Source organism: Streptomyces seoulensis, assembly GCF_022846655.1.
GTDB lineage: Bacteria > Actinomycetota > Actinomycetes > Streptomycetales > Streptomycetaceae > Streptomyces.
This window is the reverse complement of the sequence record NZ_AP025667.1, coordinates 4,019,085-4,074,748: the sequence shown is the minus strand read 5'-3', so window position 1 is coordinate 4,074,748 and position 55,664 is coordinate 4,019,085. Positions and strand designations below refer to the sequence as shown.

General features: G+C 71.7%; 54 protein-coding genes and 1 tRNA gene (2 of these 55 cut by a window edge). 29 read left to right on the top strand and 26 right to left on the bottom strand.

The window, feature by feature from the left end:
- From HEK131_RS18770 to HEK131_RS18715, 12 genes are all read left to right on the top strand, one after another.
- A protein-coding gene (locus HEK131_RS18770; protein WP_244336253.1) for an ATP-binding SpoIIE family protein phosphatase crosses the window boundary here: on the top strand, positions 1-325 show its 3' portion. The gene continues 1,760 nt to the left of window position 1, outside the view; the window shows 325 of its 2,085 coding nt (coding positions 1,761-2,085); its start codon lies beyond the left edge, outside the window; it ends in the stop codon at positions 323-325.
- Between the two features lie 112 nt (positions 326-437).
- A complete protein-coding gene (locus tag HEK131_RS18765) occupies positions 438-1,007 on the top strand; it encodes a suppressor of fused domain protein (RefSeq protein ID WP_244336252.1) in 570 nt (189 codons plus the stop codon).
- Positions 1,008-1,226: 219 nt separating this feature from the next.
- Entirely contained in the window at positions 1,227-1,586 is a 360-nt protein-coding gene (locus HEK131_RS18760) for a PRC-barrel domain containing protein (protein WP_244336251.1), read from the top strand.
- A gap of 171 nt (positions 1,587-1,757) precedes the next feature.
- Positions 1,758-1,976 (top strand): twin-arginine translocase TatA/TatE family subunit, encoded by a 219-nt coding sequence (locus tag HEK131_RS18755; protein ID WP_244336250.1) that lies wholly within the window; start codon positions 1,758-1,760, stop codon positions 1,974-1,976.
- Between the two features lie 90 nt (positions 1,977-2,066).
- Positions 2,067-2,423 carry a (2Fe-2S) ferredoxin domain-containing protein gene (locus HEK131_RS18750; RefSeq protein ID WP_244336249.1) on the top strand — a complete coding sequence of 119 codons (357 nt, stop codon included), beginning with the start codon at positions 2,067-2,069 and terminating at the stop codon, positions 2,421-2,423.
- Positions 2,424-2,588: 165 nt separating this feature from the next.
- Entirely contained in the window at positions 2,589-4,376 is a 1,788-nt protein-coding gene (locus tag HEK131_RS18745; RefSeq protein ID WP_244336248.1) for an FAD-binding dehydrogenase, read from the top strand.
- A gap of 253 nt (positions 4,377-4,629) precedes the next feature.
- Positions 4,630-6,027 carry an amino acid permease gene (locus HEK131_RS18740; RefSeq protein ID WP_217463709.1) on the top strand — a complete coding sequence of 466 codons (1,398 nt, stop codon included), beginning with the start codon at positions 4,630-4,632 and terminating at the stop codon, positions 6,025-6,027.
- Positions 6,028-6,152: 125 nt separating this feature from the next.
- Positions 6,153-7,040: an alpha/beta fold hydrolase gene (locus tag HEK131_RS18735; protein WP_244336247.1), complete on the top strand. Its 888-nt coding sequence runs from the start codon at positions 6,153-6,155 to the stop codon at positions 7,038-7,040.
- 146 nt (positions 7,041-7,186) lie between these two features.
- The gene (locus HEK131_RS18730; protein WP_217463707.1) at positions 7,187-8,200 is read left to right on the top strand and encodes a sugar ABC transporter substrate-binding protein; all 1,014 of its coding nucleotides are present in this window, start codon (positions 7,187-7,189) and stop codon (positions 8,198-8,200) included.
- Entirely contained in the window at positions 8,200-9,276 is a 1,077-nt protein-coding gene (locus HEK131_RS18725; RefSeq protein WP_244336246.1) for an ABC transporter permease, read from the top strand. Before HEK131_RS18730 ends, HEK131_RS18725 begins: the two co-directional genes overlap by 1 nt.
- 5 nt (positions 9,277-9,281) lie before the next feature.
- Positions 9,282-10,121: an ATP-binding cassette domain-containing protein gene (locus HEK131_RS18720; protein WP_244336245.1), complete on the top strand. Its 840-nt coding sequence runs from the start codon at positions 9,282-9,284 to the stop codon at positions 10,119-10,121.
- Between the two features lie 29 nt (positions 10,122-10,150).
- Positions 10,151-10,705: an AAA family ATPase gene (locus HEK131_RS18715; RefSeq protein WP_244452065.1), complete on the top strand. Its 555-nt coding sequence runs from the start codon at positions 10,151-10,153 to the stop codon at positions 10,703-10,705.
- Positions 10,706-10,760: 55 nt separating this feature from the next.
- Here HEK131_RS18715 and HEK131_RS18710 read toward each other — a convergent pair whose 3' ends face one another.
- On the bottom strand, positions 10,761-11,765 hold the full coding sequence (locus tag HEK131_RS18710) for a Gfo/Idh/MocA family protein (RefSeq protein ID WP_244336244.1): 1,005 nt from the start codon (positions 11,763-11,765) through the stop codon (positions 10,761-10,763).
- A 45-nt stretch (positions 11,766-11,810) separates the two neighbouring features.
- Positions 11,811-12,971: a Gfo/Idh/MocA family protein gene (locus HEK131_RS18705; protein ID WP_244336243.1), complete on the bottom strand. Its 1,161-nt coding sequence runs from the start codon at positions 12,969-12,971 to the stop codon at positions 11,811-11,813.
- A 141-nt stretch (positions 12,972-13,112) separates the two neighbouring features.
- On the opposite strand from HEK131_RS18705, the gene HEK131_RS18700 reads away from it, so the two are divergent.
- The 5 genes from HEK131_RS18700 to HEK131_RS18680 all read left to right on the top strand — a co-directional run bounded on the left by HEK131_RS18700 (position 13,113) and on the right by HEK131_RS18680 (position 18,252).
- Positions 13,113-13,628: a hypothetical protein gene (locus tag HEK131_RS18700; protein ID WP_244336242.1), complete on the top strand. Its 516-nt coding sequence runs from the start codon at positions 13,113-13,115 to the stop codon at positions 13,626-13,628.
- 93 nt (positions 13,629-13,721) lie between these two features.
- Positions 13,722-13,795: transfer RNA gene (locus HEK131_RS18695), tRNA-Pro, on the top strand.
- 143 nt (positions 13,796-13,938) lie between these two features.
- Entirely contained in the window at positions 13,939-16,104 is a 2,166-nt protein-coding gene (locus HEK131_RS18690) for a hypothetical protein (RefSeq protein WP_244336241.1), read from the top strand.
- A gap of 256 nt (positions 16,105-16,360) precedes the next feature.
- Positions 16,361-16,867: a SigE family RNA polymerase sigma factor gene (locus HEK131_RS18685; protein ID WP_217463700.1), complete on the top strand. Its 507-nt coding sequence runs from the start codon at positions 16,361-16,363 to the stop codon at positions 16,865-16,867.
- 83 nt (positions 16,868-16,950) lie between these two features.
- Positions 16,951-18,252, top strand: coding sequence for a hypothetical protein (locus HEK131_RS18680; protein ID WP_244336240.1), 1,302 nt, complete (start codon positions 16,951-16,953; stop codon positions 18,250-18,252).
- 63 nt (positions 18,253-18,315) lie between these two features.
- Here HEK131_RS18680 and HEK131_RS18675 read toward each other — a convergent pair whose 3' ends face one another.
- From HEK131_RS18675 to HEK131_RS18665, 3 genes are all read right to left on the bottom strand, one after another.
- Positions 18,316-19,236, bottom strand: a complete 921-nt coding sequence (locus tag HEK131_RS18675; protein WP_244336239.1) for a CDP-diacylglycerol diphosphatase — start codon at positions 19,234-19,236, stop codon at positions 18,316-18,318.
- A 166-nt stretch (positions 19,237-19,402) separates the two neighbouring features.
- On the bottom strand, positions 19,403-20,890 hold the full coding sequence (locus HEK131_RS18670) for an AMP-binding protein (RefSeq protein WP_244336238.1): 1,488 nt from the start codon (positions 20,888-20,890) through the stop codon (positions 19,403-19,405).
- A 35-nt stretch (positions 20,891-20,925) separates the two neighbouring features.
- The gene (locus HEK131_RS18665) at positions 20,926-22,311 is read right to left on the bottom strand and encodes an MFS transporter (protein WP_217463697.1); all 1,386 of its coding nucleotides are present in this window, start codon (positions 22,309-22,311) and stop codon (positions 20,926-20,928) included.
- Positions 22,312-22,527: 216 nt separating this feature from the next.
- Here HEK131_RS18665 and HEK131_RS18660 point away from each other — a divergent pair, with 216 nt between their 5' ends.
- On the top strand, positions 22,528-24,339 hold the full coding sequence (locus HEK131_RS18660; RefSeq protein ID WP_244336237.1) for a helix-turn-helix domain-containing protein: 1,812 nt from the start codon (positions 22,528-22,530) through the stop codon (positions 24,337-24,339).
- A gap of 10 nt (positions 24,340-24,349) precedes the next feature.
- Here the strand turns inward: HEK131_RS18660 and HEK131_RS18655 are convergent, their stop codons facing one another.
- On the bottom strand, positions 24,350-25,195 hold the full coding sequence (locus HEK131_RS18655) for a hypothetical protein (RefSeq protein ID WP_244336236.1): 846 nt from the start codon (positions 25,193-25,195) through the stop codon (positions 24,350-24,352).
- On the opposite strand from HEK131_RS18655, the gene HEK131_RS18650 reads away from it, so the two are divergent.
- Positions 25,157-26,404, top strand: a complete 1,248-nt coding sequence (locus tag HEK131_RS18650; protein WP_244336235.1) for an MFS transporter — start codon at positions 25,157-25,159, stop codon at positions 26,402-26,404. The two genes, HEK131_RS18655 and HEK131_RS18650, sit on opposite strands and share 39 nt — an antisense overlap.
- 64 nt (positions 26,405-26,468) lie before the next feature.
- Here the strand turns inward: HEK131_RS18650 and HEK131_RS18645 are convergent, their stop codons facing one another.
- Complete coding sequence (locus HEK131_RS18645; RefSeq protein WP_217463694.1) at positions 26,469-26,948, bottom strand: hypothetical protein; 480 nt, start codon at positions 26,946-26,948, stop codon at positions 26,469-26,471.
- 136 nt (positions 26,949-27,084) lie between these two features.
- Between HEK131_RS18645 and HEK131_RS18640 the strand changes: the two genes are divergently transcribed.
- Positions 27,085-27,441: a hypothetical protein gene (locus HEK131_RS18640; protein ID WP_244336234.1), complete on the top strand. Its 357-nt coding sequence runs from the start codon at positions 27,085-27,087 to the stop codon at positions 27,439-27,441.
- A 25-nt stretch (positions 27,442-27,466) separates the two neighbouring features.
- On the opposite strand, the gene HEK131_RS18635 is transcribed toward HEK131_RS18640, so the two are convergent.
- From HEK131_RS18635 to ltnD, 8 genes are all read right to left on the bottom strand, one after another.
- A complete protein-coding gene (locus HEK131_RS18635; protein ID WP_244336233.1) occupies positions 27,467-28,789 on the bottom strand; it encodes an aldehyde dehydrogenase family protein in 1,323 nt (440 codons plus the stop codon).
- A 187-nt stretch (positions 28,790-28,976) separates the two neighbouring features.
- Positions 28,977-29,735 carry a FadR/GntR family transcriptional regulator gene (locus HEK131_RS18630; protein ID WP_217463691.1) on the bottom strand — a complete coding sequence of 253 codons (759 nt, stop codon included), beginning with the start codon at positions 29,733-29,735 and terminating at the stop codon, positions 28,977-28,979.
- 10 nt (positions 29,736-29,745) lie between these two features.
- The gene (denD, locus tag HEK131_RS18625) at positions 29,746-30,792 is read right to left on the bottom strand and encodes a D-erythronate dehydrogenase (RefSeq protein ID WP_244336232.1); all 1,047 of its coding nucleotides are present in this window, start codon (positions 30,790-30,792) and stop codon (positions 29,746-29,748) included.
- Positions 30,789-31,571: a 2-oxo-tetronate isomerase gene (otnI, locus tag HEK131_RS18620; RefSeq protein WP_217463689.1), complete on the bottom strand. Its 783-nt coding sequence runs from the start codon at positions 31,569-31,571 to the stop codon at positions 30,789-30,791. Before otnI ends, denD begins: the two co-directional genes overlap by 4 nt.
- A gap of 32 nt (positions 31,572-31,603) precedes the next feature.
- On the bottom strand, positions 31,604-32,908 hold the full coding sequence (locus HEK131_RS18615) for an MFS transporter (protein ID WP_244336231.1): 1,305 nt from the start codon (positions 32,906-32,908) through the stop codon (positions 31,604-31,606).
- 69 nt (positions 32,909-32,977) lie between these two features.
- Positions 32,978-33,640, bottom strand: coding sequence for an aldolase (locus HEK131_RS18610; RefSeq protein ID WP_244336230.1), 663 nt, complete (start codon positions 33,638-33,640; stop codon positions 32,978-32,980).
- A complete protein-coding gene (otnK, locus tag HEK131_RS18605) occupies positions 33,637-34,914 on the bottom strand; it encodes a 3-oxo-tetronate kinase (RefSeq protein WP_244452064.1) in 1,278 nt (425 codons plus the stop codon). Before otnK ends, HEK131_RS18610 begins: the two co-directional genes overlap by 4 nt.
- A gap of 1 nt (position 34,915) precedes the next feature.
- Positions 34,916-35,842, bottom strand: coding sequence for an L-threonate dehydrogenase (gene ltnD / locus HEK131_RS18600; protein ID WP_244336229.1), 927 nt, complete (start codon positions 35,840-35,842; stop codon positions 34,916-34,918).
- A gap of 226 nt (positions 35,843-36,068) precedes the next feature.
- Between ltnD and HEK131_RS18595 the strand changes: the two genes are divergently transcribed.
- From HEK131_RS18595 to HEK131_RS18585, 3 genes are read left to right on the top strand one after another with little or no spacing between them, the layout of a single operon-like run.
- Entirely contained in the window at positions 36,069-37,277 is a 1,209-nt protein-coding gene (locus tag HEK131_RS18595) for a phospholipase D-like domain-containing protein (RefSeq protein ID WP_244336228.1), read from the top strand.
- 41 nt (positions 37,278-37,318) lie between these two features.
- A complete protein-coding gene (locus tag HEK131_RS18590) occupies positions 37,319-37,714 on the top strand; it encodes an STAS domain-containing protein (protein WP_244336227.1) in 396 nt (131 codons plus the stop codon).
- Positions 37,711-39,945: a GAF domain-containing SpoIIE family protein phosphatase gene (locus HEK131_RS18585; RefSeq protein ID WP_244336226.1), complete on the top strand. Its 2,235-nt coding sequence runs from the start codon at positions 37,711-37,713 to the stop codon at positions 39,943-39,945. The genes HEK131_RS18590 and HEK131_RS18585 overlap by 4 nt, the downstream gene beginning before the upstream one ends.
- Here the strand turns inward: HEK131_RS18585 and HEK131_RS18580 are convergent.
- From HEK131_RS18580 to HEK131_RS18570, 3 genes are all read right to left on the bottom strand, one after another.
- Positions 39,926-40,387, bottom strand: a complete 462-nt coding sequence (locus HEK131_RS18580; protein ID WP_244336225.1) for an isochorismatase family protein — start codon at positions 40,385-40,387, stop codon at positions 39,926-39,928. The two genes, HEK131_RS18585 and HEK131_RS18580, sit on opposite strands and share 20 nt — an antisense overlap.
- Positions 40,388-40,396: 9 nt before the next feature.
- Positions 40,397-41,749: an MFS transporter gene (locus HEK131_RS18575; RefSeq protein ID WP_432215706.1), complete on the bottom strand. Its 1,353-nt coding sequence runs from the start codon at positions 41,747-41,749 to the stop codon at positions 40,397-40,399.
- Between the two features lie 68 nt (positions 41,750-41,817).
- Entirely contained in the window at positions 41,818-42,273 is a 456-nt protein-coding gene (locus tag HEK131_RS18570; protein WP_217463681.1) for a MarR family winged helix-turn-helix transcriptional regulator, read from the bottom strand.
- A 100-nt stretch (positions 42,274-42,373) separates the two neighbouring features.
- On the opposite strand from HEK131_RS18570, the gene HEK131_RS18565 reads away from it, so the two are divergent.
- Positions 42,374-42,799 carry an NUDIX hydrolase gene (locus tag HEK131_RS18565; RefSeq protein ID WP_244336223.1) on the top strand — a complete coding sequence of 142 codons (426 nt, stop codon included), beginning with the start codon at positions 42,374-42,376 and terminating at the stop codon, positions 42,797-42,799.
- Positions 42,800-42,890: 91 nt separating this feature from the next.
- On the opposite strand, the gene HEK131_RS18560 is transcribed toward HEK131_RS18565, so the two are convergent.
- Positions 42,891-44,429 (bottom strand): AMP-binding protein, encoded by a 1,539-nt coding sequence (locus tag HEK131_RS18560; protein ID WP_244336222.1) that lies wholly within the window; start codon positions 44,427-44,429, stop codon positions 42,891-42,893.
- 315 nt (positions 44,430-44,744) lie between these two features.
- Between HEK131_RS18560 and HEK131_RS18555 the strand changes: the two genes are divergently transcribed.
- Both HEK131_RS18555 and HEK131_RS18550 read left to right on the top strand, forming a co-directional pair.
- On the top strand, positions 44,745-45,062 hold the full coding sequence (locus HEK131_RS18555) for a hypothetical protein (protein ID WP_244336221.1): 318 nt from the start codon (positions 44,745-44,747) through the stop codon (positions 45,060-45,062).
- Positions 45,063-45,134: 72 nt separating this feature from the next.
- Complete coding sequence (locus HEK131_RS18550) at positions 45,135-45,815, top strand: Clp protease N-terminal domain-containing protein (protein ID WP_244336220.1); 681 nt, start codon at positions 45,135-45,137, stop codon at positions 45,813-45,815.
- Between the two features lie 7 nt (positions 45,816-45,822).
- Here the strand turns inward: HEK131_RS18550 and HEK131_RS18545 are convergent, their stop codons facing one another.
- Positions 45,823-46,668, bottom strand: a complete 846-nt coding sequence (locus HEK131_RS18545) for an alpha/beta fold hydrolase (protein ID WP_244336219.1) — start codon at positions 46,666-46,668, stop codon at positions 45,823-45,825.
- Positions 46,669-46,779: 111 nt separating this feature from the next.
- Between HEK131_RS18545 and HEK131_RS30155 the strand changes: the two genes are divergently transcribed.
- Positions 46,780-46,902 carry a putative leader peptide gene (locus tag HEK131_RS30155; protein WP_279614259.1) on the top strand — a complete coding sequence of 41 codons (123 nt, stop codon included), beginning with the start codon at positions 46,780-46,782 and terminating at the stop codon, positions 46,900-46,902.
- Between the two features lie 120 nt (positions 46,903-47,022).
- Positions 47,023-47,892, top strand: coding sequence for a glutathione S-transferase C-terminal domain-containing protein (locus HEK131_RS18540; protein WP_244336218.1), 870 nt, complete (start codon positions 47,023-47,025; stop codon positions 47,890-47,892).
- A gap of 82 nt (positions 47,893-47,974) precedes the next feature.
- Here the strand turns inward: HEK131_RS18540 and HEK131_RS18535 are convergent, their stop codons facing one another.
- The 5 genes from HEK131_RS18535 to HEK131_RS18515 form a co-directional block, all read right to left on the bottom strand.
- The gene (locus tag HEK131_RS18535) at positions 47,975-48,763 is read right to left on the bottom strand and encodes an N-formylglutamate amidohydrolase (protein WP_244336217.1); all 789 of its coding nucleotides are present in this window, start codon (positions 48,761-48,763) and stop codon (positions 47,975-47,977) included.
- Positions 48,764-48,778: 15 nt separating this feature from the next.
- Complete coding sequence (gene metX, locus HEK131_RS18530) at positions 48,779-49,927, bottom strand: homoserine O-acetyltransferase MetX (protein WP_244452063.1); 1,149 nt, start codon at positions 49,925-49,927, stop codon at positions 48,779-48,781.
- The gene (locus tag HEK131_RS18525) at positions 49,924-51,288 is read right to left on the bottom strand and encodes a bifunctional o-acetylhomoserine/o-acetylserine sulfhydrylase (RefSeq protein WP_244336216.1); all 1,365 of its coding nucleotides are present in this window, start codon (positions 51,286-51,288) and stop codon (positions 49,924-49,926) included. The genes metX and HEK131_RS18525 overlap by 4 nt, the downstream gene beginning before the upstream one ends.
- A gap of 201 nt (positions 51,289-51,489) precedes the next feature.
- Entirely contained in the window at positions 51,490-53,709 is a 2,220-nt protein-coding gene (locus HEK131_RS18520; RefSeq protein WP_244336215.1) for an NADP-dependent isocitrate dehydrogenase, read from the bottom strand.
- 89 nt (positions 53,710-53,798) lie between these two features.
- Positions 53,799-54,248 carry a DUF4186 domain-containing protein gene (locus HEK131_RS18515; protein ID WP_244336214.1) on the bottom strand — a complete coding sequence of 150 codons (450 nt, stop codon included), beginning with the start codon at positions 54,246-54,248 and terminating at the stop codon, positions 53,799-53,801.
- Between the two features lie 59 nt (positions 54,249-54,307).
- On the opposite strand from HEK131_RS18515, the gene HEK131_RS18510 reads away from it, so the two are divergent.
- Complete coding sequence (locus HEK131_RS18510) at positions 54,308-54,964, top strand: HD domain-containing protein (RefSeq protein WP_244336213.1); 657 nt, start codon at positions 54,308-54,310, stop codon at positions 54,962-54,964.
- Positions 54,965-55,009: 45 nt separating this feature from the next.
- On the opposite strand, the gene HEK131_RS18505 is transcribed toward HEK131_RS18510, so the two are convergent.
- A protein-coding gene (locus tag HEK131_RS18505; protein ID WP_244336212.1) for a mechanosensitive ion channel family protein crosses the window boundary here: on the bottom strand, positions 55,010-55,664 show its 3' portion. 440 nt of this gene lie beyond the right edge of the window; 655 of the gene's 1,095 nt are visible here — the last part of the coding sequence; the start codon falls outside the window, past its right edge — the gene reads right to left on this strand; it ends in the stop codon at positions 55,010-55,012.

The following is a 55,664-nucleotide window of genomic DNA, read 5'->3' as shown; positions in this document are numbered from 1 at the left end:
ACACCTGCGCGAGTGGGGGCTGGACGAGGAGACCCGCTTCAACGGCCAGCTCATCGTCAGCGAGTTCGCGGGCAACGCCGTCCGCCACGGCGCCCCTCCCGCCCGCCTCCGCCTCATCTTCGACCAGGCCCTCACCATCGAGGTCTCCGACGGCGGCGGCAACGCCCCCCTGCTACGCCACGCACAGGAAGGCGACGAGGGAGGCCGTGGCCTGTTCATCGTCTCCCAACTCGCGGACCGCTGGGGGACGCGGTACGAGAGCGGGGGCGGGAAGACGATCTGGGCCGAGGTGGATACGGCGGGGGGCGAGGAGGGCTCCGAGTGAGGCGTCGCCGGGGGCGGGAGGCCGTGGTCTGCCCTGGGCCGTCGCATGGGTTGCAGCGGGCCGGAGTGGGCCCGCCGGAAGGCTCCGTCGAGCCATGTTGCATTCTGGGCCCGTGGACAGCCGCGCGGAGAAGTACCTCGCCCATCTCGACCGTCTCTCCGGCGGCGCCGAGGCCCAGTTCTACTCCCAGGAGTCCTCGTCGCCAGCTCTGCCCGGAGTGACGACCCTCGTCTACGAGGGCCTCTCCGAAGGAATGCTGACCGCGTTCACCTACGGAGTCTCCCTGGCCGAGCACCCCGCATGGCGGGAGAGCACCCCCGAACTCCACATCAGCGTCCGCTCGGACGACGTCGTCTGGGCCGAGGCCCTGAGCTTCATAGCCGACGGGATGCGTGGCACCTGCACCTTCGCCTTCGGCGACACGATCGACCTCGGTGAACGGGTCACTCCGGAATCGGAGATGACGGCCTTCTGCGTCTTCGCTCCCGCCCTTCCCGACCCGGCCGACTGCACCGGCCTCGACGTGAGCGCCGTCGGCCATGAGGGCCACGACCTCATCGACATCGTGGGCCTGTACCCCCTCCACGACATCGAGATGCGGTATCTCCACGAACATGGCCTCGAAGCCCTCTGGCACCGCGACTGGGACCCGTGCGACGTGCGCCGCCGGCCTGCGGTGTGAGCCTGCCGTCGGCACGAGTGCGCAACGCGGGGTGATCCGGTCCGTGACGAGGACGCCTGCCGGCGTGGCCTCGGCGCGGGCGTGGGCCGAATGAAGGTCCGCAAGGGGATGTCGGGTTTGCCGCCCCCGAGGCAGGACACCCGCCCGTAGAGCCCCTGGTGGGAGCCGTGATGCGGAGCCGTGTCCACCTCCTCGGGCATCGATATGGAGGTTGAACACATGGCCGCGGAGAACATCTGGAGCTACGGTCCGACCGCTGGGCACACACCCGACGCCGATCTGACCGGGTATCGGGTCGAGGCGCTCGACGGGAACATCGGCAAGGTGGACAAGCACTCCAACGATGTGGACGCGCAGTACATCGTCGTGGACACCGGGGTGTGGATCTTCGGCAAGGAGGTGCTGCTGCCGGCGGGGACCATCACCGGGGTCGACAACGCGGAGCGGACCGTGCACGTGGCGCGGACCAAGGCGCAGATCAAGGACGCGCCCGAGTTCGACAAGGACAAGCATCTGGGGGACCCGGCGTACCGGGACCAGATCAGCGGGCACTACGGCGGGCACGGCTCGGGGCACTGACGCGGTGTGGGTGAGCGGGGCCCGGCGGCCCGGGGGAGTGGCCGCCGGGCCCGTCCGTTTCCGGTGAGCGGAGAAGCCCCTTTGGCCATCGCGGGCGGGCGCCAGGTGGACAATCATGGTGAGTGGGGCCGCCCGGTCCCGGCAGCCGCCCGCTGGGAGGAACCGCATCCGATGTTCGGCTTGAGTGAACTGGCCCTGATCCTGCTCGTGTTGATCGCCCTGCTCGGTGTCCGGAAGCTGCCCGGACTCGTCCGCTCGGCAGGGCAGGCGACGCGCGTCTTCCAGCGTGAGAGCAGAGCCGTGCGTACCCCGGACCCCGCCACTCCGCCCGGCGCCGGACCGGTCGTCGAGGGCGTCGTCCTCCCCCGGGACGAGCCCGGGCGGACCTGAGCCACCGCAGAGCCGGGACCGGCTTTCCGCGTGGCCGGTACACCGAGGGTGGTGCTGACGCCCCGCCAGGCCGGATGCGACGATCACCGCATGCCCGAGATGCGACCCGCCCCCGCCCCCTGCCGGATCGTGGTGTGCCGGGACTGCTGCTGCGGAAGTCCCAAGGTGACCGGGGTCGACCATGCCGCGCAGACCGCCCGGCTCGCCGAGGAGGCCCCCGTGCGGATATCCGACTGCCTCGACGTGTGCGACCAGGCCAACGTGATCGTCGTCCAGCCCTCCGCCGCCGGACGGGCGGCCGGGGGCCGTCCCGCCTGGCTCGGGCTCGTCAACGACCCGGAGGCCACCGAGGACATCCTCGGCTGGGTGCGGGCCGGCGGGCCGGGCGTCGCGCCCCGCCCCGACATCCTCGATCTGTACGCCTTCAAGCCGCCCCGTAGGCAGTAACTCGCCTACCTGGCAACAGAGTTGAAGCATGACTCTGGTCGCCCCGCACCCCCTGGGCTACCGTCGGTAACACCTGCCGACGGCGATCGTCAGCACCTCCTTCCTGCCTCGGCAGCCTTCGTTCGTCACCCCGCACCCTGGGCACCCCCTTGACGAAAGGCAGCCATGGACAACCCCATCGCTCCCACCGGGATCACCCGTCGCCGCGCCTTCACCGTCACCGGAGGGATGCTCGCCGGGGCCACGCTCGCCGCCCACGCCTTCCCGGCCTTCGCCGGGGAGGCGCAGGACGCGGACGCGATCGTCGTCGGGCACGGGCTGGCGGGACTGGTCGCCACGGCCGAACTCGCCGCCGCCGGACGCAAGGTGCTGCTGCTGGACCAGGAACCCGAGGCGAGTCTCGGCGGCCAGGCGTTCTGGTCGTTCGGCGGGCTGTTCTTCGTCGACTCCGATGAGCAGCGGCTGATGGGCGTCAAGGACACCCGCGACCTCGCCTGGCAGGACTGGCTGGGCAGCGCCGGGTTCGACCGGGGCGTGGGCGACCCCGCCGGACAGGACCACTGGGCGTACAAGTGGGCGGAGGCGTACGTCGACTTCGCGTCCGGTGAGAAGCGGTCCTGGCTCGCCGGTCTCGGCGTGCAGTGGTTCCCGATCGTGGGCTGGGCCGAGCGCGGCGGGGGACTCGCGGACGGGCACGGCAACTCGGTGCCACGCTTCCACGTCACCTGGGGCACCGGCCCCGCCGTGGTCGAGCCGTTCGAGAAGAAGGTGCGGGCGGCGGTGGCGGCCGGGAAGGTCGCGTTCAGATTCCGGCACCGGGTCGACGGCATCGTCACCACGGGCGGGGTGGTGACCGGCGTCCGCGGCGCCGTCCTCGAACCCAGCGGCGCGGCCCGCGGCAAGCCCAGCTCCCGTACCGTGATCGGCGAGTTCGAGCTGCGCGCACCGGTCGTCGTCGTCACCTCCGGCGGCATCGGCGCCAACCACGACCTCGTACGCCAGAACTGGCCCGCCCGGCTCGGCACGCCGCCCAAGTCCATGGTCACCGGGGTGCCCGCGCACGTCGACGGGCGGATGCTGGCCATCACCGAGCGGGCGGGCGGCCGGATCGTCAACCCCGACCGGATGTGGCACTACACCGAGGGGCTGCGCAACTACGACCCGATCTGGCCCGGCCACGGCATCCGCATCCTGCCCGGACCGTCCTCCATGTGGTTCGACGCCACCGGCAAGCGCTTCGGCACCCCCGACCTCCCCGGCTACGACACCCTGCACACCCTCGGCTCGATCACCGCGTCCGGGTACGACTACTCGTGGTTCGTGACCACGCAGAAGATCATCGCCAAGGAGTTCGCGCTCTCCGGCTCGGAGCAGAACCCGGACCTCACCAACAAGAACGTCTGGCAGTTGCTGTCCCGGATCTGGCAGACACCCGAGCCGATCGAGAAGTTCAAGAAGAACGGCGCCGACTTCGTGGTCGCCACCACACTGTCCGAACTCGTCGCCGGGATGAACAAGCTCACCGGCGACAACCTGATCGACCTGACCCGGCTCAAGCGGCAGATCGAGGCCCGCGACCGCGAGATGGACAACCCCTACACCAAGGACGTGCAGGTCATGGGCATCCGCAACGCCCTCTCCTACATCGGGGACTCGCTCAGCCGCACCGCCCCCGCGCACAAGATCCTCGACCCCTCCGCCGGCCCGCTGATCGCCGTGCGCCTCAACGTCCTCACCCGCAAGACCCTCGGCGGGCTTCAGACCGACCTCTCCGGGCGCGTGCTGGACGCCTCGGGCCGGCCGGTCCCGGGGCTGTACGCGGCCGGGGAGGTGGCGGGCTTCGGCGGCGGGGGAGTGCACGGCTACCGCTCGCTGGAGGGCACCTTCCTCGGCGGCTGCCTCTTCTCCGGCCGTCAGGCGGGCCGGGCGGCGGCCGCGGCGACGGCGACCTGAGCCCGGACGCGGGGACGGCGGAGGGGTGAATATCTGCCGGTATCAATGCCCCGTAAGCGTGGTTCTTGCGTGATCACGTGGACGGGACGGGACAAGAAGCGGTGATTTGTCGGCGACTCGGGGCATCACCGACCATGGGGCCTGGCCCGGTGCTCCGGGAGGGCCGACCACCTGGCCCTTTCCCGTGAGCCAGGTCACCGCCCGTCCCCCCTCTGTGCCGGTCACGGCCAGTTCCGCGAGAGGTAGCCCACCCATGCAGGTCACCGGGACCGCCCCGCCGCCGGCTCCGGCGACGGGCCCCCTCGGCGCCCCGGCCGAGGAACCGGGCGGCAACGCGAACAAGCACACCCGCCGCTTCGGGCTGCCCGTCGCCACCGCCCTGGTCATGGGCAACATCATCGGCGGAGGCATCTTCCTGCTCCCCGCCTCCGTCGCCCCCTACGGCACGGTCAGCCTGGTCGCCCTCGGCGTCCTCACGGTCGGCGCCATCGCGCTCGCCCTGGTCTTCGGCCGGCTCGCCGAGCGCGACCCGCGCACCGGCGGCCCCTACGTCTACGCCCGCGAGGCGTTCGGCGACTTCGCCGGATTCCTCGCGGCCTGGGCGTACTGGATCACCACCTGGGTGTCCAACGCGGCGCTCGCCGTCGCCGCCGTGGGGTACCTCGACGTACTGATCCCGGTCAGCCACCACCGCTGGACCGCCTGCCTGGCCGCCCTGGTCATCCAGTGGCTCCCGGCCCTCGCCAACTTCGCCGGCACCCGCTGGGTGGGCGCCGTGCAGTTGGTCTCCACCGTGCTGAAGTTCGTGCCGCTGCTGCTCGTGGCGGTCGGCGGGCTGTTCTTCTTCGACCCCTCCAAGCTCGGGACGTTCAACGCCACCGGGGGCAGCGCCATCGGCGCCGTCTCCGCCTCGGCCGCCCTGCTGCTCTACTCCTACCTCGGCGTGGAGTCCGCCGCCGTCAGTGCCGGCGAGGTCCGCGACGCCCGCCGCAACGTCGGCCGAGCCACCGTGATCGGCACCGTGGGCGCCGCCCTCGTCTACCTCCTCGGCACGGTCTCCGTCTTCGGCACCGTCTCCCACAGCCACCTGGTCAAGTCGACCGCGCCCTTCTCCGACGCCGTGAACTCCATGTTCGGCGGCACCTGGGGCGGCTGGGCCGTGGCGCTGGCCGCGCTGGTCTCGATGACCGGCTGCCTCAACGGCTGGACCCTGCTCAGCGCGCAGACCCCGTACGCCGCCGCGCGCGACGGGCTCTTCCCGGCCGCCTTCGCCCGGCGCCGGCGCGGGGTGCCGACCGTGGGCGTCGGAGTGACGGTCGTCCTGTCCTCGCTGCTCACCGTCTACAACTTCATGGCGGGCTCCGGGCACGTCTTCGAGGTGCTGGTGCTGGTCACCACCTTCACGGCGACCGTGCCGTACCTGCTGGCCACGGCCGCGCAGCTCTACCACCTGGCCTCCGGCCGCCGCGACGCGGTCGACGGACGGCGCCTGGTGCGCGACGTGGTCATCGCCGCCATCGCCGCGGGCTTCTCCGTCTGGCTGGTCGCGGGCGCGGGCTACGCGGCGGTCTACCAGGGCGTGCTGTTCCTGTTCGCCGGCATCCTCGTCTACGCCGTGATGGCCGGACGGCGGCGCCGCGCCGACGCCTGATCACCGACGAAGCCCGGCGGCCTCTTCAGGAGACCGCCGGGCTTCGGCGTACCCGCCACCTGCACAAGCGGATCGCCTCCCACCACTAGTGCCGGTGATCTTCGGCTGCGTACGGTGGCCCACCGATGACGGGCCTCGCGGGCAGGAGTGAGCAGACGGTGCAGCCGACGTTCGTACTGGTGCATGGCGCCTTCGCCAACTCCTTCTCCTTCGCACCGCTCCAGGCCGAGCTGGGCCTGCTCGGGCACCGATCGGTCGCCGTCGACCTGCCCGCCCACGGCTTCGGCGCCACCTACCCGCCCGCCTACCAGGCGCCGCAGGACCCCGAGGGGCTCGCCACCACGCCCGGCGCGATCAAGGGCGTCACGCTCGCCGACAACGTGGCCCATCTGATCGGGGTGCTTCAGCGGGCCCGGGCGAACGGTCCGGTCGTCCTCGTCTCGCACAGCCGGGGCGGCATCACGGCCACCGCCGCCGCCAACGCGCGGCCGGACCTGATCGACCGGCTGGTCTACGTCTCGGCCTGGTGCCCGGTCGCACTGGACGTGGGCGACTACTACGCCGAACCCGAGATGGCCGCGGTCGACAGTGCCTCCCTCACCCTGGCTCTCGCCGGGAACCCCGCCGAGCTGGGCCTGCTCCGCGTCAACTTCCGCACCGCCGACCCGGAAGCCCTCGCCGCGCTCAAGGCCGCCTTCCTCGCCGACGGCACCGACGACGAGTTCCGCACCTTCCTGAACACCTTCCAGCCCGACGAGAACCTGGACATCGGCACCTCCGCCGACCGCGCCCAGGCCGCGACCTGGGGCCGCGTTGCGAAGACCTACGTACGCCTCGCCGACGACGCGAGCATGCCCCCGGCGCTCCAGGACCGGCTGATCCGCGAGGGCGACGCGCTGACCCCGGACAACCCCTACGACGTACGCACCCTCCCGGGCAGCCATCTGAAATGGCTGGTCGACCCGGCCCCGGCGGCCCGCCTCCTCGGCGAACTCGCGCCGCTCACCGGCTGACCGCGAAATACCCCTTTGTGCTCGCATCCTGACCTGCCCCCGGCGGCATGTCTGGACAAAGCATTGACAGCGAACGGCGCAGGGACTTGTATCCCGTCCCAGCACATCAGCGCTCACCCTCCCCAGCACAGTGAGGTGCAGGAACGATGGACCGCTCTTCTCGCTCGCGCGCACTTGCCCCCGTCGTGGCGGTGGCCGCCGCGGCAGCCCTCACCCTCGCCGGCTGCTCCAGCGGTTCCGGCGGGAAGAAGGCGACGGAGGGAGGCTCGGGGGCGCCTGCGGGCAAGGCCGACACCCCCCGGATGACGGTCGCGCTGGTCACCCACCAGTCGCCCGGCGACACCTTCTGGGACATCGTCCGCAAGGGCGCCGAGGCCGCGGCCGCCAAGGACAACATCAAGCTCGTCTACTCCGCCGACCCCAACGCGGGCACCCAGGCCAACCTGGTGCAGAACGCCGTCGACCAGAAGGTGGACGGCATCGCGGTCACCCTGGCCAAGCCCGGCGCGATGAAGGACGTCATCGCCAAGGCCGGCGCGGCGAAGATACCCGTGGTCGGCATCAACTCCGGGCTCAGCGACTGGAAGAAGCTCGGGCTGCTCCAGTTCTTCGGGCAGGACGAGACCGTCGCGGGCGAGGCGCTCGGCAAGAAGCTGAACGAGGTCGGCGCGAAGAAGATCGTCTGTGTGATCCACGAGCAGGGCAACGTCGGCCTCACCCAGCGCTGCGACGGAGTGAAGAAGACCTTCTCCGGCAAGACCGACACGCTGTACGTCAACGGCACCGACATGCCGTCCGTGAAGTCCACCATCACCGCCAAGCTGAAGCAGGACGGCTCCCTCGACCACGTCGTCACCCTCGGCGCCCCCTTCGCGCTGACCGCCGTGCAGGCCGTCGCCGACGCGGGGAGCAAGACCCAGGTCGCCACCTTCGACCTCAACAAGGACCTCACCGGCGCCGTCAAGAAGGGCACCATCGAGTTCGCGGTCGACCAGCAGCCCTACCTCCAGGGCTACTTGGCGGTCGACTCGCTGTGGCTGTACAAGAACAACGGCAACTACAGCGGTGGCGGTGAGCAGCCGGTCCTCACCGGTCCGGCCTTCGTGGACAAGGCCAACGTCGACCGGGTCGCCGAGTTCGCGGCGAAGGGCACCCGCTGATGAGCACCGCCCAGCAGACCGAACCGGCGGCCTCCCCGCCGCCGGTTCCCGGCCCCGCTCCGGGCGCCGGACGCGACCCCCGGCGCCCGGTGGCGCTGCGGCTGCTGGCCCGGCCCGAAGTGGGCGTCTTCCTGGGCGCGGTGGCGGTCTTCGTCTTCTTCCTGATCGCGGCACCCTCGCTGCGCCAGGGCGGCTCGATGGCCACCGTCCTCTACCAGTGCTCCACCATCGGCCTCATGGCGCTGCCGGTCGCCCTGCTGATGATCGGCGGGGAGTTCGACCTGTCCTCCGGCGTCGCCGTCATCACCTCGGCGCTCACCGCGAGCATGCTCAGCTACCAGTTGACGGTGAACGTCTGGACCGGCGTCCTCGTCTCCCTCGTGCTGTCGCTGGCCATCGGCGCCTTCAACGGCTGGATGGTGGTGCGCACCGGGCTGCCCAGCTTCCTGGTCACCCTCGGCACCTTCCTGATCCTCCAGGGCGTCAACCTCGCGGTGACCAAGCTGGTCACCGACAACGTCGCCACCGACGACATCAGCGACATGGACGGCTTCGGCCAGGCCAAGGCGGTCTTCGCCTCCTCGGTCGACATCGGGGGCGTCCAGGTGAAGATCACCGTCTTCTACTGGCTCGTCTTCGCCGCGCTCGCCACCTGGGTGCTGCTGCGCACCAGGTACGGCAACTGGATCTTCGCGGTCGGCGGCAGCAAGGAGAGCGCCCGCGCGGTCGGTGTCCGGGTGGACTTCACCAAGATCACGCTGTTCATGCTGGTGAGCTTCGGCGCGTGGTTCGTCGGCATGCACAACCTGTTCTCGTTCAACACCGTGCAGTCCGGCGAGGGCGTAGGGCAGGAGCTGATCTACATCGCGGCCGCGGTGATCGGCGGTTGCCTGCTCACCGGTGGCTCGGGCTCCGCGATCGGGCCGGTGTTCGGCGCCTTCATGTTCGGCATGGTCAACCAGGGCATCGTCTTCGCGGGCTGGAACCCCGACTGGTTCAAGGCGTTCCTCGGCGTGATGCTGCTCGGCGCCGTCCTGATCAATCTGTGGGTCCAGCGCACGGCGACCCGGAGGTGAATGCGATGACCGTCCAAGACACCGCCCCGCTGGTGGAGTTGCGCGACGCGGGCAAGTCGTACGGCAACGTACGCGCCCTGCACGGCGTCGACCTGACCGTCCACGCCGGCCGGGTCACCTGCGTCCTGGGTGACAACGGCGCGGGCAAGTCCACCCTGATCAAAATCATCTCGGGCCTGCACCGGCACACCGAGGGCGAGTTCCTCGTGGACGCCGAGCCGGTGCGCTTCGACAGTCCGCGCGACGCCCTCGCCGAGGGCATCGCCGCCGTCTACCAGGACCTCGCCACCATCCCCCTCATGCCGGTCTGGCGGAACTTCTTCCTGGGTTCCGAACTCACCAAGGGGCCCTGGCCGTTGCGTCGCCTGGACATCGCCCGGATGAAGGAGATCGCCGACCGCGAACTCCGTGACATGGGCATCGTCCTGGACGACCTCGAACAGCCCATCGGCACCCTCTCCGGCGGCCAGCGCCAGTGCGTGGCCATCGCCCGGGCCGTCCACTTCGGCGCCCGCGTGCTGATCCTGGACGAGCCGACCGCCGCGCTCGGCGTCAAGCAGTCCGGGGTGGTCCTCAAGTACATCGCCGCCGCCCGCGACCGGGGCCTCGGCGTCATCTTCATCACCCACAACCCCCACCACGCCTTCATGGTCGGCGACCACTTCACCGTCCTCCGCCTCGGCACCCTCGAACTCAGCGCGGCGCGGGGGGACATCACGCTGGAGGACCTGACGAACCACATGTCGGGCGGTGCGGAACTCGCCGCGCTCAAGCACGAGTTGGCGCAGGTGCGAGGGGTGGATGTGGCAGTGCTGCCGGAGGAGCGGGACCTGACGTCCGACTGACCGCACCAGGTGACGGCGGTCTCGGTATCCTGCCCGTCGTGACGGTGGGAACCAGAGAGACCCGGCTGATCGTCCTGCGGGGCAACAGCGCCTCGGGGAAGTCCTCGGCCGCGGCCGGACTGCGCGAACGGTTCGGCCGCAACCTGGCCGTCGTGGGTCAGGACAACCTGCGGCGCGACGTGCTGCGCGAACGCGACCGGCCCGGCGCGGCCAACATCGGCCTGATCGGCATGACGGCCCGCTACGCGCTGGACGCCGGGTTCCACACGGTCGTCGAGGGCATCCTGTACGCCGACCGGTACGCCGCGATGCTCACCGACCTCGTGCGTGAACACCGCGGCGTCTCCCGCTGCTACTACCTGGACGTCCCGCTGGCGGAGACACTCCGCCGGCACGCGACGAAGGGTGACGCGGCCTACCTGACCCACGTCACCGACGACCACCTGCGCGACTGGTACCGGGAGCGGGACCTGCTGCCCGGCGGGATCGAGACCGTCATCGACGCGAGCAGCGCCCTGGCGGACACGGTGACGCGGATCATGCGGGAGACGGGCCTGGACATGGTGCCGGCCGTCGACCGCTGAGGCCACCGTCGCCGGCCGGTGGCCCACTCCGTGCGTCCTGTGGGCGCGGGCGTGCTCAGCCGGTGCGGACCTCCGCCGGCGTCACCGGGCGGTGCTCGCGCAGGGAGCGGGTGCACGCCTCCGCGATCCAGCCCGCCTCCAGGGCCTCCGCGACCGTGCAGGGGGAGGGCCGCACTCCGGCCACCACCTCGGTGAACGCGGTGAGTTCGGCGCGGTAGGCGTCGGCGAAGCGGTCCATGAAGAAGTCGTGCGGTGTGCCCGAGGGGAAGGTGACCCCGGGCTCGGCCGAGCGGAGCGGCAGCCTGTCGTCCAGGCCGACCGCGAGCGAGTCCTCGAAGCCGAGCAGCTCCATGCGTACGTCGTGACCCCGCGCGTTGTGGCGGGAGTTGGACACCACCGCGATCGTGCCGTCGTCCAGGGTGAGGATCGCCCCCGTGGTGTCGGCGTCGCCCGCCTCCGCGATGTACGCGGCACCCCGGTTGCCGCCGACCGCGTACACCTCGGTCACCTCGCGGCCGGTCACCCAGCGGATGATGTCGAAGTCGTGCACGGAGCAGTCGCGGAAGATGCCGCCGGACGCGGCGACGTACGCGGCGGGCGGCGGCGCGGGGTCCAGCGTGGTGGAGCGCACGGTGTGCAGCTTGCCCAGCTCGCCGGAGCGTACGGCGGCCCGCGCCGCCATGAAGCCCGCGTCGAAGCGGCGGTTGAAGCCGATCTGGACCGGCACCCCGCTGTCCCGCACGGCGTCCAGGACCGCCACGCCCTCCGCGATCGTGCGGGCCACCGGCTTCTCGCAGAACACCGGCACGCCGGCCGCGACACCGGCCCGGATCAGCGCCGGGTGCGCGTCGGTGGCGGCCGCGATCACCAGACCGTCCACCCCGGCCGCGAGCAGCGCCTCCGGCGAGTCCGCGACCTGGGCCCCGTACCGCTCGGCGGCCGCCTTGGCCGCGTTCGCGACCGGGTCGGCGACGACGAGGGAGGTGACGGCGTCCAGCGCGGACAGGGTCTCGGCGTGGAAGGCGCCGATGCGGCCGAGGCCGAGAATTCCGATACGCATGTGTTCGAGTGCTCCTCGCGTGTGCTGTGACAGTGGCCCCTCGCCTCACCTCACCGGCAGGTCGACCCACCCCCGGTCCCGCGCCGACACCGCCATCGCGTCCAGTACGGCGGCAGCGCGTACCGCGTCCGCGAGCGTGGCGCCGTACGGCTTGCCCTCCGCGACCGAGCGGAGGAACCGGTACGCCTCGATGACCTTCAGGTCGTCGTAGCCCATCGCGTTGGCCGCGCCGGGCTGGAACGCGGCGAACTCGCCGTCGCCCGGACCGACGTACACCGTGCTCACCGGCTGGTCCTGGTAGGTGCCGCCCCGGCCGACGCGGAGTTCGTTCATCCGGCGGAAGTCCCAGAAGACCGCGCCCTCGGTGCCGTGCACCTCGAAGCCGTAGTTGTTCTGCTCGCCGACCGAGACCCGGCACGCCTCCAGCACGCCACGGGCGCCGGAGGCGAAACGCAGCAGGCAGCTCACGTAGTCCTCGTTCTCGACCGGGCCGCGCTCGCCGCCCGCCGCGAGGGTGTGCCCGGCGGTGGCGCCGGTGGGCCGGGACCGCTCGGGCACGAACACCGCCGTGTCGGCGGCCAGCGACGCGATGTCCCCGAGCAGGAAGTACGCGAGGTCGGCGCCGTGCGAGGCCAGGTCGCCCAGCACCCCGCTGCCGCCCCGGTCCCGCTCGTACCGCCAGGTCAGGGCACCGTCCGGGTGCGCCGCGTAGTCACTGAACAGCCGGACGCGGGCGTGCGTGACCCGGCCGATCCCGCCGGAGGCGATCAGATCGCGGGCGGTCTCGACGGCGGGCGCGTTGCGGTAGTTGAAGCCGACCGCCCCCTGGACGCCCGCCTCGGCCACCGCGTCCGCGACCGCGCGGGCGTCCTCGCCGCTCAGCCCGACCGGCTTCTCGATCCAGATGTGCTTGCCCGCCCGCGCCATGGCCACGCCGATCTCGCGGTGCAGGAAGTTCGGCGCGGTGATGCTGACGGCGCGCACGCGCGGATCGGCGGCCACCTCGCGCCAGTCGCGGGTGGCGGTGGCGAACCCGTACCGTTCGGCCGCCTCCTCGGCACGCCCCGGCACGTCCTCGGCGACCGCCACCAGTTCGGGGCGCAGGGGGAGGTGGGCGTAGTGGTGCGGAAGGCGGGCGTACGCCTGGGTGTGCACCCGGCCCATCCAGCCGAAACCGACGACGGCGACACCCAGCGCATCCACCATGACAGCCCTTCTCCGGACCAGATCCACATCTGCCGCGGCCCACCTTTGTGCGGACAAATACCGGGTGTCAACCCTGGTGCGCGCCCCCGGCCGGTGGTCACCAGGGTGCGGGGGCCCGGGGTCCGGGTGATCGTGGGAGGCATGGCTGCTGACTCGACGGCGGAGACCGGCGCGCCCCGGCGGCGCGACACCCGTGAGTCCGTCCTGTTCGGCGGGGTGTACGGCGCCGTGCTGGCCAGCTCCCTGGTCGCCGCGCTGACCCAGCACGGCCACGGCTCGGCGGCCAGCCGCCGCTACGACGCCCTGTGGGTGCTGGTCACCGCCTTCGCCTCCGCCCTCGCCCACGGCTACGCCCACCACATCGCCGAGCGCGGCCCCCGGCGCCGCGGGGAGGTGCTGCGCGCCCTGCGCGACGAGTGGCCGCTCGTGGCGGCCGTACTGCCGACGGTGCTTCTGCTGGCCGGCGCGGGCTGGGGGTGGTGGCCGCCGGGGGAGGTCGAGTACCCGGCGCTCTACGTCAACATCGCCATCCTCTTCGCCCTCGGCCTGATCACCGCCCGCGGGGCCTCCCGCCGCTGGCCGGCCGCGATCCTCACCGGCGTGGCGGACGCCCTGCTCGGCTTCGCCGTGGTGATCGCCAACGCACTCATCAAATAGCACCGCGCCCTTTCCGGCCTCGGTACGGGCACCAGTGCGGGTGCGGTAGGGTTGACCTGCGTGATCACGCGGAACACTCCGCCGGGATCGCATCGGGACGTGGCGCAGCTTGGTAGCGCACTTGACTGGGGGTCAAGGGGTCGCAGGTTCAAATCCTGTCGTCCCGACTCGTGAGAGTCGTAGATCAGGGCCGGTTTCGGAGACATCCGAACCGGCCTTCGGTCATTCCCATCCTCGGCGATCAGGTCAGCCGACGCGCGAGGTCGAAACTCCGGTGCACCGGCTCGTGCACCTCTGCGATCATCCCCGAATGGCGCACAGTTTCGAATCGCTGGTCATCCGGCACACCCACCGCCTTCCGTCCCCCAAGGGCTCCACCGGGCAAGGGGCTGTCGCCGCCCGGCAGTTCGACGCGGCGTTGACCTCCGTGGGCTTCAAGCTCTCCGCGGAGCTGCTGGAACGGCTGTCGGGGCTGTCCGAGGCCGCGGTCGTGCACACCGCCCAGCGGACGCTGCGCACCGTGAGCGAGATGGTCGGTGACCATGTCCGGCACAACGCGTACTTCATCGACTTCCCGGCGAACGTGCCGGACACCGAAAAGTTCTGGATGCGGTGCGTGGCGAAGGCGCTCGGCGACGAGAAGCCGCGCGAGAAAGTGCCGACCCGGCGCGGGGTGCTGGACCTGCTCAGCCTCCCCACGTACGGCCGGTACCAGCACACCTACGAGGACATGCTCGCGGCGCAGGACGAGCTGATCGCCTCGGCGGGCGACCGGGTCACCGTCCTGCATCTCGGCCGGGACCTGGACGACGAACTCGTCGACCTCTACCTGGCCCTGGCCGGCAGCACGACCCCGCTGGGCGAGGACGACCTGCGCGACCTCAAGGCTCTCGCCGAGCGGTGCGCGCAAGGTCCCCAGCCCGAGGCGATCCCGGTCCGGGAGAACCGGGCGGTCATCAACGAGGCCCGGCTCGGCGCGGGGACGGACCTCCTCCTCGACACCGTCACCGATGTGCTGCGTCTGGCCTGCGGGCTGTCGGGCGGCGACGTGACGCTGCAGGAGCCGACCCGGTTCCGGGCGCTGTCGCGGCCGCTACGCCGGGGGCTGCTCGCGGGGCTCGACGCCGTCGTCGCGGCGAACCCCGCGAAGCTCGCCGATGTGCACGCGCACCGGGAGCCCTTCAAGCGGCTCGGCGAGCGCCTCCACCCGCACGAGTACCCGCGCTGGCCGCACGCCGCCGACGTGTTCGCGGTCGCGCGGGGCGAGAAGGAGGCACGGTCCCTCGACAGCCGGATCGAGAAGCTGCTCGACGCGCTCGACGTTCCGGGTGCGCTGAAGCTGCTGAAGGCCGCTCCCGGCAAGCTGTTCCGCGCCGTCGACCACCTGCTGCGCATCGCCGCCGACCAGGAGCAGCGGGACGCGGTGGTGGCCGCGGCCGTGCAGGTCGCTCCCGACGTCTCCGGGCGGGTCCTGCTCTCGGTGCGCGAGCATCTCCAGAACCGGGCACGTGAGAGTGACGGGCCCCGGGTCTTCGTCAACCGCCGCGGCCGGGCATGGGTGACCTCCGACCTCCGGCCGCCGGTTCCGGCTGCCGACCGGGATCGCCTGATCGCCGCCCTGGACGCCGAGATACGAAGCCGGCTCCCGGCGCCGGGCCGGCTGCTCCTCGACCCTGACGTCCTCGACGTGGCGCTTCCGCTCAGTGGCCGGGCGACCGCGGCCGGGCTCGGCGTACTGCCGCGAGGATCGACCTCCGCGGTCGACGGCGAGCAGCTCCGTTTCTTCGTGTACTGGAAGGAGACCGAGGAGCGGACCGACTACGACCTGTCGGCGCTGCTGCTCCACGCCGACTACAGCACCGACTCCTGGCTCTCCTACACGTCCCTCAAGGCCGTCGGGGGCGAGCATTCGGGCGACATCACCGAGGCACCGGACGGGGCCTCGGAGTTCATCAGCCTGTCCCTGGACCGGGTGCGCGGCACATTCATCGTTCCGCAGGTCGCCATCTATGCCGGCGAAGGCTTCGAGGAGGTCGAGGAGTCGTTCTTCGGCTTCATGCTGCGCGACGGCGAGCAGAAGGGCCGGCCGTTCGAGCCGCGCACGGTGCGGATGAAGTCCGAGCTGCGCGGGGTGGGCCGGGTGGCACTGCCGCTGGTGTTCCGGCGCGGGGAGGACGGCCGGTGGCGTGCGAAGTGGCTGCACCTGTATCTGAGGGGCCTCCCGGAGGCCAACCGGGTCGAGGAGAACCAGGTATCCGTGTCGACGGTGGTACGTGCCGTCGTGGAACGGGAGCAGTTGACGGTGAGGTACCTGATCGACCTGATGTCCGGCGACACCACGCCCGTGGACCTGTGGGACGGCGAGTGGATCCCGGACGAGCCCGTGACGTACATCGGCCTCGAACGTCCCGAGGGACTGCACCCGGATTCACGGGTCGTCACCCTCGGAAATCTGCGCGACCTGATCCCGGGCTGAGTGCTAGCGTTGCCCACGGCGAGGCCATGAAGGGGCTTCCTTCTCCATTCCTTTCCCGAAACCCAGTTCCTTCGCTTTCCTCGCCGCTGACTTCCTCTGGGAGGCGCCCGCACGGGCGCCTCCCAGTTTTCGTAGGCACCGGGTCGATGCGCTGACCACCAGGCCGTAGTCGCCGCCCCGGTACCGGTGATCCGCCTGTAACGTCCGCCGCCTGCCGTGTCGTCCAAGCAGTGAACTCGGATCACGGAAGGACCCCATGGCGAGCACAGCAGTCCGGGAGTACCAGGAATTCGCGGTGGCGCGGGGGGCATATCTCTTCCGCACCGCGTGCCTGCTGACCGGCGGCGACCGGTACCTTGCCGAGGACCTGGTGCAGGAGACCCTGGCCAAGATGTACTGCTCGTGGCGGCGCATCAACCGGATCGACTCCCCGGTGGCGTACGCGAACACGGTGCTCACCCGTACCTTCCTGTCGCACTGCCGCAGACGCAGTTCCAAGGAGCGGCCCAGTGACCGCATACCCGAGACCGCGGACCGTGCCGACGACACCGAGCTGCGGCTGACCCTGCTGGAGGGGCTGGCCCGGCTGTCGGCCAACGACCGGGCTGTGCTGGTGCTCCGGTACTGGGAGGACCGGTCGGTCGAGGAGACGGCCGAGGTCCTCCGTGTCTCGCCGGGCGCCGTCCGCGTCCGGAGCCTGCGCGCCCTCGGACGGCTGCGGGCGCTGCTCGGGGACCAGTTGGCGGAGCTGGCGCTCCGATAGGAGCCGTGCCTCCCCCCCACCCGAGAATCCGGGCCGCGCGCCCTCATCGTCGTACCCAGGAACGCAGAAGACGGAGATTTCCCATGCCCTCCCAGGCGCATGACACATTCGGAGCGGACGACAGCGACCAGATGTTCGAGCTGGGGTTGCCCGCCGCGCTGGACGCCGCCGCTGACACACTGCCCCCACTGCCCCCCGGACTACTGGAACGCGCCGCCCTGCGCGGGCGCCGGAAGCGGCGGTGGCAGGCCGCGCGGGTCGGCGGCGGTGTCGTGCTGACGATGGCGGCGGTCGGCGGCGTCCTGGCCGGGACGGGACTGCTTCAGGGCGGGACCGCGCGGCCCTCCGGCCTCACACTCGCCGACCCGGCGATCACGGGCGGCGTGACGACCACGGCTCCGCCGGTCGGCGCGGCGGACATGGTGGCGACACTGCGGAGCCTGATGCCCGCGGGCGGCACCATCACGCACACGTCCGGGAAGGGGACGCCGGCGGACGCGTGGTCGGCGATGCCTTCGGCGGGGCTCGTCTACACCGACCGGCACGGCACGAAGTCCGCCGTCGATCTGATGATCACCCGGTCGGGCCGCGACACCGCGGGGCCGGAGGAGGGGAGCGCCTGCCTGCCCGTCGAGGTGCGGCCGTACGACGAATGCTCCACGAGGAAGTTCTCCGACGGCTCCGTGCTCACCTCCACCAAGTCCTTCACGTACCCGAACAGCGATGCCGGGCAGCGCCGCTGGTACGTGGATCTGGTGACGCGGGACGGGGCGAAGCTGTCCCTGCAGGAGTTCGGCGGGGGTGGCGAGAAGGACTCGGCCTCCACCGTGGTTCCCGTGCTGTCCATGGACCGGCTGGCCTCGATCGTGCGGAGCCCGGCGTGGCGGAAGGCGATCGACTCCATCCCCGCCGAGAACACTCCTGGTCCGCCACCCGGTCGGGACGACCTCCCGGCCGCCACCCGGATGACCTCGGTCCTGCGCTCCCTGCTGCCGGGTGGGAATCGCGTCACGGACGTGAACAGCGGCGCCGGACGGGCGCAACTGGTCCACGACGACGGCAAGGGACAGAGCTTCCTGTCCGTGGAGATCCAGCGCGATCGCACGCAGGTGCTGAAAGGGATGATGGGCTGCGCCGGCGAGCATCTCACCTGCCACAGTGCGGAGCTGGAGGACGGCACCGAGGTGAAGGAAGCCCGTGACGCCTCCGAGAAGGGCGGTTCGGCCGTCGTCTGGCAGGTCGACACCCTGGACCGGAACGGCCTGCGCGTCGTGGTCCGGGAGATCAACTCCTATGCCGAGGCGGGCCCGGTGACCCGGCCGGAGCCCGCGCTGAGCATGCGGCGCCTGCGGACCATCGCCCTCGACCCGCGCTGGCGCGACTGAGGTGAGGCGGAGGGCCGGTTCCCGAGGTGTACGGAGCCGGCCCGCGTCGCTCGTCGGCAGGCGTCAGTTGTACACCAGCAGGTAGTCGCACGTGCTCGTGCCGTCGTGGATCGACGTGTCGCTGTTGAGGACGTAGAAGGCGTTGGCGAAGCCGGTGGCTGTGATCTTCGGGACCACGATCATGGTCTGGTTCGCCATGCTCAGGGAGTTCGGCCGCACCACGTTCGTGTACAGCAGGTTGAAGAGGTTGTCCCTGAGGTTGGGGAGCCGGAGGATGCGGTACACGCGGTCGCCCGCCGACCCCGTGATGGCGGCCTGGTTGCCCGTCGCCGCCCACTGCGAGGGGGACGTGGCCATGCGGCCCTGCGTCTCCAGCTCCTGGAGCCGACGCTGCGTGCTCGCCCGGACACCGGCCATGTGGATGTGGAGCTGGTCGAAGCGCCGGGCGCCCTGGGAGTTGATGCCCAGTCCGATGTTGGGGTACTGCACGGGGACACTTCCGCCGCTGCGCGCGTTCTCCCACGCCTCGTGCCAGTAGTTCGCCACCCCACCCGTCTCCAGGAACGGGCATTCGATACCCGTGACACGGCATGTGGGCAGCAGGAGATAGTTGTGCGTGGTCTCCGGCTTTCCGTGCAGCACGACGTAGTTCGGGGTCATCTTCAGGCAGTCCGGCTTGGGCTGCGGCGGCGGGGGCACCGTCCCGTTGGTGCAGTACTGGACGTCGTGCCACAGCGGGTCGTTGTCCGTGGGCCTGCCGCAGAGCCCCTGGAGCTGGGCGGGGGGACACGGGCTCGCGCCGCCCGGGGGCGGGGGAGTAGTGGGGCAGGTGTCGGGCGTGGGGCCCGCGCTCCCCCCGTTCGCCGCCGTGGCCGTGCCGCCCATCGCGGCCGCGCCGGTCAGGAGCGCCGCGGCACCGATGGCACCGGAGAGTGCCACGAATTGACGCCGGGGTACGTCTTTCGCGTTCTGCTGGTCATTCATGTGTGATCTCCGATGAGGGTGACCGCTGCGTTAGGTTTTTGCAGGGTAGGTGTCGGAAATCGATGTGCGACGATTTGTCCGTCTGCCGAATGAGTGAGCTTCGGGAATCGCCGTGACTTCCGGGCGCCGGCTGACATGCCGATGGTCCGCCGGCGCCCGAAACGCCTCAGTCGGGAGTGCCGTTCAGACGTTCCGCCCGCAGCGCCGAGCGCCTGAGTTTCCCGGCCGCGCTGCGCAGCGGGGTCGTCACCAACTCGACGGACCTGGGGAGCTTGTGGGGGGACAGCCGGCTGGTCAGGAACGCGGTGAGCTCCTCGGGGGTGGTCGTACGGCCCTCCTCGATCTGAACGATGGCATGGACGCGGTTGCCGCGGTCGGGGTCCGGCAGGCCGATGACCGCGCTGGACAGGACGTGCGGGTGCTCGGTGAGCGCGCCCTCGATCTCGGCGGGGTACACGTTCACCCCGCCGACCAGGAGCATGTCCGAGCGGCGGTCGTGGAGGTACAGGTAGCCGTCCGCGTCGAACTCGCCGATGTCGCCGAGGGTCGACCACCCGTCGGTCTCGTGGAGTTCGGCGCCGAGGTAGCGGAAGGCCGGCGGTTTGCCCGCAGCGACCCGCATGAAGATCTCACCGGGCACACCGGGCTCGGTGACCGGTGTGCCGTCGAGGCCGACGATCCTGATCTCACCCCAGGCGGGGCGGCCCACCGAGCCGCGGTGCTCCAGCCACTCGGTGCCGGAGATCGTGCAGCCGGCCTGGGCCTCGGTGCCCGCGTACAGCTCCCAGACCCTTTCCGGGCCCAGCCAGTCGATCCATGCCTGCTTGGTCGCGGGCGGGCACGGTTCGGCGCAGTGCCAGACCGAGACGAGCGAGGAGAGGTCGTAGCGGGCGCGTACCGGTTCGGGGAGGGCCAGGATGCGGCGCATCATCGTCGGCACCAGGTACACCCAGGTGATCGCGTGCCGTTCGGCCTCGGCCAGGACCTGTTCGGCGTCGAAGCGCGCGAGGAGTGTGACGGTGCCGCCGTTGAACAGCGTCGTCATGGCCGTGGAGAAGGGCGCGTTGTGGTGGACGGGCGCGGTGACGAGCGACCGCTCGCCGGGCCTGAGGCCCCACGCTTCCATGTCGAACGGGTTGAACGCTCCTTCCGCCCCCGACAGGATGATCTTCGGCCTGCCGGTCGAACCGCCGGAGGTGGGCGCCTTCCACGAAGGCCCGACCTCCGTCCTCAAGGCCGCCTCCGTGCTGCCGAGTCGACGCAGCACGGCCACGGTGGTGGACCTGAACCGGCCGTCGCCGACGGGTGCGCCCTCCCGCAGGCCGACGACCGTGACAGGTTCGGACAGCGCGAGGATCGCCTCCTCCTCGGCCGGAGCGAGCCTGGTCGACAGCGGCTGGGGCACCGCACCGATCCTGAGGCAGGCGAAGGCCCCCACCACGACGTCCACACCGTTGGGCAGCATGAGGGGGACGATGTGCCCGCGCTCGACGCCGGTCCGCTTCAGACCGCGTGCGACGGCGTCGCTCGCCTGGTGGAGCTGCTCCCAGGTGAGCTCCGCGTCGCCGCAGCGGACCGCGACGGCGTCTGGGCGCCCGGCCGCGTACACGGCCGGGATGTCACCGAGCGGGAACCCCGGTTCGGGGGTGAACATGGCTATGTCTCCTCGTCGTTGGGGAATCCGGCCGGTCAGGAGTAGAGCTGCGCACCGGGCAGCGCGTCCGGGTCACCGCGTACCTCGGCGGGGTTCGTCTCGGGCAGGAACCAGGCGCTGGCGAAGGTGATCAGGCCCATGAGGGCGATGTACGCCGCGACCAGCGTGGTCGTCCCCGTCTTGGCGACCACGGCGGTCATCAGGATCGGCGTGCCGCCGCTCACGACGATGGCGGAGAGCTGGTAGGCCAAAGAGGCCCCGGAATAGCGGACGTTGGGTGCGAACAGCTCACCGAGGAAGGCGGCCATCGGGCCGTACGTAAGGCCCTGGAAGAGGAAGCCGACCGTGACCGCGACGAAGACCAGCGGCGCCGACGCCGTGTCCACCAGCGCGAAGTAGGGGAACGCCCAGGCGGCCACGCCGAGTCCGCCGACGAGGACCAGGTTGCGGCGGCCGAAGCGGTCCGACAGGTGACCCGCGTAGGGGAGTATCCCCGCCATCAGGGCCGAGCTGAGCAGGGTGACGGTGAGCAGGGAGTTGCGTTCCATGTGCAGCGTGGTCGTGCCGTAGCTGAGCAGGCCGGTGATGCTGACGTAGAAGAGGCTGTTCGTGGCGGACAGGGTGCCGCAACCGAGCAGGATCGTGCGCCAGTTGTGGCGTACGGCCTCGGTCAGCGGGGCCCGGACCACACTCGCCTCCGGCTTGCCCGCCGCCGCCTTCTGGAGTTCGCGGAAGTCCGGGGTGTCCTCGACCTTGTTCTGGATGTGCAGGACGACGGGGAACATGACCGCGCTGAGCAGGAACGGGATGCGCCAGCCCCAGTCCAGGAACGCGTCGCTCGACACGACGGACCCGGTCGTGGTGAAGATCAGGTTCACGATGATGACCGCCACCGGCACGCTCGTCTGGCCGAACGTGCCCGCGAAGCCACGGCGTTTGGGGTGCGCCGACTCGGTGAGGAGCAGCGCGATGCCGCCCCACTGGCCACCCGCCGCCGCCCCCTGGACGAAGCGGAGCAGCACCAGCAGGACCGGTGCGAGCACGCCGGCCGTCGAGGCGCTCGGCAGACAGCCGATGAGGAACGTCGCGGCGGCCATGCCGATCAGGCAGGCCACGACCGTCGGCTTGCGCCCGTGCTTGTCACCGAAGTGACCGGCGAGCAGCCCGCCGAGCGGCCGGGCCACGAAACCGGCCCAGAAGGTGCTGAAGGACAGCAGCGTGCCCATGAAGGCGGACGAGTGCGGGAAGAAGACGTGCGGGAAGACCAGTGCCGCCGCCGTGCCGTAGAGGAAGAAGTCGTACCACTCGATCGAGCTGCCGATCAGCCCGGCCGCCAGCAGCTTCCAGCCGGTGCGGCGCTCGGGCACCGTGGCGGGATCGGAGCCGTCAGCCTGGACGTGGGCCTGCGCGGATGAGGCCATGGGAGGCATCCCTCCGGTTCTGGTTCAGGGGTGGGTGCGAGGACGCCCGCCGGCCGGTCGGGACCTGTGCCACAGCTCTGCGCCGTGTCTGTGTCGTGGGGTGAGAGTAGGGCTGAGCAGGCACTTCGCGAGATGGGGATTGGCTACACTCCTCGCACCCTGGGGGTGGGTGAATCCACCACCTCCTCTCTCGTCGAGAGCAGTCGAAGGCGATCCATGGCACCGACCGATTCCGAGCCGGCGAGCGACGGCGGCCACGGCGAACTGGCCGCCTACCGGCTGCGCCGCGAACGCGAGCTCAGCAGCCTGTACGCGACGGCCCGTTCGCTGACCGTGCTGGGGGAGGTCGACGTGGTGCTCCCGTCGATCGTCCGGGAGGCACATGAGCTGATCGGCAGCGACTTCGTCTATCTCTCGCTCCTGGACGCGGACGGCGACCTCACCCTCAGCGCGTCGGCCGGCACCATCTCGCCGGAGTTCTCCTTCGCGCGCATGCCCGCGGGGGCGGGCCTCGGCGGCTCGGTCATCGAGGCCAGAGCGCCGGTCTGGGTCAGCGACTACCGGCAGGCCGACGGCTTCCACCGCCACCGCGACTTCGACCTCCTCGTCGCCAGAGAGGGGCTCGTGGCCCTGCTCGGAGTGCCTCTCCTGGTGGGCGATGGCGTGATCGGTGTCCTCTTCGCCGCCGACCGCACCGAGCGCCCCTTCGAGAAGGACGAGGTCGCCCTCCTCAGCGCCTTCGCCGACCATGCCGCGATCGCCCTCAACAACGCCCGGCTGTACGACGAGAGCCGGGTCGCCCTCCAGCGGCTCAGGGACGCCTACCGCGTCATCGAGGACCAGGTCGCCACGATGGAGCGGGCCGCCGCCGTGCACGAGGCGCTGACCCATGTGGTGCTGACCGGGGGAGGGCCGGGGGACATCGCCCAGTCGCTGGTCGACCACCTGGAGGGCGTGGTCACCATCCGGGACCGGGACGACGAGGTCGTGGCCACGCGTTCCTCCGGGTCGGCGACGGCGGGCGACGATCCGTGCCTCGAGAAGGAGTTGCTGGAGAGAGCGCGCCGGACCGGCCGCTGCGTCCACGGCGAGGGGGCCGACGGTACGGTCCTCAGTGTGGCCGCCATCCAGGCCGGGGGCAGCCACCTCGGCTCCCTGTCCCTGCGGCGGCGGGCCGTCACGGAGTCGGCCGACGTCCGGATGCTGGAGCGCTCGGCCCAGATAACCGGCCTGCTCGCGCTCATGCGCGACGCCCGCGTGGAGGCCGAGGAACGGGTACGGGGCGAACTGCTCATGGAGCTGCTGTCCCACCCGCCGCTCCAGCCCGTCCATCCGGCACTGCGCGACCGGGCGCTCGCGCGGGGCGTCGACGTCGACCAGCTCGACGTCCTGGTCACCGCCGACTGCCCCGACCGGCCCACCGGCGACATCGTCCGCGAGCTGCACGCCTCCTCACCGGAGTGGTCCGGGCTGGCGGGCGAATACCTGGGCCGGGCGACGATGCTGCTCCGTACCGACGACCCCGAGGCGGCGGTACGGACGCTGCACCACCGGCTGCGCCGCAGGCTCGGCACGCCGGTGCTCGTGGTCGCCGACCGGATCACCGGGCACGACCGCGCCCACTCCTTCACGCTGGCCCAACGCTGCCTGGACGTCATGCGCTGCCTCGGCGAGAGCGACCGCGGTGCCACCACGCGGCGGTACGCGATGTACGGGCTCGTCTTCGACCCCCGGCGCTCGCAGGAGCTGGAGGGGTTCATCGGCGACTCCCTCGGACCACTGCTCGACTACGACCGGCGCCGGTCGACCGACCTGGTCAGCACGGCCGCCGCCTACTTCGCCCACGCCGGGAGTCTGAGCCGGACCGCCCACTTTCTCCACGTGCACACCAACACCCTCCTGAAGCGCCTGGACCGCATCGCCGCCCTCCTCGGCGACGACTGGCGCTCGGCCGACTCCGCGCTGCGTCTGCATCTGGCGGTGCGGCTGCACCAGTTGAGGGTGGTACTGGACGGGCCGGCGGGGTAGGGCCCGGCGCTCAGGGGGCCGCTGTCTCATCGCGCAGCACCAGCAGGGTCCAGCCCCTGCCTGACGGGTCGAGGGGCCTGGTCGCGGCGGTGAAGAGTTCCGCGGCGCGGCGGTAGGAGAGGCGGCCACGGCCGGTCACCGGGCAGCGGTCGCCCGGGGGTGTGGTGGCGGGGGCCCGGCGGGCGGTGACGAAGACCGGGCCCGTGGTGCGGCCGGCCAGGAGGAGCGGGAGCAGGCGGGCCGTGCCCGGACCCCAGCTCAGGGGAGGGGCCGCGTGTCTCCTGGTGCGTCGGGCGGGGAGGTCCAAGTGGTCGATGTCCAGGGCGAGTACGCGGTCCACGGGGGCTCGGGACTCATGGAGGAGGTACCACAGGGCCAGCTCCCTCAGCGGCGCGCGCAGGGCCAGGGCGGCTCGGGCGCGGTCCGGGACGGGGAGTCGGGCCGGTGTCGGTGGTCGGGTCAGGCCGACGGTCGGGTCCGTGGTGATCCAGCCCTGCGTCCGCCACCAGGCCGAGGCTGCTCGAAGGCAGGCCAACACGCGCGTGAGAGTCGTCGGTCGAGCGGTGGTGGCGCGGTCGGCCAGGCCCCGGCGCAGGCGTTCCGGGGTGTCCGGGTCGTCGAGCAGGGCGAGGGGCACGGCCGGAGGGCGGGCGCCTCTGCGGTCGTGGCCGGTGGGGGTGCACCGGTCCACCAGGGGCCAGGCCCAGCCGAGCAGCGATATGCGGTAGATACGGCGGGACGCGGTGCCCAGGTCCGCCGCGGCCAGGTAGCGGTCGACTGCGGCGCCGTTTGGCAGGCGGAGGCAGGGTGCGGATTCATGCCACTCGGTACCCACCGGCTGCGCGTGCTGCGGCATGCCCGGTTCCGTCGTTTCCTCCTCGGCCAGAGCACCTCGCTGCTCGGCTCCGGGATGAACACGATCGCCACGACCTTCGCCGTGCTGCGGCTCCCCGGCGGCGGGGTCGATGCCGTCGGCGGGGTGATGGCGGCCCGGATCCTCGCGGTGCTGGTCGTGCTGCTGCTCGGAGGAGTGCTCACCGACCGGATCGGGGCCCGTACGGTCATGCTGGCCTCTGATCTGCTCCGGTTCGGCTCCCAGGGCGTGCTGGCTCTGCTGCTGCTCACCCACAGCGTCCGCGTCTGGGAGGTGGTCGTGCTGGCGGTGGCCCTCGGGATCGGGGAGGGAGGGTTCATGCCGGGGCTGTCGGTGTTGGTCCCCGAACTGGTCCCCGCTGAGGAACTCGCGGACGCCAACGCGCTGTTGGAGATGGCCCGGCCGATGACCGCGATCGCGGGTCCGGGTCTGGCCGGTCTGCTCGTCTCCGTCTTCGACGCCGGAACGGTCGTGGCCGTCGACGCGGTCAGCTACGGCGTGAGTGTCGTGGCCCTGGTGGGGCTGCCGTCGGCGCGGTCGGCCGGGCTCCGGCGGGGGTTGTTCAGCGAACTGGGGCGCGGCTGGGCGGAGTTCACCTCACGCACCTGGCTGTGGGTCACGACGCTCCACATCAGCCTCTTCAACCTCGTCCTCTGGGCCCCCTTCCTGGTGCTGGGGCCGACTCTCGCCCAGCAGCGGCTCGGCGGAGCGAAGTCCTGGGGGCTGGTACTGGCGCTGGAAGGCGTCGGCGCGATCGTCGGCGGTCTGGCGCTGCTCGGCAGGAATCCCGGACGGGCGCTCACCTGGTCCGTGGCCGCGTCCGCCGGCTGGGCGGTTCCGGCGGCCGCGCTGGCCGGCCGGCTGCCGCTCGCCTGGGTGGCGGCGGCCGCGTTCCTCGCGGGGGTCGGCGCGGCCGTGTGCACCACCCTCGCCGCGACCGTCATCCAGCGGGACGTCCCGGCCGAGGTGCGCGGACGCATCAGCGCCTTCGACAGCCTGGGCGCCTTCTGCCTGGGGCCGCTCGGACTGGCGCTGGCCGGGCCGGTGTCGGGGGTCGTGGGAGCGGAGCGACTGCTGGGGTTCGGGGTGCTGTGGCAGGTGACCGCGGTCGGGGTGGTGCTGGCGGTGCCGTCCGTACGGAGGCATGGGGTGACTTGGCGGCTCGACGAGCGGGTCGGCGCTGCCCGCTGAGCGCCGGTGGCGGACGGCTTCTCAGCCGTCCGCCACCGGTTCGCCTACCTGCCGGTCCGTGTGATCACGGGCAGGAGCTGGAGCTCTGGCCGACGACATGGGCGTCCGCGTTGTCCGCCGCCTTCACATAGGCGGCCGACGTGCCCCGGCGGTCGTAGGTCTTGGTGAAGTCGGAGCCCAGGTCGACGATGAACTTCACCTTGTAGCAGTACCCGGCGTCGACGCGCAGCGTGTCCCAGTCCTCCTGGTAGGGGGTGTGGCCCCCGCCCGAGGAGAGGTAGTAGGTGGTCTGCGAGACGTTGTCGCTCTTGCACGTCGGCTGCGTGGCGGTCCACGCGCCCGTGCTGTCCCCGCCGCGACACCAGTTCTTGAGCGCCGTGGCCCCCAGAGCGGTGTCGTTCACCGAGGACGAGCAGCCCGCGATGCTGCAGCTCGCCCCGGCGTTGGCCGCGGTGGCCGATCCCAGCACCGCCACGAAGGCCATCGCCGTCACCGCGGCAGCCCCTCTGCCCAGCCCTCTGGGCAGCACTTTCTTGGAAAACACGAAGAGCCCCTCCCCTTTTGGCCCATGCGCCTGGCATGAGCTCAGCCAGGAAGCTAGCGGCTTTCACGGGCGGTGTCAGCGTGTTCGCGCCGGTGTGAAATTGCCGCTCGGCGAGCGTGGTCCGTAGATTGGCCGCATGCCTTCCGCACTCGTCGTCGGTTACGACCCCCAGGCCATTCCCGGTATCGACGGAGCGGCTCTTCGGGCCTCGCTCGACGCGGAGTTGGCCCGGTTCGCCGAGCACGGCATCGACGCGGCCATGACCCTCGTCGTCCTCGACGGGTCCGCCGAGGCCACCCTCGTCGCGGCGCTGACCCGGCAGCCGTGGGACGTGGTGGTCGTCGGCGGAGGAATCCGCAAGACCGAGCAGTTGCTCCCGCTCTTCGAGCAGATCGTCAACCTGATCCACCGCCACGCCCCCGAGGCTGCCATCGCGTTCAACACCAGCGGCGGGGACAGTGTCGAGGCGGCGCGACGGTGGCTCCAGGGCTAGCCTCCGGTCGCGCTGCCAGGGCCGGCTAGGCCAGCGGCTTGGTGAGCACTGCCTTGCGGTGGCTGAAGGTGTCGATGGAGTAGCGGCCGTGGTAGTTGCCCATGCCGCTCTCGCCGACGCCGCCGAAGGGCAGGTCGGAGACGGTGAGGTGGGCGAGGGGGAGGCCGTGGCCGAGGCCCCCGGAGGAGGTCTCGGCGGCGATGCGGTCGCGGGTGGCGTCGGAGTCGGTGAAGACGTAGAGCGCCAGGGGCTTGTCGCGGTCGTTGATGAAGTCCACCGCCGCGTCGAGGTCCGGCACGGTGACGATGGGGAGGATGGGCCCGAAGATCTCCTCCCGCATCACAGGAGCCTCGGGGGCGACGTCGGCCAGGACGGTCGGCGCGATGTACTTGTCCGCGCGGTCACTGCCGCCGCCCACCGCCACCCGGCCCGAGCCGAGCAGTCCGGAGAGGCGGTCGAAGTGGCGTTCGTTGATGATGCGGCCGTACTCGGGCGAGGCCGCCGGGTCGGTGCCGTAGATGCCCTCGACCGCGCGGACGAGCGCCGCCTCCAGGGCGGGGGCGGTCTCCGGGTCGGTGAGGACGTAGTCGGGGGCGACGCAGGTCTGCCCGGCGTTGAGGAACTTGCCGCGGGCCAGCCGGTCGGCGACCACGTCGAGGTCGGTGTCCCGGTCGACGAACGCCGGTGACTTGCCGCCGAGTTCGAGGGTGACGGGGGTGAGGTGCTCGGCCGCCGCGCGCATGACGACGCGGCCGACGGTGCCGTTGCCCGTGTAGAAGATGTGGTCGAAGCGCTCGGCCAGCAGGGCCGTGGTCTCCGGGATGCCGCCCTCGACCACGGCGACCGCGTCGGTGTCGAGGTAGGCCGGGATCAGCTCGGCCAGCGCGGCCGAGGTGGCCGGAGCCAGCTCGCTCGGCTTCGCCACGACCGCGTTGCCCGAGGCGAGGGCGCCGACCACGGGGGCGAGCAGGAGCTGGGCCGGGTAGTTCCACGGGGCGATGACGAGCACGACGCCGAGCGGGTCGTACTGCGTCCAGGCAGTGGCGTCGTCGCCGAGGTACGCCGGGACCGGGGCGGGCTCGGGGCGCAGCCACTCGTCCAGGTGCTCCAGGGTGTGGTCGATCTCGCGGATCGTGAAGTCGATCTCGGTGCGGTACGCCTCGGTGGAGCTCTTGCCCAGGTCGGCGTGGAGGGCGGCGGCCAGTTCGGCCCCGTGCTCGGTCAGCATCGCGCGCAGGCGGCGCAACTGCTCCGTACGCCACTCGACGGACTTGGTCCGGCCGGTGCGGAAGGTGGCGCGCAGCCGGGCCACGGTCTCGGCGGGCTGCTCGGTGGGGGAGTGGTTCACGGGTGCCTCGCTGGTGCGCGCGGGCCGGTCGGCCCTGGGTGACGTTCTCGGTCCTCGACTATCAGATGTAAACGCCAACCTTTCAGACGGCCGAGTACATTCCATGGATTGCCCGGAATGACGTAGATCACGGCGCCCGCAGGCGGAGGGCCCCCGGATGAGGGGCCCGCAGGTGCCTTCAGGTGCGTCAGGTGCTCGAACCCGTCCCCAGCTCCACGTCCAGGGCCTCGTTCTCCGTCCAGAACCGGTCGTCCGCGTCCTGGAGGCGGGACGCGGCGTGGCGGAGGTGCCGGCGGGCGGCGGCCTGGGCGGCTTCGGGGTCGCGGGCTTCGAGGGCGGCGAGGATGGCGTGGTGCTCCTCGCGTACGGCTTCGATGAAGTCGCTGCGGCGGGCCTCGTTGGCGCGGGTGACGCGGATGCCGCCTCGGGCGACCTCGCCCAGGTAGCGCACGGTCTGGACGAGGACCGGGTTGCCGGTGGACTCCGCGATGGAGCGGTGGAAGGCCAGGTCCTCGTCCACGCCGTCGCGGTCGGCCGCGACCGCCGTGTCCAGGGCGGCCAGGGCCAGGCGCATCCGGGCGATGTCGTCCGGTGTGGCGCGGGTCGCCGCGAGGGCCGCCGCCTCCCCTTCCAGGGCGGCGCGGACCTCCACGATCTGGAGCACCTTGGACTTGGTGCCCAGCGACTCCGCCTCCAGGTCGAGCGGCCGGGCGCGCCGGGGCAGTACGAAGACGCCGAGGCCCTGGCGCGGCTCGACCAGACCCGCGTTACGCAGCCGGGACACGGCCTCGCGGATGACCGTACGGCTCACGCCGAGCTGTTTGACCAGCGCGACCTCGGTCGGCAGTTTGTCGCCCTCGGCGAGCCGCCCGGACTCGATCTCCTCCGCGAGGATCGCGGCGACCCGGTCCGCGAGCCGTATCGGACCGCTCACCTTGGAAAACATGCTTTTCAGTCTATCGACCGGCGCTCTGCCGACCGGCCCCGAGCGCGGTGACGGCGGTCACCGCGTCGGCGTGGTCGGCGAGGTACTCCCGCACGACCGACTCGAAGTCCGGGTCGGCTGCCAGACCGAGCGTGGCGGCGCGCGCGTTGTCGAAGTCGGCCGGCCAGGAGCCCACGATGGCCTCGACGGCTGGCTCGGGCGCGACGGTCACCAGGTCGGCGACCGCGTCCCCGGCCACCCGGCGGAGGGTCTGGAGCATCTCCTCGACCGAGACCGTCAGCGCGGGCAGGTTGACCGGGAGCCGGCCGTCGAGCAGGCCCGGCCCCTCGCCCCGCTCCAGCTCCGCGATGTGCAGGATGCCCGCGACCGTGCGCCGGGGCGAGGCCAGGGCCACCCGCAGGCCGGGATCGACCGGGCAGACGGCGGGCAGCCCGGCCAGCGGCTCGCGGACGATCCCGGACAGGAAGCCGGACGCGGCGGCGTTCGGCCTGCCCGGCCGGACCGACACCGTCATCAGCCGGGCCACCCGCCCGTCCACGAAGCCGCGGCGGGTGTACTCGGCGACCAACTGCTCGCAGACGAACTTCTGCACGCCGTAGCTGGACCGAGGGGTCGGCAGCGTGGCCTCGCTGACCACCGCAGGCAGCGGCAGCTCCGGGTCCGAGCCGTACACGGCGACACTGCTGGAGAACAGCAGCCGTACGACCGGGCCCCCGGCGGCCGACTGGGCGCGGGCGGCTTCGAGCAGGGCACGGGTGGTGTCCACGTTGGCGCCCATGCCGAGGTCGAAGTCGGCCTCGCACTCGGCCGACACGGCGGACGCGAGATGGATCACCGCGTCCACCGGCTCGGCGAACAACTCGCCCAGCCGCTCGGTCAGATCGCCCTGGACGACCTCCACGAGCGGGTCGTCGGCGAGGGGCGAGGCGTCCGGTACGAACCGGTCGGCCAGCACCAGCCGGTCCACGGGCGTGCCCAGGAACGTGCCGGTCTCCAGCAGCCGTTCGGCGACCTGGCGGCCCAGGAAGCCGAAGCCACCGGTGATGACGATCCTCATGCGTGTGCTCCTCGGTAGTCGTGCAGCCAGCCGAGCCCCTCGCTCGTCCCGGCGCGGGGGCGGTACTCGCAGCCGATCCACCCCTCGAAGGCCAGCTCGTCGATCACGTCGAAGAGATGGCCGATGTTCAGTTCGCCCGCGTCCGGCTCGTGCCGGTCGGGCACGCCCGCGATCTGGAGATGCCCGACCCGGCCGGTCGGCAGGTCCCGGCGCAGGGCCGTGGTGAGGTCGCCCTCGGTGATCTGGCAGTGGTAGAGGTCCAGTTGGACCTTGACGTTGTCGGCACCCAACTCCGCGACGACAGCGTGCGCTTCACCTTGCCGGTTGAGGAAGTACCCCGGCATGTCACGGTGGTTGATCGGCTCGATCAGGATGTCCACCCCGGCGGCCGCGGCCCGTTCGGCCGCCCAGGCGAGGTTCCCGAGATAGGTGTCACGGGCCGCGCCGGCCGGGAGCAGGCCGGCCATCACATGCACGCGCGGGCAGCCGAGCGTCGCCGCGTACTCCAGCGCCCGGTCGATCCCGGCCCTGGTCTCCGCCTCGCGTCCGGGCAGCGCGGCCGTCCCGCGCTCACCCGAATCCCAGTCACCGGGAGGCGCGTTGAACAGCACCTGCCGCAGCCCGTGGTCGTCGAGACGGCGGCGCAGCTCGGCGGCGTCGTACGCGTACGGGAAGAGGTACTCGACGGCTTCGAAGCCGTCCGCCGAGGCCGCGGCGAAGCGGGCGGGGAACGGATGCTCGGTGTACATCATGGACAGGTTCGCTGCGAACCTCGGCATGGTGACTCCCATGGTTCCTGTCGGGCCGCCGGTCAGCGGTTGACGACGTCCTTCTTGGTGGTGAGTACGGCGGCGGCGCCCACGACGAGGCTGAACGCCAGGACGTACATCGGTATGGCGGCCGAACCGGTGCTGTCCTTGAGCGCGCCGATCATGTACGGGCTGACGAAACCGGCGAGGTTGCCGACCGAGTTGATCAGGGCGAGCCCGGCCGCTGCCGCCGTACCGCCCAGGAAGGCGGTGGGCAGCGACCAGAACAGCGGGGCGCAGGTCAGCACGCCGGCCGCGGCGAAGGACAGCGCGATCAGGGACAGCACGGTCGACCCCGACCAGGAGGCGGCCAGCGTGAAGCCGACGGCACCCATGAGGCTCGGGACCACCAGGTGCCAGCGGCGTTCCCGGCGCCGGTCGGCCGAGCGCCCGAAGAGGTTCATGGCGACCAGGGCGGCCAGGAACGGCACCGAACTGAGCACGCCGATGGCCAGGTTGCCCTTGATGCCGGTGGACTCCACGAAGGTCGGCATCCAGAAGGTCAGCGCGTACTGGCCCATCACGAAGCAGAAGTAGATGAGGCTCATCAGCCACACCTTGGGATCGCGGAAGCCGTCCCAGACCTTGCCGTGCACGGTCCGGTGCGCGGCGTCCTCGGCGAGCGCCCGCTCCACGACGTCCTTCTCCTCGTCGCTGAGCCACTTCGCGTCCCGCACCCCGTTGTCGAGGTAGAACAGCGTGGCCACGCCGACGGCGAGCGCCGGGAGGGCCTCCAGCGCGAACATCCACTGCCATCCCTGCCAGCCGCCCGTGCCGTGGAAGGCGTCCAGGATCCACCCGGAGAGCGGGTTGCCGAAGATGCCCGCCACCGGGATCGCCGACATGAACATCGCTATGACGCGGGCCCTGCGGTGGGACGGGAACCAGTAGGTGCAGTACAGGATCACACCGGGGTAGAACCCGGCCTCGGCCGCGCCGAGCAGGAACCGGAGCACGTAGAACGTCGTCTCGTTGGTGACGAACACGAACGCCGCCGAGACCACGCCCCAACTGATCATGATCCGTGCGATCCAGGTGCGGGCGCCGACCCGCTGCAGCAGCAGGTTCGACGGGACCTCGAAGAGGAAGTACCCGATGAAGAACAGCCCGGCGCCGAGGCCGTACGACGCTTCGCTGAACCCCAGGTCGTCGGACATCTGGAGCTTGGCGAAGCCGACGTTGACGCGGTCGAGGTAGGAGACGATGTAGCAGAGGACGAGGAAGGGGACGATCCGCCGGACCACCTTGCGGAAGACGGCGTTCTCGCGGCTGAGGTCGACTTCGGTGGCGACCGTGGGGAGGGACATGACGAATCCTTTGAGCGGCTCAGGGGGATTCTCGGGCGGGACGGGGGAGTGGGGACGGGGGAGCGGTGTTCACCACCGCGCGCCGAACACGGATCGCAGTTCGGCGAGGGCGGACTGAGGCAGCGGCTGCGGCCGGCGTTCGGTGAGCAGCCACAGGCGGGCCGTCTCCTCGAGTTCCTCGAGGACGGCGAGCGCGGAGGCCGCGTCGGGCCCCCAGACGACCGGGCCCAGCCGGTCGAGCAGCACGGCCCTGATCGGCGTACCGCTCGCGGCGCGTTCGGCGATGCGGGCGGTCACCAGGTCGGCCACGCGCGGGTCGCCGGGCCGGTGGTAGGGGATGAGCGGGACGTGTCCGACCTTCATCACGTAGTACGGCGTGATCGGCGGGAGCACGTCGTCCCGGCTCCACACCCCGGCCAGGGTCAGGCCGACCAGGTGCGTGGAGTGGGTGTGGACGACGAAGCGGGCGGTGGGGTCGGCGGCGTAGATCCGGCGGTGCAGGGTGAGGGTCTTGCTGGCCCGGTCGCCCGCGATCTGCTCGCCCCGGCCGTCGACGAGGGCCAGCCGGCCGGGTTCGAGGAAGCCCAGGGCGGCGTCGGTCGGGGTGATCAGGTGGCTGTCGCCGACCCGGGCGCTGATGTTGCCCGCGCTGGCGTGCACGTAGCCGCGCGCGAACAGGCTCGTGCCCACCCGGACGATCTCGCGCCGGGCGTCCTCCACCGGGCCGGTCATGACCTCTCCAGCAGGGCGAACGCGGCGGAGAAGAAGTCGGGGCCGCCGAAGTTCCCTGATTTCAGGGTCAGATGGAGCGTGTCCCCGTCGGGCAGGGTCGCCGCGCACCACGGCACACCGGGGTCGATCTGCGGGCCGATCCGGAGTCCGGTGACGCCGAGCGCCTGGACGACGGCCCCGGAGGTCTCGCCCCCGGCGACGACGAGCCGGCGCACCCCGCGCGCCACGAGCCCCCGCGCCACCTCGGCGAGGGTGCGTTCCACCAGCTCACCGGCCTCGGCGGCACCGAGCCTGCTCTGCACCCCGCGTACCGCGTCGGGCGCCTCGGTGGAGTAGACGAGGACGGGGCCCTGTGCCAGGTGGGCCTCGGCGAAGGCCAGCGCCTCACCGGTCACGTCCGCACCGGACGCGATGCGCAGCGGGTCCACGCTGAACGCGGGCCGTCCGCTGTCCAGGAACGCGCGGACCTGGCCGTTGGTGGCCACCGACACCGACCCGGAGACGATGGCCTGGTGCCCGCCGGCGGGCGGCAACTGGGCCGCCGCCGACGTCGGCCGGAGCCCCCAGTTCGCGGGCAGTCCGATGGCCAGCCCCGAACCGGCGGTCACCAGCGGCAGTTCCCGCACGGCCTCGCCCAGGCGCACCAGGTCGTCGTTGGAGACGGCGTCGGCGATGGCGAACGCGACGCCCGCGGAACGCAGTTCCTCGATACGGGCCCGCACCGCGTCCGCGCCCGCGGCGAGGACCGTGTGGTCGATGAGGCCGACAGGACGCGTGGTCTGCGCGCCGAGCACGGAGACCAGGTCGGAGTCGGTCATCGGCGTCAGCGGGTGGTGCCGCATGCCGCTCTCGCTCAACAGCACGTCACCCACGAAGAGATGACCCTTGAAGACCGTACGTCCGTTGTCCGGGAAGGCCGGGGTGGCCACCGTGAAGTCGGTGCCCAGCGCGTCCATCAGGGCCTCGGTCACCGGACCGATGTTCCCTGCGGGAGTGGAGTCGAAGGTCGAGCAGTACTTGAAGTAGATCTGCTCCGCCCCCGCGTCCCGCAGCCACGCCAGCGCGCGCAGCGAGGCGTCCACGGCCTCCGCGACGGGCACGGTACGGGACTTGAGCGCGATCACGACCGCGTCCGCGTCCTGCGCGAGGGCCGGGCCGCCGTCCTCGGGTACGTCGATCAACTGGACCACGCGCATGCCCGCGCGCACCAGGTTGTTCGCCAGGTCCGTGGCGCCGGTGAAGTCGTCGGCGATCGCGCCGAGCCGGATTCCCATGTCAGCCATCCTCCGGCTTCGGCAGGTCGATCCCGGGAAAGATCTTGATCACCGCGCTGTCGTCCTCGCCGCCGAGGCCCGAGGCCGCCGCCTGCAGGAACATCTGGTGGGCGGTGGCGGCGAGCGGCAGCGGGAACCGCTCCGGGCGGGCGGAGTCCAGCACGATCCCCAGGTCCTTGACGAAGATGTCGACGGCGGACAGGGGGGTGTAGTCACCGGCGAGCACATGCGCCATGCGGTTCTCGAACATCCATGAGTTGCCCGCGCTGTGGGTGATGACCTCGTACAGGGTCTCGGCCGGGATGCCGGCCTTGATCCCCAGGGCCATCGCCTCGGCGGCCGCGGCGATGTGGACGCCGGCGAGCAACTGGTTGACGGCCTTCACCTTGGAGCCGAGCCCGGCGCTCGTGCCCAGCCGGTGGACGGTCGCGCTCATCGCGTCCAGTACCGGACCGGCGAGCGCGTACGCCTCGGGGGAGCCGGACGTCATCATGGTCAGCTCCCCGGCCGCGGCGCGCACGGCACCGCCGGAGACCGGGGCGTCCAGGTACAGGACGCCCGACTCGCCCAGGCGCCGCTCCAGTCCGGCCGACCAGGCGGGGTCGACGGTGGAGCACATCACGAACACGGCCCCCGGTCGCAGCCGTTCGGCGGCACCGCCCGCACCGAACAGCACCTGCTCGGTCTGGGCCGAACTGACGACCACACCGACCAGGACGTCGACGGTGGCGGCGAGTTCGCCGGGCGTCGGGAAGGCGCTGCCGCCCTCGCGGGCGAAGTCGGCTGCCACTTCGGGCCGCAGGTCGTGGACCCCGACCTCGTACCCCGCGTTCCGCAGGCTCCGTGCCATCCCGAGCCCCATGGCCCCGAGTCCCACCACGCCCACTCGGGGCGGTGCGGACCTTTCCTGGTCGTTCACGCGCAACATCCTTGTCTCGCTGTGGCCGCCCGGACGCCCTTCACTGCCAGGCCCCTTCGCCGACGGTCGGGTCATATGATGACCTGATGACAGCGGTTGATGCACCGTGATGCCGGTCACATGTGACTGATACGTGGACACGGGATGATGGGCCGATGGCCGGGCATGAGCTTCCTCGGGGGTCCACCGGCCCTTCCCGATCCGATCCGCACCACGCCACAACTGGAGATCCGCTGTGAGCCTCGACGGCATACCCGTAGCTCTCGCCCCCGGCGGCGCTTTGGACGCCGAAGCCCGCAAGCAGCGCCTGCGTCGCCGCCTGGAGCGGCTGATCGGGGTGGCCGCGACCGAGGGGAACGAGCTCGTCCCGCTGCGCAACGGCAGCGCCATCTTCCCCGCCATGCTGGAGGCCATCGGCTCCGCCCGGCACACGATCGACATGATGACCTTCGTGTACTGGCGGGGCCAGATCGCCCGTGACTTCGCCGTCGCCCTCGCGGACCGGGCGCGGGCCGGGGTCAGGGTGCGGCTGCTGCTCGACGGTTTCGGCGCCAAGCAGATCGAGCCGAAGCTGCTGGACCTCATGGACGAGGCCGGGGTCCAGGTGGCCTGGTTCCGCAAGCCCGTGTGGCTGTCCCCCTTCAAGCAGAACCACCGGTGCCACCGCAAGGCCCTGATCGTGGACGAGGACACCGCGTTCACCGGCGGCGTGGGCATCGCGGAGGAGTGGTGCGGGGACGCCCGCAACCCCCAGGAGTGGCGCGACACCCACGTCCAGGTGCGCGGACCGGCGGTGGACGGGATCGCCGCCGCCTTCGCCCAGAACTGGGCCGAGTGCCACGACGAACTCTTCGACGACCGCGACCGCTTCACCGAGCACGAGCAGGTCGGCTCGTCCGTCGTCCAGGTCGTGCGCGGCTCGGCCAGCATCGGCTGGCAGGACATGCAGACCCTCATCCGGGTCATGCTCACCTCCGCCGAGGAACGCTTCCGCCTCGCCACGGCCTACTTCGCCCCCGACGACTACTTCATCGACCTGCTGTGCGCCACCGCCCGAAGAGGCGTCCGCGTGGAGATCCTGCTGCCCGGCCCGTACACCGACCAGCGGGCCTGCCAGCTCGCCGGGCAGCACCACTACACGCGGCTGCTGCGCGCGGGCGTCGACATCCGCCAGTACCAGCCGACGATGATGCACGCCAAGATCATCACCGTGGACTCGGTGGCGTCCCTGATCGGCTCCACCAACTTCAACCGCCGCTCCATGGACCACGACGAGGAGGTCATGCTCGCGGTGCTGGACGAGGAGTTCACCGCGTCGCTCGACCGCGACTACGACGCCGATCTCGAGCACAGCGTGGCCATCGACCTGGCGCGGTGGCGGCGGAGGGCCGCTTTCCAGCGGCTGAAGGAGGCCGCCGTCACGCCCGTGAGACGCTTCCTGTGACGGAAGGCAGGCGGCGGTAGCCGGGCGGGAGGCAGCTCAGGGTGTTCACGGTGGATGTCAGGCGGCACGCGCTGGGCGTGCTGTTCGTGTTGTGCGGGGAGCTGGACTTCGACAGCGTGGTGCAACTGCACGAGGCCGCCGACGAGGAACTGGGCGGCTCGAAGGGGACGTTGCCGGTAGTGGTCGACTGCGCGGCCCTGACCTTCTGCGACTCCTCCGGGATCAGCGCGCTGCTCCGCCTCTACCAGCGGCTTTCCGCTCAGCAGCGGGCGCTGCGGCTGGCGGCCGTACCCGCCTCGGTGTCACGTCTGTTCACCCTGACAGGTTTGGACCAGCTCTTCTCCGTGCACATGGACGCTGCCGAGGCGCTTGCCGCGGGCGCGGACACGCGTGGCGTCGTCGCGGCGGTTCGACAGAACGAGGAGCGGAGCGCATGACGCTCGTACCAGGGCTGGACCAGCCCGTGCCCGACCGTGCGGGGAGTGCCCCGGGCGGGCTGGACGACGATCTGCGTGCGCTGTTCGGGCACTCGACGGCCGTCTTCGCCTCCCTCGCCGGTCCGGCGCACATGCTGGAGGCCGCGAACCCGGCGTTCTTCGCCGCGATCGGCGGTGCGGACCGGGCCCGTACCGGCCTGCCGCTCGGGGAACTGCTGCCGGAACTCGTCGAGCAGGGCCTGATCACCGTGCTGGACCGGGTCTTCCGTACCGGCCAGGCCGTCACCGGCCGGGACCGGCGGGTGCTGCTGGGGACCGGGACGGACGCACGCGAGGCCTACTTCGACTTCACCTACGAGCCCCGCCTCGACGCCGGCGGCAACGTGACCGGCGTACGCATGATCGGGACCGAGACCACCCAGGTCAGACAGGCCCAGGCGCTCACGGCCGAACACGGGGCGCTGCTGGAACAGATCGCCCGCCAGGCCCCGTTGACCGACGTGCTGCACGGCATGGCCCGTGTCATCGAGGAGCTGTCGCCCGACGAGGTGCTGGTCTCGGTGCTGCTCGCCGACGCCGACGGCCGCCATCTGCGCCACGGCGCCGCCCCGAGCCTGCCCGACTTCTACAACGCGGCCATCGACGGCATCGCCGCCGGCGACGGCGTGGGCTCCTGCGGTACGGCCGCCCACCGCCGGCAGAGCGTGATCGTCTCCGACATCGACACGCACGCGTACTGGGACGACTTCCGGGACCTGGCGCAGAAGGCCGGGCTGGCCGCCTGCTGGTCCACCCCCATCCTGGCCCGCGACGGATCGCTGCTCGGCACCTTCGCCATGTACCACCGCACGCCCCGCTCGCCGCAGGACTACGACCTCGCGCTCGCCCGGATCTTCGCGGGCACCGCCGCCCTGGCCATCGAACGGCACCAGGCCGAGCAGGCACGGCAGGCGGCCGAGGCCCGCGAGAAGGCCGCCCGCGCCGACCTGGCCTTCCTGCTGGACGCCAGCACCTCCCTGGCCTACGACCTGGACGCGACCCAGACCCTCCAGCGCCTGGCCGCCGCGTGCAGCCCCGCCCTCGCCCCGCTGTGCGCGGTCGACATGGTGGAATCCGGCCGCGTACGCCGGGTCGCCACGGCGGCACCGGACGCCGGGCAGGGCGCCCTGCTGGCCTCCCACATCCCGGTCTACGACGCCGCCGACGACGCCGTGGCCCGGGTCCTGGCCTCCGGGGTGAGCGAGGTCGCCCGCCGCACGCCCACCGGTCCGGGGCCCTGGCACGACCTGGGCGTCACCGGCTACCTGTGCGTCCCGCTCCTGGACCGGGGCAGCACCTTCGGGACCATGACCCTGCTGAGCGTCGGCGACCACACCTTCGACGGCCACACCGTCGCCCTCGCCGAGGAACTCGCCCGGCGCGCGGCCTCCGCCGCCCGCAACGCCCGCCAGTACACCCACCGGGTCACCCTCGCCCGCGACCTCCAGGCCGGTCTGCTGCTGCCGGGCGTCCCCGACGTGCCCGGCGCCGACGTGGCCACCTACTACCACCCCGCCGGCGAGGGACTCGACATCGGCGGCGACTTCTACGACGTGTTCCCGCTGCGGGACGGCCGGTGGGCGTTCATGCTCGGCGACGTCTGCGGGCGCGGCGCGACCGCCGCCACCACCACGGCGCTGGTCCGGCACACCGCCCGCGCCGTCGCCCCGCTGCTGCCCGGACCGCAGGCCGTCGTGGAAGCCGTCAACCGGGCACTGTGCGACCGCCCCGGCAGCCACGGCACCGGCTTCGTCACGCTCGTCTACGGGCAGTTCACCCCGACCCCGGACGGTCTGGACATCGAGCTGATCCGGGCCGGGCACACCGCGCCCCTCGTCCTCGACGCGGGGCACGCCGTCCACACCGTCGAGGCGTCCGGACTTCTCCTGGGCGTGGCCTCCGACCCGCAGGTCAGCCCCCGGCGCCTGCGGCTGCGCCCGCAGGAGAGCCTGCTGCTCTACACCGACGGGCTCACCGAGGCACGCGCGGCGGACGGCGAGCAGTTCGGCGAGGAACGCGTCGCCCGGGCCCTCGGCGCTGCGACGCGGACGCCGGCCGCGCGGCAGCTCATCGACGCGCTGACCGACGCCGTGCACGTCTTCACCGGCGGGCACGACATCGACGACGACCAGGCCGTCCTCGTCCTCACGGCCACCGGGCCCGTGAGCGGTTCTACCGGCGAAGGCCGCTGATCCAGGCGTCCACGGTGGTCACCTCGGCCTGGCGGGGGAAGACCCTCTCGGTCAGCACCCGGTGGACCTCGGGGTCGGTGTCGCCGCAGCCGTCGGCCAGGACGGTGAGGCGGTGGTCGAGGTCGGCGGCCTGGCGGAGGGTGGACAGCACCACACCGCTGGTGGCCAGGCCCGTCAGGACCAGGTGGTCGATGCCGCCGCCGCGCAGGACCAGTTCGAGGTCGCTGCCGGTGAAGGCGCCCTCGGGCAGCGCGCCGAACATCGCGCTGGACCTGGCCTCGGGCCTGCCGGGGCGGAAGCCCACGACGACGTACACCACCGGAACTCCGGCAGCACGGGCGGCGGCCACCGCGCGGGCGAGGCGCGGGGTGTGGCCGGGGTCGGGGACGCGCTCGGTGACGGCTCGCTGGACGTCCATCACGAGCAGGGCGGGGCCGGGCATGTCAGGTCCTCACGGGTTCGCGGGTGTGGCCCCGTCGCGCGGGGTGCCGAGGCCGCGCAGGGAACGGTCGGCGACGGTCACGGCGAGGAAGAGCGCGCTGACGGCGAGCATCAGCCAGGAGAGGTGGTGCAGTCCGCCGGTGTCGGCGCGCTGCCCGAAGAGGGCGCCGCCCGCGGCGGAGGCGACGATGGCGCCGAGGTAGCCGAAGGTGCGCAACAGCCCGGCGGAGGAGCCCATGCGCCCGGGGTCGGCCTGGTGGAAGACGGAGTTCTGCAGGGCGAGGCTGTTCAGGCCCTGCGGGACACCGAGGACGAGGACGACGGCCAGCAGCGTCCACACCGGGCTGCTGTCGGTCAGCGCCAGCAGCAGGGCGCTCGCGGCGAGCTGACCGACGGCGCCGACCAGGAGCTTGCCGCGGATCGCCTGCCGGCGCCCGGTCAGGGTCGAGACGACCAAGGCGGTGGCGAAGAGCGGGAGTTGGACCAGTCCGGCCTGGGATGCCGACAGTCCCCGGCCCTCCTCCAGCCACTGGGTGTACCCGTAGAGGAAGGCGTAGCTCACGATGTACGCGAACAGGGACCGGGCGTAGGTGGCCAGCAGCGGGAGGTTGCCGCTCAGGACGCGTATGTCGATGAAGGGCTGCCCGGTGTGCAGCTCGCGCCAGGTGAAGGCGGCCGCCGTGACCAGGGTCAGCACCGGGAGGTACCAGTGGGCGGCACCGGGTTCCATGAGGAAGAGCAGCAGGCAGACCAGGGCCGTCGCGAACAGGCCCATGCCCGGCAGGTCCAGAGCGGCGAGGGGGCGGCGGTCCCCGGTACCCGGCGTGGGCGGGGTCGCGGGCAGGCGGCGGGCGCCGAGGTACAGGCCGACGAGGGCCAGCGGGATGTTGACGGCGAGGGTGGCGCGCCAGCCGCCGACGCCGATCAGCAGTCCGCCGAGGCTCGGGCCGACGACGGCGACGGTCTGGGTGGTGACGGCGAGCGCGGTGAGCACGCCGGTCGGGCTCTCCTGTCCGGTGCGCCGGGCCTCGCTGCGGATCAGGTACATGGCCGCCGGATAGCCGGAACAGGTGCCGAAGCCGAGCAGCACGCGCGCGGCGACGAGCACACCGAGGTTCGGGGCGAGCATGCCCACGACGCCCGCGACACCGGTCAGCGCCGTGCCTACCAGGAACAGGCGGCGCGGTCCGAAGAGGTCGATCAGCCGTCCCACGACGGGCTGGCCGATGGAGGTGGCCAGGTACAGGGCGGAGACCAGCCACGCGGTCTGCGCGGGCGGTGCGCCTAAGGCGGCGCCGATCGGGACCAGCGAGACCGAGAGGACGGAGGAGTTGACCGGGTTGAGTACGGACCCCAGCATCATCGGGGCGAGCAGGCGCCGGTCGAAGCCGTCGTCCTTCCTCGCCCGGACCGGGAGCAGTTGGCGCAGCGTCACGAGCGGACGACCCGGTCGAGTACGGCCGCCGCCTCCAGCAGGGTCCGCCGCTCGGCCTCCGTGCACCGGTCCTCCAGCGCGCGGGTCAGCCAGCCCTCCCCGGCCCGCCGGCGGTCCTCCAGGAAGGAGTGCCCGCTGTCGGTGACGAACACCAACTGCCGCCGCCCGTCGGAGGGGTCGGGCCGCCGGGACACGAGCTCGCGCTCCTCCAGTACGGCGACGGTCGCGGCCACCGACTGATGCCGCACCCGCTCGGCCGCGGCCAGGTCACTGACCGACGCCTCCCCGTCCTTGTCCAGCCGGCTCAGCACGGACGTCTGCGACGGCGTCAGGTCGCCGGGGTCGTAGCTCTCCCGCATCCGCCGCCGAAGCCGGCTGAAGACCACGCGGAACTCGTGCGCCGCGCGCACGGCGGATTCGGACACACCGGTGGTGTCGGCGATCTCGGTCATATGTACAGGCTAACTTGCGCAGTTCAGGCTGCGCAAATATGCCTGGGTTCCTGGTCGGGGTCGAGCGGCTGCCAAGATCAGATGTATGGAGCAACAAAATGTGACCGCAGCCGCGCCGAGCCTCGACGAGCACGGTCGTCTGGTCGTCGCGGCCGCCGTGATCGTCCGGGAGGGGCGTCTCCTGGTCGTGAGCAAGCAGGCGGCCCCCGACGTCTTCTACCTCCCCGGCGGAAAGCCCGACGCGGGCGAGGAGCCCTTGGAGGCGCTGGTGCGCGAGCTGGACGAGGAACTGGGTGTCGTGCCGCTGGAGCCGCGCCTCCTGGCGGAGGTCGAGGCCGTCGCCGCCCTGGAGGGGGTGCCCATGGCGATGACGGTCTTCACGGCGCGCATCGACCAGGACCCGCGCCCCGCCGCGGAGTTGGCGGACATGCGGTGGACGACCGGCCGCGAGGACGGCCTGCGGCTGGCCCCCGCGGTACGCGACCACGTACTGCCGCTGCTGCGCGAGAGCGGCGTCCTGGCCTGACGTCCGCGGGCCGGGGGAGCGTGCCCGGCCCGCACGCCACCGACGCGGGGGCCGTTCCGGACGGTGTTCCGGAACGGCCCCTCGGGTCGGGTCAGAGCGTCGCGCGGCGGCGCAGCTCCTTCTTGTCGGGCTTGCCGACGTCGGTGAGGGGGAGGGCGTCCGGGAAGGTGATGCGGGCCGGCTCGTACATGGCGCCGCGCTCGGCCCGCACCAGTGCGCGGAGGTCGTCGGCGGTGGTGGTCGCGCCGGGTGCGAGGAGCACGGCGGCGTGGACGCGCTCCATGCGGTCCTCGTCGCGGACGCCGAAGACCGCGCTCTGCAGGACGTCCGGGTGGCTGTTGAGGAGGTCCTCCAGCTCGGTGGTGTACACATGGCCGCCGACCACGACGATCATGTCCTTCAGGCGGTCCACCACGGTCAGGTAGCCCTCGTCGTCGCGGAAGCCGACGTCGCCGGTGTGCAGCCAGCCGTCCTTGAGGACCTCGGCGGTCAGCTCCGGCTGCTTCCAGTAGCCCTGCATGACCATGGCGGAGCGGACGCAGATCTCGCCGTGCTCGCCGTTCGGCAGGACGCTGCCGTCCGCGTCCCGGATCTCCACCTCGACGCTGGGCAGGATCTTCCCGGCGGTGCGCAGTCGCGCGGGGTCGTCCGGGTCGTGGTCCTGCGGGGACAGGACGCTGAAGATGCCGCCCTCGTTCTGGCCGTACCCCTGCATCAGCACGGGGCCGAGGCGGCGCACGGCGTCGGCGATCCGCGCGGGGGAGGACTGGCAGCCGCCGTAGAGGACCTGGCGCAGGCCGGAGGTGTCCGTGTGTGCCATGTCGGGGTGGTCGAGCAACTGGTAGAGCAGCGGCGGCAGGAGCCACATGTGGGAGATGCGCTCGCGCTCGATGGTGCGGAGCACTTCGCCCGGCTCGAAGTCGTCCAGCAGGACCACCGTGCCGCCGGTCTCCAGCACGGCGTCGGCGAGCATCCCGGCCGCGTGGGCGATGGTCGTGGCGACCAACTGCCGGTGCTCCCCGGTCTCTTCGCCGGCGACCGGGCGGGCGGCACGCGTCTCCTGCACCTGGCGGAAGGTCGTGCAGATGCCCTTGGGGTGGCCGGTGGTGCCGCCGGTGTGGCGGATGCCGCAGATGTCGTCCGGCTCCGCCTGGCTCGGGAACGGTACGGCGTCCTCGGTCGCCGCCAGCGCGAGCAGGTCCTCGGCGCTGTCGCAAGGGCCCAGCGTCAGAACCGACTTGACCGGCACCGACTCGGTGATCTCCGCGGCCCGGTCGGTCAGCCGGGGGTCGACCACGAGGGCCCGCGTCTCCATGTCGGCGACGATCGCGGTCTGCACGTCGGCGGAGAGCTTGCTGTACAGGTGGTTGACCTGGGCGCCGATCAGATTGGCGGCGTAGCGCACGGCTATCGCCTCGGGCAGGTTGCCGCTGAGCAGGGTGACGGTCTGGCCGCGCTCGATCCCCTGGGCCTGCAGGGCCCACGCCATCCGGTGCACCAGGTCGCGGAACTCCCCTGCGGAGACACGGTGTTCACCGTGCACCAGGGCTTCGCGGCCGGGGCTCTCCCGCAGGGCGTCGAGGATGTCCTCCACGGGATTGCGGAAGCGTGGGGCTGCGACGTCGGGCATGGGGGGTCCTCCTGGGCCGGCGCACGATTCGGTCCGGCCGGTTGTTGCCGTGGTTCTGTGGGGGGATGGGAAGGTTCCCGAATAAAGGTTGCCTAGACCAACCAAGTCGACTCTAGGACGCTCGCACGGACAGCGCCAACTCGACGGCCGCGAACATCGACTATCGGCCGATTCGGCTGTGTCAATCGGCCAATGTCGGCCTCCCGCACCCCTGCTGACCAGGGATGACGGTGTCGGGATGGGACCCGTGGGGGAGGGGTGGCCGGGAGGTTCCGGGCCCGCCCTCGCCGAGGCGTCGTCGGGCATACTCCGCGGATGACTATGCCGACGGCCCCCGTGATCCTGTTCGATGACGACCACTACATGTACGTCCTGAAGGACCAGGCGTTCGCCGAAGCCTGGTGGGAGATGCCCGACGAGTTCACCGTCGGCTTCGACGCGCTGGCCAGACCCTTGTCCATGACGGGCGAGCCCCTCGATGTCCGCCTTGCGCTGGCCGGCAAGGAGCCGGAAGAGGCGGAGTTGCGCCGCTTGGTCGCCGACCACTACCGCAGTCACCTTCGCGGACAAATGCCGCCGCAGGCCACCGCGCTGGCGGACTTCGTGGCGGCGCTGCCGCGAGAGGGGTGCTGAATGCGAGGACACTCCGACGGTAATCGTCAATTACTAGTTGACCGTGCCAGATCGTCAACTTAGTCTTGACGCATGAGTCCACTCGACATCAACCTCGCCGACCTGATCGCCCGTCTCGACGAAGAACTCCCCGAAGCCGGCGACCTCGCCCACATCAGCGAAGCGCGACTGCGGGCGCAGACGCTGTCCGACCTCGGGGACCAGCTCATCGACCACTACGTCAGCAAGGCCAAGCGGTCCGGGGCGTCCTGGACCGAGATCGGGGATGCCATCGGGGTGTCCAAGCAGGCCGCTCAGCAGCGGCACGCGCCCGCGCCGTTCGAGCGGTTCACCAACCTCAACCGGCACGGGATCGTGCTCGCGCAGGAGGCCGCCCGGACGTACCGGCACGACTCCATCGGCTCCGAACACCTCCTGCTCGGCCTCCTCGGGGAACCGCAGGGAGTGGCGTACGACGTGCTGGTGGCGAAGGCCGGGTCGGAGCAGCGGGTCCGGGACGCCGTCGCGGACACGCTGCCCCCGGCCGGGCAGAAGGCGCTGCGGGGGCACATCCCGTTCCGCCCGGAGAGCAAGGAGGCCATCGACCGGGCGCGGGAGGCGGCGGACGAGCTGGGTCACGACCGGGTCGGCACGGAGCACATGCTGCTGGGGCTGATCCGGGTCGAGGGGAGCCCGGCCGCGCGGATCCTGCGCGACCTCGGCTTCACGCCGGACGAGCTGCGCGAGACGGTCGCCGCGCACCGGGAGCGCTGACGGCGCATCACCGCACGGAGTCGAAGAACCCCGTCAACGCCTCGATCACGGCCTCCGGTTCGTACACGTTGGGCGAGTGCCCGCCGCCCGTGATCTCCGTGTAGCGTGCGCCCAACTCGCCTGCCATCGCCGCCGCTTCGCGCTCCGGCCAGGTCTCCTCCGGGGTGCCGAAGACGACCGAGACGGGGATGCCGGTGCGGCGGAGGGAGGCGCTGCGGTCCGGTTCGGCGAGCATCTGCTCGGCCGCCAGGCGCAGCGCCTCCGGTGCGTTGCGGGACCAGCGGTCCGAGAGGAAGGCCACCACCTCCTCGGGTACCCCGCCGTCCTCCGGGCGGAGGAAGGGCCACAGGTCCGGGACCGGGGTGGTGCGCAGGGCGTCCAGCAGCAGTTCCAGACGGGACCGCGTCGACTCCGCCACCGCCGCCGGGCCGAAGTTCAGCAGCGTCAGGGAGGACCAAGTGCCCTCGGGTGACGGGGTGTTCAGCACGGCCAGGCGGGACACCAGCCCTCCGTAGGAGTGGCCCACCAGATGCACCCGGCCCAGCACCGCCGCCAGCGCGATCACGTCCGACGCCAGATCCTCGGGCGCGTACGACGGAGCCTCGGACGCCGGACCCGTCTCGTACTGGCCCCGCTGGTCGATGGCGAAGACCCGGTAGCCCGCCTCGGCCAGTCCCGGCAGCAACGGCAGGAAGTCCTCCTTGCTTCCGTTGAAGCCCGGCACCAGCAGGGCCGTGCCGCGCGGCGCGCAGTCCGGCGGCGCGGCCGTGAACGCGGCGAAGGTACCGCGGGCGGTGTCCAGGCGCACGCTCCGGACGCTGTCGGGGCGGGCGATCGAGAGGATCTGGCTCATGGGTGTGATGGTACGTAAGGGCCTGTCCCAGGGGTGGACACCCTCTTGACGCCGCGTACGGCCGGGCCGACACTCCAAGTTCGGGGAAGTCCAGCGAACAGGTGGGGACGCATGACGCGCCTGGAGACGGTGACCGGCCGCAGCGGCCGTACGCCGTGGCGCGCGCCCCTTCTCACCTCCCGCCTGCACATCGACCTGCTGCGTGTGTGCAGCGCGATCGGACCACGCCGCTGACCTGGGCCTCCGCCCGCCCGCGCGCTCTCGTCCGTCGCGTTCCCAACCTCCTCGCACGTCCGCCGACGCTGTTCCCGCAGGCGCGCCCCCGCGCGCCCTCGCCCCTGGGGAGACGTACGTATGCCCATCACCTCGCCGACCGCGCTTCCGACCGTCCGGCACAGCTCCGCCTTCCGGGGGCGGATCGGCCGGGACGCGCGCAGTGGCCACTACGCCGTGCCGCACCGCTACCGGCTCCACCTCTCCACCGCCTGCCCCGACGGGCTGCGCCTCGCCATCGGACACAGCCTGCTCGGCCTCGACGCGAGCTGTCCGGTCACCCTGCTCCCCGCGGTTCCTGATGCCCCGGACGGCGGCCACGCCGCACTCCGCCCGCTCTACGAGGCCAGCGCGCACCGCTACTCCGGCCCCGCCAAGGCGCCTGTGCTCAGCGACGCCTGGTCCGGACGCATCGTCAGCACCCACGCCCCCGACATCCTGCGCGACCTCGACCGCTTCCCCCGCGCGGGCGGCGAACCGCTGCGGCCCCGAGGCTTGGAGTCGACCATCGACGCGGTGGAACGGCTCTGCGCCGAGGGCATCGAACAGGCCGCGCAGCGGGCGGGCCGGGCCGACGAGGACCCGGCCGGGCGGGCCGCCGCGCTCGACGTGCTCCTCGACACCCTGGGCCGGCTGGAGCGCTGGCTGACCGAGGAGGAGTACCTGGCCGGCGGCCGCCTCACCGCCGCCGACATCGACCTCTGGGTCTCCCTGGTCCAGCTCGACACCGTGCACCGCTGCCACCTCGACGCCTCCGCCGTGCACCGGATCACCGGCTTCTCCGCCCTGTGGGCCTACGCCCGCCGCCTCGCCGCCCACCCCGCCTTCGGCGCCCACCTCGACCTCGAAGGCATCGCCCGCCGCCACCACGGCCGCTGCCAGGGACTCGAAGCCGCCGGAGCCGCCGTGCAGATCCTGGACTGGACGACCCACGCCCGCAGCAGGCATTAGGGCCTGCCCGGCGGATCCAATCGCGGACGCGGGGTGCGATGGGCACCCCCACTCACCCGCGCCCTGATCCGCCGGACAGGCCCTAGCCGACAGCGTCCACCAGCGCGGCCAAGGCGCCCGCCAGGCGTTCCAGACCCGCTCCGGGCGGGCCGCCGGGCTCGGTCATGTACGTGTCCCGGCGGATCTCCACCATCAGCGCGCTCACCCGCCGCTCCCGGCCGTAGTGCGTGAGGGGTACGTAGGTGCCGGCGAACGGGCTGTCCAGCCCCGTCTTCCCGAACGGCGAGAACGCCGACCGCGCCGCCGCCGTCAGTCCCGGCGGGGTGTGGAAGGCGTCCGTGCCCAGGCACACCGCCGGGCGCGGGCCCTCGCCGTGCAGTTCGTAGGGCAGCGGCCGGGACGGGTAGGAGTGGACGTCGATCACCACCACCCGCCCGGTCGCCGCCAGCCGCTCCGTCACCGCTTCGGTCATGGCACGGGCGTACGGGTGGAAGTACCGCTCGATCAGCGGCGCGGGGTCGAAGTCCTCGGCCCGCAGCGGTTCCCGGTGCGTGGTGCGGGTGTACACCGCGCCCATGCCCACGGCGCTCATCTCCTCCCGCTCGTCCGGGAACCGCTCCGGGTCCACCACCAGCCGGGACAGCCGGTTCACGAACCGCCACGGCCGCACCCCGGCGAACTTGACCGCCACCGAGGCCAGTTCAGCCGTATGAGAGTCGGTGATGTGGTCCAGCTCCTGCTCCAGGGCGGCGTCGTCCAGGACCAGCCCCGCCCGCACCTCCGGCGGGATCTCCCGCGCGGAATGCGGTACATGCAGCAGTACCGGCGACGACGGGTCACCGGGCAGCAGCTCGAACGAGGACTCCGGCACGTGTTCTCCCAAGGGTCAGCGCAACAACTCGGCCACCAGTGTGCCAACCTGCTCCGTCTCGATCAGGAACCCGTCGTGCCCGTACGGCGACTCGACCACCCGCGTCCCGTCCGCCGACGGGATCAGCGCGGCCAACTCCCGCTGCTGGGACAGCGGATAGAGCCGGTCGGAATCCACTCCGGCCACCAGGGCAGGCGCCCGTACCCGTGCCAGCGCCGCCCCGACGCCACCCCGGCCGCGCCCCACGTCATGCGCGTTCATCGCCTCGGTCAGCACCACGTAACTCCCCGCGTCGAAGCGGCGGATCAGCTTCTCGGCATGGTGGTCCAGGTACGACTGCACCTGGTAACGGCCCCCGTGCCAGGGGTCCTCCGGGCCCTGCGGTGCCCGGCCGAACCGGGTCCGCAGCTCCGCCTCGGCCCGGTAGGTCACGTGGGCCACCCGGCGGGCCAGACCGAGACCGCTCGACGGGCCCCGCCCGGTGCCGTGGTAGTCGCCGCCCAGCCAGTGCGGGTCGGCGCGGATGGCCCGTAGCTGGATGTCCGCCCAGGCGATGTGCTCGGCGCTCGCCGAGGCGGCCGTGGCGAGCAGCAGGAGCGCGCCGACCCGCTCCGGGTACGACACCGCCCACTCCACCGCCCGCATCCCGCCCATCGAGCCGCCGACGACCAGCGCCCACCGGTGGATCCCGAGGGCGTCCGCGAGCCCGGCCTCCGCCGCCACCTGGTCCCGCTGGGTCAGGAACGGGAACGCGCCGCCCCAGGCCCGGTCGGCGCCCGGCCGGGGAGAGGCCGGGCCGGTGCTGCCCTGGCAGCCGCCCAGCACGTTCGGCGCCACCACGAACCAGCGGTCGGTGTCCAGCGCCCGGCCCGGGCCGACCAGCGCGTCCCACCAGCCCGGCGTCGGATGCCCCGGCCCGGCCGGACCCGCCACATGGCTGTCCCCGGTCAGCGCGTGCAGCACCAGCACCGCGTTGGACCGGTCCGGCGCGAGCCGCCCCCAGGTCTCGAACGCCAGCCGGATACCCGGCAGTTCACCGCCCGCCTCCAGCGGCAGCGGCGCGTCGGCCGTGTACCACCGGCGGCGCCCGGCGGGGTCCCCGTCCCGCCAGGCGCCGCCGGCCGCTTGGAGCGGTTCGGTGCGGGCGCGCGGAACGGTGCTCAGGAGGCGCCCTTGGCCGCGCGGAACCCGGCCTCCAGGTCCGCCTTCAGGTCGGCCAGGTTCTCGATGCCCACCGAGAGCCGGACCAGGCCCGGCGCGGTGCCGGTCGCCCTGAGCTGCTCCTCGTCCAACTGGCTGTGCGTGGTGGACGCGGGATGGATGATCAGGCTGCGGACGTCACCGATGTTGGCGAGGTGGCTGAACAGCTCCACCGCGTCCACGAACCGCTTGCCCGCCTCCACCCCGTCCCGCAGCTCGAAGGAGACGACGGCGCCGGAGCCGCGCGGCAGGTACTTCCGCCCGGCCTCGTACCACCGGCTGGACTCCAGCCCCGGATAGTGGACCGCGGCCACCTCGTCGCGGCCCTGGAGCCACTCGGCCAGGGCCAGCGCGTTCGAGGAGTGCCGTTCCAGGCGCAGGCTCAGCGTCTCCACGCCCTGGAGCAGCAGGAACGCCGAGTGCGGGGAGAGCGCCGGGCCGAGGTCGCGCAGCAACTGCACCCGCAGCTTGACCGCGAAGGCACCCGGACCGAGCGCGGGCCAGTACCGCAGGCCGTGGTAGCTCGGGTCGGGCTCGGAGAAGTCCGGGAACCGCTCGGGGTGCGCGCCGAAGTCGAAGGTGCCGCCGTCCACCACCACACCGGCGATGGCGGTGCCGTGCCCGCCGAGGAACTTGGTCGCGGAGTGCACCACGATGTCCGCGCCGTGCTCGATGGGCCGGAGCAGATACGGGGTCGGCACCGTGTTGTCCACGATCAGCGGCACACCCGCGTCGTGCGCCACGTCCGCGACCGCCCGTACGTCGAGCACGTTGCCGCGCGGGTTGCCCAGCGTCTCCGCGAACAGCGCCTTGGTGTTCGGCCGGATCGCGGCCCGCCACGCCTCCGCGTCGTCCGGGTCGTCCACGAACGACACCTCGATGCCCAGCCTCGGCAGGGTGTGCCGGAACAGGTTGTAGGTGCCGCCGTACAGCGAGGCGCTGGAGACGATGTGGTCGCCCGCGCCCGCCAGGGTCAGCAGCGCGAGCGTCTCGGCGGCCTGCCCGGACGCCAGCGCGACGGCGGCGACACCGCCCTCCAGCGCGGCGATCCGCTGCTCGAACACGTCCTGCGTCGGGTTGTGGATGCGGGTGTAGATGTTGCCGGGCTCGGCGAGCGAGAACAGGTCGGCGGCGTGCTGGGTGTCCTGGAAGACGAAGGACGTGGTCTGGTAGATCGGCGTGGCCCGTGCCCCGGTCGTCGGGTCGGGCGCCGCGCCGGCGTGGATCTGCCGGGTCTCGAAGGACCACGCGGAGGTGTCGGGGCCGGCGGGCTGCTCGTCCGGGGTGTGACCGGCGGTGACCGAGTCGATGGGCTGGCTGCTCATGGTGCTCCTCGTGCGGTGCGGGCGCGGCTTCGGGCACGAGACAAGCACGGCCGGACAGCTCCGGACAGCCCGGCACGAACCACGCCACGAGGACTTCATGTACGCCACATCCCCGCAACACGGCCGCAGCACAGCCCGGTTACGACCGTGCCCCGGCCGGAGGAGTCCGGCCGGGGCACGCACGTACAGCTACCGCAGGTGTTAGCTCAGGGAGGCGAGCGCCGCGTTCCAGGTGGCCGACGGGCGCATGACCGCGTCCGCCTTGGCCTTCTCCGGCTGGAAGTAGCCGCCGATGTCGGCAGGGGAGCCCTGCACCGCGAGCAGCTCCTCGACGATTCGCTGCTCGTCGGCCGCGAGGGCCTCGGCGAACGGGGCGAACGCCTTCGCCAGGTCGGCGTCGTCGGTCTGCCTGGCCAGCTCCTGCGCCCAGTACAGGGAGAGGAAGAAGTGGCTGCCGCGGTTGTCGATGCCGCCGACGCGACGGGTCGGGGACTTGTCCTCGTCGAGGAAGGTCGCCGTGGCGCGGTCCAGGGTGTCGGCGAGGACCTTGGCGCGGGTGTTGCCGGTGGCCTCCGCGAACTGCTCGAAGGCCGGGACCAGCGCGAAGAACTCACCGAGGGAGTCCCAGCGCAGGTAGTTCTCCTTGACGAGCTGCTGGACGTGCTTCGGGGCCGAGCCGCCCGCACCGGTCTCGAACAGGCCGCCGCCCGCCATCAGCGGGACGACCGACAGCATCTTGGCGCTGGTGCCCAGCTCCAGGATCGGGAAGAGGTCGGTCAGGTAGTCACGCAGCACGTTGCCGGTCACCGAGATGGTGTTCTCGCCGCGGCGGATGCGCTCCACCGACAGCTTGGCGGCCTCGACCGGCGGCAGGACGCGGATGTCCAGGCCCTCGGTGTCGTGCTCGGTGAGGTACTGGTTGACCTTGGCGATCAGGTTGGCGTCGTGCGCGCGGGTCTCGTCCAGCCAGAAGACGGCCGGGTCGCCGGTGGCGCGGGCGCGGGTGACGGCCAGCTTGACCCAGTCGCGGATCGGGTCGTCCTTGGTCTGGCAGGCGCGGAAGATGTCGCCCTCGGCGACCGGCTGCTCGATGAGCACGTTGCCGTCGGCGTCGACCAGGCGGACGGTGCCCGCGGAGGCGACCTCGAAGGTCTTGTCGTGGGAGCCGTACTCCTCGGCCTTCTGCGCCATCAGGCCGACGTTCGGGACCGTGCCCATGGTGGACGGGTCGTAGGCGCCGTTGGCGCGGCAGTCCTCGATGACGGCCTGGTAGACACCGGCGTAGGAGGAGTCCGGGATCACCGCGAGGGTGTCGTGCTCCTCGCCGTCCGGGCCCCACATGTGGCCGGAGGTGCGGATCATCGCGGGCATGGAGGCGTCCACGATGACGTCCGAGGGGACGTGCAGGTTGGAGATGCCCTTGTCGGAGTCGACCATGGCGAGCGCGGGGCCCTCGGCCAGCTCGGCGTCGAAGGACGCCTTGATCTCGGCGCCCTCGGGCAGGGTCTCCAGACCCTTGTAGATGCCGCCGAGGCCGTCGTTGGGGGACAGGCCGGCCGACTTCAGGGTCTGGCCGTACTTCGCGAAGGTCTTCGGGAAGAAGGCGCGCACCACGTGGCCGAAGACGATCGGGTCGGAGACCTTCATCATCGTGGCCTTCAGGTGCACGGAGAACAGGACGCCCTCCTCCTTCGCGCGGGCGACCTGCGCGGCGAGGAACTGCTCCAGCTCGGCGACGTGCATGACGGAGGCGTCGAGGACCTCGTCCTTGCGGACCGGCACCGAGTCGCGCAGCACGGTGGTGGTGCCGTCCTCGGCGACCAGCTCGATGCGGAGCGTGCCGTCCTCGGTGATCACCGTGGACTTCTCGGTGGAGCGGAAGTCGTTCTCACCCATGGTGGCCACGTTGGTCTTGGACTCGGGGGTCCAGGCGCCCATGCGGTGCGGGTGGGTCTTGGCGTAGTTCTTCACCGAGGCGGGGGCGCGGCGGTCGGAGTTGCCCTCACGCAGGACCGGGTTCACGGCGGAACCCTTGATCTTGTCGTAGCGGGCGCGGACCTCGCGCTCCTCGTCGGTCTTCGGGTCCTCGGGGTAGTCCGGCAGGGCGTAGCCCTTGGCCTGCAGCTCGGCGACGGCGGCCTTGAGCTGCGGGATCGAGGCCGAGATGTTCGGCAGCTTGACGATGTTCGCGGCCGGCGTCTTGGCCAGGTCGCCCAGCTCGGCCAGCGCGTCCGGGATGCGCTGGTCCTCGTCCAGGTACTCCGGGAAGACGGCGATGATGCGCCCGGCCAGCGAGATGTCGCGCGTCTCCACGGGGACACCGGCCTGGGCGGCGTACGCCTGGATCACCGGCAGGAACGAATGGGTCGCCAGGGCCGGCGCTTCGTCCGTGTAGGTGTAGATGATGGTCGAGTCAGTCACCGGGTGCTCCGCTCCACGTCTGCAACATTGCTCGACATCAAGATATCTCGTGACCGGGTCCGGTTCGACAGGGGTCCGGACCTGACCGCTCAGCGGGGGTCGCCGGTCATCTCGCGCTCGATCCAGCGGCAGATCACGTCCACGACGTACACGTGCTCGGCGCGGGTCAGCTCCCGGCCCTTGGGAATGCCGTGGCAGCGCAGCAGACAGGTGCGGCAGCAGGTGCCGGTGGCGTGCTGGGCCACGAAGACGGGATGGCCGCGGTACGGGGTCTGCTTGCCGTCCTTGTGCGGCCGGGCCGGGGCGAGCCGCCCGGCGATCAGGTCGTACGCGTGCCACCTGATCGTGGCGGGCCCCTTCAGTCCGGCCGTGACCCGGTCCCGCCCGCGCAGGTGGAACTTGGCCCGGAACGGCTGCCGGGTGATCGAGTCGAGCCGCGCGTCGAGCGCGGCACGGGACGGCGGGGTGAAGGCCGCCTGTCCGGGGTCGAGGCCGGGGTCGGGATCGTAATCGGGATCTGGATCGGGTGGAGAAGTCATACCATTTCGAGCTTAGCCCGGTGGTGTGGGCCGGTGGTCGCGCGTGCCACGATGAGCCGGTGAGTGATGAACGCCGGAACCTGCTCGTGGACAAGACGCCCCTGCCCGACGGTCTGGAGGAGCGGCTGCGGGCCCAGCTCACCTTCCTGGTGGAGGTGGACCGGCTCAAGACCGTGCTGCGCCAGTCGCCCCTCGCCGCGGCGGACCGCCGGGAGAACGACGCCGAGCACTCGTGGCACCTGGCCATGATGGTCGCGGTCCTCGCCGAGCACTCCGACGAGCCCATCGACGTGGGCCACACCGTCGAGCTGGTGCTGCTGCACGACCTCGTGGAGATCTACGCGGGCGACACCCCGCTGTACGACACCGCGGGCGGCGCCGGTCAGCAGGAGCGGGAGGCGGTGGCGGCGGACGAGCTCTTCCGGCTGCTCCCGGAGGACCAGGCCCGGCGGATGCGGGCCCTGTGGGACGAGTTCGAGGAGCGCGGCACCCCGGAGGCCAGGTTCGCCAAGGCCATGGACCGCCTCCAGCCGCTCCTGCTCAACTGGATGGCCCGCGGCGGCACCTGGCGCACCCCCGGCGTCACCGCCGACGACGTCCGGGCCCGCAAGTCGGTGATCGGAGAAGCCTCCGCCTCCCTGTGGACGGCGGGCCGGCACCTCATCGACGAGGGCGAGCGGCGTGGTTGGTCGCGGAGTGCGGCGTCCGAGGAGTGACGTGCCGGTGGCGGCGCCCCCGTCATCGGGACGCCGCCACCTCTCTCACTGGTCGGCCGGGGCCGGGCCTGTCTGCACGTCGTCGCCGGTGCGCTGTTGCGGTATCAGCACCGAGCCCTGCTGGAGGGCGACCGTGCGGGCGGGGGCCGGGATGCGGATGCCCTCCTCGCGGTAACGGCGGTGCAGGCGCTTGATGAACTCGTGCTTGATCCGGAACTGGTCGCTGAACTCGCCGACGCCCAGGATGATCGTGAACCCGATCCGGGAGTCCCCGAAGGTGTGGAAGCGGATGGCCGCCTCGTGCTCCGGTACGGCGCCGGTGATCTCGGTCATCACCTCGTCGACCACCTCGGACGTCACCCGCTCCACGTGCTCCAGGTCCGAGTCGTAGCTCACCCCGGCCTGCACCAGCACCGTCAACTCCTGCTCGGGGCGGGTGAAGTTGGTCATGTTGGTCTTGGCGAGCTGGCCGTTGGGGATGACCACGAGGTTGTTGGAGAGCTGACGCACCGTGGTCTGGCGCCAGTTGATGTCGACGACATAGCCCTCCTCGCCGCTGCTCAGCCGGATGTAGTCACCGGGCTGCACGGTCTTGGAGGCGAGGATGTGGATGCCCGCGAACAGGTTGGCCAGCGTGTCCTGGAGCGCCAGCGCGACCGCGAGACCACCGACGCCCAGGGCGGTGAGCAGCGGGGCGATC

Coding starts and splice junctions, on each gene's coding strand:
- HEK131_RS18760 (WP_244336251.1), top strand. CDS start 1,227: ATGGCCGCGGAGAACATCTGGAGCTACGGTCCGACCGCTGGGCACACA.
- HEK131_RS18755 (WP_244336250.1), top strand. CDS start 1,758: ATGTTCGGCTTGAGTGAACTGGCCCTGATCCTGCTCGTGTTGATCGCC.
- HEK131_RS18750 (WP_244336249.1), top strand. CDS start 2,067: ATGCCCGAGATGCGACCCGCCCCCGCCCCCTGCCGGATCGTGGTGTGC.
- HEK131_RS18745 (WP_244336248.1), top strand. CDS start 2,589: ATGGACAACCCCATCGCTCCCACCGGGATCACCCGTCGCCGCGCCTTC.
- HEK131_RS18740 (WP_217463709.1), top strand. CDS start 4,630: ATGCAGGTCACCGGGACCGCCCCGCCGCCGGCTCCGGCGACGGGCCCC.
- HEK131_RS18735 (WP_244336247.1), top strand. CDS start 6,153: ATGACGGGCCTCGCGGGCAGGAGTGAGCAGACGGTGCAGCCGACGTTC.
- HEK131_RS18730 (WP_217463707.1), top strand. CDS start 7,187: ATGGACCGCTCTTCTCGCTCGCGCGCACTTGCCCCCGTCGTGGCGGTG.
- HEK131_RS18725 (WP_244336246.1), top strand. CDS start 8,200: ATGAGCACCGCCCAGCAGACCGAACCGGCGGCCTCCCCGCCGCCGGTT.
- HEK131_RS18720 (WP_244336245.1), top strand. CDS start 9,282: ATGACCGTCCAAGACACCGCCCCGCTGGTGGAGTTGCGCGACGCGGGC.
- HEK131_RS18710 (WP_244336244.1), bottom strand. CDS start 11,765: ATGCGTATCGGAATTCTCGGCCTCGGCCGCATCGGCGCCTTCCACGCC.
- HEK131_RS18705 (WP_244336243.1), bottom strand. CDS start 12,971: ATGGTGGATGCGCTGGGTGTCGCCGTCGTCGGTTTCGGCTGGATGGGC.
- HEK131_RS18700 (WP_244336242.1), top strand. CDS start 13,113: ATGGCTGCTGACTCGACGGCGGAGACCGGCGCGCCCCGGCGGCGCGAC.
- HEK131_RS18690 (WP_244336241.1), top strand. CDS start 13,939: ATGGCGCACAGTTTCGAATCGCTGGTCATCCGGCACACCCACCGCCTT.
- HEK131_RS18685 (WP_217463700.1), top strand. CDS start 16,361: ATGGCGAGCACAGCAGTCCGGGAGTACCAGGAATTCGCGGTGGCGCGG.
- HEK131_RS18680 (WP_244336240.1), top strand. CDS start 16,951: ATGCCCTCCCAGGCGCATGACACATTCGGAGCGGACGACAGCGACCAG.
- HEK131_RS18675 (WP_244336239.1), bottom strand. CDS start 19,236: ATGAATGACCAGCAGAACGCGAAAGACGTACCCCGGCGTCAATTCGTG.
- HEK131_RS18670 (WP_244336238.1), bottom strand. CDS start 20,890: ATGTTCACCCCCGAACCGGGGTTCCCGCTCGGTGACATCCCGGCCGTG.
- HEK131_RS18665 (WP_217463697.1), bottom strand. CDS start 22,311: ATGGCCTCATCCGCGCAGGCCCACGTCCAGGCTGACGGCTCCGATCCC.
- HEK131_RS18660 (WP_244336237.1), top strand. CDS start 22,528: ATGGCACCGACCGATTCCGAGCCGGCGAGCGACGGCGGCCACGGCGAA.
- HEK131_RS18650 (WP_244336235.1), top strand. CDS start 25,157: ATGCCACTCGGTACCCACCGGCTGCGCGTGCTGCGGCATGCCCGGTTC.
- HEK131_RS18655 (WP_244336236.1), bottom strand. CDS start 25,195: ATGCCGCAGCACGCGCAGCCGGTGGGTACCGAGTGGCATGAATCCGCA.
- HEK131_RS18640 (WP_244336234.1), top strand. CDS start 27,085: ATGCCTTCCGCACTCGTCGTCGGTTACGACCCCCAGGCCATTCCCGGT.
- HEK131_RS18630 (WP_217463691.1), bottom strand. CDS start 29,735: ATGTTTTCCAAGGTGAGCGGTCCGATACGGCTCGCGGACCGGGTCGCC.
- denD (WP_244336232.1), bottom strand. CDS start 30,792: ATGAGGATCGTCATCACCGGTGGCTTCGGCTTCCTGGGCCGCCAGGTC.
- otnI (WP_217463689.1), bottom strand. CDS start 31,571: ATGCCGAGGTTCGCAGCGAACCTGTCCATGATGTACACCGAGCATCCG.
- HEK131_RS18615 (WP_244336231.1), bottom strand. CDS start 32,908: ATGTCCCTCCCCACGGTCGCCACCGAAGTCGACCTCAGCCGCGAGAAC.
- HEK131_RS18610 (WP_244336230.1), bottom strand. CDS start 33,640: ATGACCGGCCCGGTGGAGGACGCCCGGCGCGAGATCGTCCGGGTGGGC.
- otnK (WP_244452064.1), bottom strand. CDS start 34,914: ATGGGAATCCGGCTCGGCGCGATCGCCGACGACTTCACCGGCGCCACG.
- ltnD (WP_244336229.1), bottom strand. CDS start 35,842: ATGTTGCGCGTGAACGACCAGGAAAGGTCCGCACCGCCCCGAGTGGGC.
- HEK131_RS18585 (WP_244336226.1), top strand. CDS start 37,711: ATGACGCTCGTACCAGGGCTGGACCAGCCCGTGCCCGACCGTGCGGGG.
- HEK131_RS18580 (WP_244336225.1), bottom strand. CDS start 40,387: ATGCCCGGCCCCGCCCTGCTCGTGATGGACGTCCAGCGAGCCGTCACC.
- HEK131_RS18575 (WP_432215706.1), bottom strand. CDS start 41,749: ATGATGCTGGGGTCCGTACTCAACCCGGTCAACTCCTCCGTCCTCTCG.
- HEK131_RS18570 (WP_217463681.1), bottom strand. CDS start 42,273: ATGACCGAGATCGCCGACACCACCGGTGTGTCCGAATCCGCCGTGCGC.
- HEK131_RS18560 (WP_244336222.1), bottom strand. CDS start 44,429: ATGCCCGACGTCGCAGCCCCACGCTTCCGCAATCCCGTGGAGGACATC.
- HEK131_RS18555 (WP_244336221.1), top strand. CDS start 44,745: ATGACTATGCCGACGGCCCCCGTGATCCTGTTCGATGACGACCACTAC.
- HEK131_RS18550 (WP_244336220.1), top strand. CDS start 45,135: ATGAGTCCACTCGACATCAACCTCGCCGACCTGATCGCCCGTCTCGAC.
- HEK131_RS18545 (WP_244336219.1), bottom strand. CDS start 46,668: ATGAGCCAGATCCTCTCGATCGCCCGCCCCGACAGCGTCCGGAGCGTG.
- HEK131_RS30155 (WP_279614259.1), top strand. CDS start 46,780: ATGACGCGCCTGGAGACGGTGACCGGCCGCAGCGGCCGTACGCCGTGG.
- HEK131_RS18540 (WP_244336218.1), top strand. CDS start 47,023: ATGCCCATCACCTCGCCGACCGCGCTTCCGACCGTCCGGCACAGCTCC.
- HEK131_RS18525 (WP_244336216.1), bottom strand. CDS start 51,288: ATGAGCAGCCAGCCCATCGACTCGGTCACCGCCGGTCACACCCCGGAC.
- HEK131_RS18515 (WP_244336214.1), bottom strand. CDS start 54,248: ATGACTTCTCCACCCGATCCAGATCCCGATTACGATCCCGACCCCGGC.